Origin of the sequence: Kitasatospora sp. MY 5-36 (assembly GCF_001182915.1) — a bacterium.
In the GTDB taxonomy this organism is placed as follows: Bacteria; Actinomycetota; Actinomycetes; order Streptomycetales; family Streptomycetaceae; genus Kitasatospora.
Map to the genome: position 1 here is coordinate 1 of NZ_LFVW01000018.1, position 43,967 is coordinate 43,967.

The 43,967-nt window shown below is 73.9% G+C and carries 37 protein-coding genes; 14 read left to right on the top strand and 23 right to left on the bottom strand.

Annotated elements, in window-relative coordinates; all coding sequences use genetic code 11:
- Positions 1 to 354: helix-turn-helix domain-containing protein (locus tag AE652_RS01600; protein WP_049649237.1), on the bottom strand; the 354-nt coding region annotated here is incomplete at its 3' end.
- Positions 355 to 755: 401 nt separating this feature from the next.
- On the opposite strand from AE652_RS01600, the gene AE652_RS01605 reads away from it, so the two are divergent.
- The 5 genes from AE652_RS01605 to AE652_RS46070 all read left to right on the top strand — a co-directional run bounded on the left by AE652_RS01605 (position 756) and on the right by AE652_RS46070 (position 4,835).
- Positions 756 to 1,181 carry a DoxX family protein gene (locus AE652_RS01605; RefSeq protein ID WP_049649238.1) on the top strand — a complete coding sequence of 142 codons (426 nt, stop codon included), beginning with the start codon at positions 756 to 758 and terminating at the stop codon, positions 1,179 to 1,181.
- Between the two features lie 1,270 nt (positions 1,182 to 2,451).
- Complete coding sequence (locus AE652_RS01610) at positions 2,452 to 2,871, top strand: hypothetical protein (protein ID WP_049649239.1); 420 nt, start codon at positions 2,452 to 2,454, stop codon at positions 2,869 to 2,871.
- Positions 2,872 to 2,999: 128 nt separating this feature from the next.
- Complete coding sequence (locus tag AE652_RS01615) at positions 3,000 to 3,638, top strand: ATP-dependent Clp protease proteolytic subunit (protein ID WP_049649240.1); 639 nt, start codon at positions 3,000 to 3,002, stop codon at positions 3,636 to 3,638.
- Between the two features lies 1 nt (position 3,639).
- Positions 3,640 to 4,242 (top strand): ClpP family protease, encoded by a 603-nt coding sequence (locus AE652_RS01620; protein ID WP_049649241.1) that lies wholly within the window; start codon positions 3,640 to 3,642, stop codon positions 4,240 to 4,242.
- Positions 4,243 to 4,625: 383 nt separating this feature from the next.
- Positions 4,626 to 4,835 (top strand): hypothetical protein, encoded by a 210-nt coding sequence (locus AE652_RS46070; protein ID WP_159028308.1) that lies wholly within the window; start codon positions 4,626 to 4,628, stop codon positions 4,833 to 4,835.
- Between the two features lie 153 nt (positions 4,836 to 4,988).
- Here AE652_RS46070 and AE652_RS01625 read toward each other — a convergent pair whose 3' ends face one another.
- From AE652_RS01625 to AE652_RS01660, 7 genes are all read right to left on the bottom strand, one after another.
- Positions 4,989 to 5,921, bottom strand: a complete 933-nt coding sequence (locus tag AE652_RS01625; protein WP_049649242.1) for a phosphotransferase family protein — start codon at positions 5,919 to 5,921, stop codon at positions 4,989 to 4,991.
- A complete protein-coding gene (locus tag AE652_RS46075; RefSeq protein WP_049649243.1) occupies positions 5,918 to 6,655 on the bottom strand; it encodes an HAD family hydrolase in 738 nt (245 codons plus the stop codon). The genes AE652_RS01625 and AE652_RS46075 overlap by 4 nt, the downstream gene beginning before the upstream one ends.
- Positions 6,652 to 7,770: a hypothetical protein gene (locus AE652_RS46080; RefSeq protein WP_159028309.1), complete on the bottom strand. Its 1,119-nt coding sequence runs from the start codon at positions 7,768 to 7,770 to the stop codon at positions 6,652 to 6,654. Before AE652_RS46080 ends, AE652_RS46075 begins: the two co-directional genes overlap by 4 nt.
- A gap of 21 nt (positions 7,771 to 7,791) precedes the next feature.
- Entirely contained in the window at positions 7,792 to 9,129 is a 1,338-nt protein-coding gene (locus AE652_RS01640; RefSeq protein WP_234348177.1) for an MFS transporter, read from the bottom strand.
- A complete protein-coding gene (locus AE652_RS01645; RefSeq protein WP_049649246.1) occupies positions 9,033 to 11,711 on the bottom strand; it encodes a lantibiotic dehydratase in 2,679 nt (892 codons plus the stop codon). Before AE652_RS01645 ends, AE652_RS01640 begins: the two co-directional genes overlap by 97 nt.
- 167 nt (positions 11,712 to 11,878) lie before the next feature.
- Entirely contained in the window at positions 11,879 to 14,419 is a 2,541-nt protein-coding gene (locus tag AE652_RS01650; RefSeq protein ID WP_082345158.1) for a lantibiotic dehydratase, read from the bottom strand.
- A gap of 1,478 nt (positions 14,420 to 15,897) precedes the next feature.
- Positions 15,898 to 16,968 carry a hypothetical protein gene (locus tag AE652_RS01660; protein ID WP_049649249.1) on the bottom strand — a complete coding sequence of 357 codons (1,071 nt, stop codon included), beginning with the start codon at positions 16,966 to 16,968 and terminating at the stop codon, positions 15,898 to 15,900.
- A gap of 293 nt (positions 16,969 to 17,261) precedes the next feature.
- Here AE652_RS01660 and AE652_RS44740 point away from each other — a divergent pair, with 293 nt between their 5' ends.
- Positions 17,262 to 17,555: a hypothetical protein gene (locus AE652_RS44740; protein ID WP_049649250.1), complete on the top strand. Its 294-nt coding sequence runs from the start codon at positions 17,262 to 17,264 to the stop codon at positions 17,553 to 17,555.
- Between the two features lie 49 nt (positions 17,556 to 17,604).
- On the opposite strand, the gene AE652_RS01670 is transcribed toward AE652_RS44740, so the two are convergent.
- Both AE652_RS01670 and AE652_RS48940 read right to left on the bottom strand, forming a co-directional pair.
- Complete coding sequence (locus AE652_RS01670) at positions 17,605 to 18,198, bottom strand: RICIN domain-containing protein (RefSeq protein WP_049649251.1); 594 nt, start codon at positions 18,196 to 18,198, stop codon at positions 17,605 to 17,607.
- A gap of 32 nt (positions 18,199 to 18,230) precedes the next feature.
- A complete protein-coding gene (locus AE652_RS48940; protein ID WP_049649252.1) occupies positions 18,231 to 18,884 on the bottom strand; it encodes a hypothetical protein in 654 nt (217 codons plus the stop codon).
- Positions 18,885 to 19,210: 326 nt separating this feature from the next.
- On the opposite strand from AE652_RS48940, the gene AE652_RS01680 reads away from it, so the two are divergent.
- The gene (locus AE652_RS01680) at positions 19,211 to 22,153 is read left to right on the top strand and encodes a BTAD domain-containing putative transcriptional regulator (protein WP_049649253.1); all 2,943 of its coding nucleotides are present in this window, start codon (positions 19,211 to 19,213) and stop codon (positions 22,151 to 22,153) included.
- Positions 22,154 to 22,227: 74 nt separating this feature from the next.
- Here AE652_RS01680 and AE652_RS01685 read toward each other — a convergent pair whose 3' ends face one another.
- From AE652_RS01685 to AE652_RS01700, 4 genes are all read right to left on the bottom strand, one after another.
- Positions 22,228 to 22,677, bottom strand: coding sequence for a hypothetical protein (locus AE652_RS01685; protein ID WP_159028310.1), 450 nt, complete (start codon positions 22,675 to 22,677; stop codon positions 22,228 to 22,230).
- Positions 22,678 to 22,907: 230 nt separating this feature from the next.
- Positions 22,908 to 23,417: a hypothetical protein gene (locus AE652_RS01690; RefSeq protein ID WP_049649255.1), complete on the bottom strand. Its 510-nt coding sequence runs from the start codon at positions 23,415 to 23,417 to the stop codon at positions 22,908 to 22,910.
- 404 nt (positions 23,418 to 23,821) lie between these two features.
- A complete protein-coding gene (locus AE652_RS01695; protein ID WP_049649268.1) occupies positions 23,822 to 24,685 on the bottom strand; it encodes a serine hydrolase in 864 nt (287 codons plus the stop codon).
- Positions 24,686 to 24,786: 101 nt separating this feature from the next.
- On the bottom strand, positions 24,787 to 25,737 hold the full coding sequence (locus tag AE652_RS01700; RefSeq protein WP_049649256.1) for a LysR family transcriptional regulator: 951 nt from the start codon (positions 25,735 to 25,737) through the stop codon (positions 24,787 to 24,789).
- 165 nt (positions 25,738 to 25,902) lie between these two features.
- Here AE652_RS01700 and bla point away from each other — a divergent pair, with 165 nt between their 5' ends.
- From bla to AE652_RS01715, 3 genes are all read left to right on the top strand, one after another.
- Positions 25,903 to 26,862 carry a class A beta-lactamase gene (bla, locus tag AE652_RS01705; protein ID WP_063780020.1) on the top strand — a complete coding sequence of 320 codons (960 nt, stop codon included), beginning with the start codon at positions 25,903 to 25,905 and terminating at the stop codon, positions 26,860 to 26,862.
- Between the two features lie 82 nt (positions 26,863 to 26,944).
- A complete protein-coding gene (locus AE652_RS01710) occupies positions 26,945 to 27,994 on the top strand; it encodes an MBL fold metallo-hydrolase (RefSeq protein WP_049649257.1) in 1,050 nt (349 codons plus the stop codon).
- A gap of 202 nt (positions 27,995 to 28,196) precedes the next feature.
- Positions 28,197 to 28,691: an HAD domain-containing protein gene (locus tag AE652_RS01715; protein ID WP_049649258.1), complete on the top strand. Its 495-nt coding sequence runs from the start codon at positions 28,197 to 28,199 to the stop codon at positions 28,689 to 28,691.
- Positions 28,692 to 28,911: 220 nt separating this feature from the next.
- Here the strand turns inward: AE652_RS01715 and AE652_RS01720 are convergent, their stop codons facing one another.
- The 3 genes from AE652_RS01720 to AE652_RS01730 form a co-directional block, all read right to left on the bottom strand.
- Positions 28,912 to 29,400, bottom strand: a complete 489-nt coding sequence (locus AE652_RS01720; protein WP_049649259.1) for a protease inhibitor I42 family protein — start codon at positions 29,398 to 29,400, stop codon at positions 28,912 to 28,914.
- Entirely contained in the window at positions 29,397 to 29,645 is a 249-nt protein-coding gene (locus tag AE652_RS01725; RefSeq protein ID WP_053111931.1) for a hypothetical protein, read from the bottom strand. The genes AE652_RS01720 and AE652_RS01725 overlap by 4 nt, the downstream gene beginning before the upstream one ends.
- Before the next feature lie 206 nt (positions 29,646 to 29,851).
- Positions 29,852 to 31,006: a DUF6183 family protein gene (locus AE652_RS01730; protein ID WP_049649260.1), complete on the bottom strand. Its 1,155-nt coding sequence runs from the start codon at positions 31,004 to 31,006 to the stop codon at positions 29,852 to 29,854.
- A gap of 330 nt (positions 31,007 to 31,336) precedes the next feature.
- Here AE652_RS01730 and AE652_RS01735 point away from each other — a divergent pair, with 330 nt between their 5' ends.
- From AE652_RS01735 to AE652_RS01750, 4 genes are read left to right on the top strand one after another with little or no spacing between them, the layout of a single operon-like run.
- Positions 31,337 to 32,320 (top strand): ABC transporter permease, encoded by a 984-nt coding sequence (locus tag AE652_RS01735; RefSeq protein ID WP_049649271.1) that lies wholly within the window; start codon positions 31,337 to 31,339, stop codon positions 32,318 to 32,320.
- A gap of 1 nt (position 32,321) precedes the next feature.
- The gene (locus AE652_RS01740) at positions 32,322 to 33,290 is read left to right on the top strand and encodes an ABC transporter permease (protein WP_199823023.1); all 969 of its coding nucleotides are present in this window, start codon (positions 32,322 to 32,324) and stop codon (positions 33,288 to 33,290) included.
- Positions 33,287 to 35,440, top strand: coding sequence for an ABC transporter ATP-binding protein (locus AE652_RS01745; protein WP_049649261.1), 2,154 nt, complete (start codon positions 33,287 to 33,289; stop codon positions 35,438 to 35,440). Before AE652_RS01740 ends, AE652_RS01745 begins: the two co-directional genes overlap by 4 nt.
- 50 nt (positions 35,441 to 35,490) lie before the next feature.
- Positions 35,491 to 37,188, top strand: a complete 1,698-nt coding sequence (locus AE652_RS01750) for an ABC transporter family substrate-binding protein (protein ID WP_199823024.1) — start codon at positions 35,491 to 35,493, stop codon at positions 37,186 to 37,188.
- A 114-nt stretch (positions 37,189 to 37,302) separates the two neighbouring features.
- Here AE652_RS01750 and AE652_RS01755 read toward each other — a convergent pair whose 3' ends face one another.
- The 6 genes from AE652_RS01755 to AE652_RS46090 form a co-directional block, all read right to left on the bottom strand.
- Complete coding sequence (locus tag AE652_RS01755; protein ID WP_049649262.1) at positions 37,303 to 39,633, bottom strand: DEAD/DEAH box helicase; 2,331 nt, start codon at positions 39,631 to 39,633, stop codon at positions 37,303 to 37,305.
- A 44-nt stretch (positions 39,634 to 39,677) separates the two neighbouring features.
- Entirely contained in the window at positions 39,678 to 39,974 is a 297-nt protein-coding gene (locus AE652_RS46085; RefSeq protein ID WP_049649263.1) for a hypothetical protein, read from the bottom strand.
- On the bottom strand, positions 39,971 to 40,678 hold the full coding sequence (locus tag AE652_RS01765) for a hypothetical protein (protein ID WP_049649264.1): 708 nt from the start codon (positions 40,676 to 40,678) through the stop codon (positions 39,971 to 39,973). The genes AE652_RS46085 and AE652_RS01765 overlap by 4 nt, the downstream gene beginning before the upstream one ends.
- The gene (locus tag AE652_RS01770) at positions 40,675 to 42,834 is read right to left on the bottom strand and encodes a hypothetical protein (RefSeq protein ID WP_049649265.1); all 2,160 of its coding nucleotides are present in this window, start codon (positions 42,832 to 42,834) and stop codon (positions 40,675 to 40,677) included. Before AE652_RS01770 ends, AE652_RS01765 begins: the two co-directional genes overlap by 4 nt.
- A complete protein-coding gene (locus AE652_RS01775) occupies positions 42,834 to 43,310 on the bottom strand; it encodes a hypothetical protein (protein WP_049649266.1) in 477 nt (158 codons plus the stop codon). The genes AE652_RS01770 and AE652_RS01775 overlap by 1 nt, the downstream gene beginning before the upstream one ends.
- 205 nt (positions 43,311 to 43,515) lie before the next feature.
- Positions 43,516 to 43,967 (bottom strand): hypothetical protein (locus tag AE652_RS46090; protein WP_159028311.1); only part of this gene is annotated, 452 nt, incomplete at its 5' end.

The following is a 43,967-nucleotide window of genomic DNA, read 5'->3' on the forward strand; positions in this document are numbered from 1 at the left end:
CGCGCGCAGCCCGTCGTCCAGCCCGGCCCGCTCGGCGGCCTCGGCGAGCAGTTCGGCGGCCGTCCGGTAGTCGCGCGCGGGCAGCGAGACCACCCGCTCGGCGCGCGTCCGCGTGTACACCTTCGCCGGCCGCCCCGCCCCCGGCCCCGACCGCCCGGTGAGCCTGCGGCTGCCACTCTCCAGCAGCCCGGCCTCGACCAGCTTCTCCAGGTGGTGCGCCGCCAGTGTCCGCGCCACCCCGACGGCCTCCGCCGCCTCGTTCCGGCCCACCTCGCGGCCCTGGGCCGCCACGTACGCGTAGAGGCGGCGGCGCACGGGGTCGTGCAGGGCGGCGATCGCTTCGATGTGCTCCATGCGGCCATTCTAGGAACAATGGTCATTGGAGATAGAGGGGCGGGCCGCAGGGGTCGGCGGGCCGGCTCGACCTCATCCGGCTGGTCGTTCCGGGGAACGTACGGGCCCTGGACCCGGAGCTCCTGGTCGTGCACACGGCTGGCGCCCCCGCGCGCTGCCGGGTGCCCGCCACCGGGGGGAGGCGCCGTTCTCGACGCAGGAGTCGAAGACGCGGTGGCCAGTGTGGCCGGGCAGGGCGTGGTAGCGGTGGGCACGCGGGCCGGGGTGGCGCGGGTCAGCGGCGAGCCGCCGGTACTGGAGGTGGGGCTGCCGGAAGACTTTTCCTCCCGAGAGCGATGAGTTCAGGCGGTAGCGGCGGTCAAACCCGAGAAAGCAACGACAGCCGACCAGGGAGACCTGAAATGTCCAGCACCGCCACCACGACCACCGCCACCGCCACCGCCACGAAGTCCAGCACGGCCGTGGTCCGGGTGGTCTGGACGCTGCGAATCCTGCTCGCGCTCTTCTTCGCCCTGGCCAGCGCGCTGCCCAAGCTGCTCGCGCTCCCCGCCGCCACGACCGTTTTCGACGCCATCGGGGCAGGCCACTGGTTCATGTACCTGACCGGACTGGTGGAACTGGCCGGAGCGGTCGGCCTGCTGGTCCGCCGGCTGGCCGGGCCGGCCGCGACGGCACTGATCGTCTTCCTGGCGTTCGCGTTCGTCACCCAGCTCACCGCGATGCACGGCGAGAACGCGGGGACCCCGTTCATCTTCATGGTGCCGCTGGCCGTCATCGCCTGGAACCGACGGGCCGAGACGGCCGAGCTGCTCAGCCGCTCGCGCTGACCTGGTGCTTGAAAGGGTCCGCCAGCAGAGGCCTGAGCCGCGGCACGGGCGCCGGAACGGCGCCGCGCGAGCGTGGCGGCGGCAACAGCGAGGGCCGATGAGCAGCACGGTGAGCACCGCATCGTCCCCTGGCCGTCGTGCTCGGGGCGGCCAGCGCCGGTGCCCGGGCCCCAGGTCCAGTGGATCCGCCAGGCGCCGGCGTCGAACGGCACCGCCCCGGGGTCGGCACCGAGGAAACCGCGGCGCAGCCGGCGGCCTGCGCCCGACTGTGGGAGCGATCGGGTCCGGACGGCCGGGGCCGGGCGTGGGAGCGGCGCCGGCGCTCCTTCCCGTGGCTGCTGGCGGTCCTGGTCGGCATGGCGGCCCCCGGGGTGCGCTCGGCGGTGGCGGACCCGCGGCTGGCCGCCGAGGAGAACCCGGCCGTCGCCGAGATGCCGGCCGCTGTCCCGGCCGTCGCCGCCCGGATCGAGGACCTGGTCCAGCGCGGACCGTCCGCACCCATCTGGCATCCGCTCGGCAGCCGCGGGCGGGTGTGCGGGTGGACGGAGCTGTCGGCGGCGAGTGGGAGCCGCCGAGTGGCCTGCCGCCGGCCGTCCCGGCCACCCTCAAGGCCTGCCGCAGGCGCGGAGAACCCTCGGCGGCTGTGCGTCCTGCCTTCTGCAACCATCGTGTGGGTGCACTCGTTAACCCGAGGCGAACGGAGATGATCTCGCTGAAGGGAGACCCGGTATGACATGTGATGCCCCATGGATTGAGAAGCGGCGTTACGAGTACGCCGGCGGCCGCTACGTGGGCTGCGGAAACTGCGGCGGGGACCTGTGCACTGTCTGCAGGTCCAACCACCTACGGCACTTTGAGTTCAACGACGACAACATCTGCCCGGGCTGCAGTCCAGAGCGCTGATAAAGCCACGGAACCGTCCGGTCCGCGGCAGGACTCAGTGTGCCGATCGGCCCAGCCGACTTCGGCCCGGCCTGCCGGTGGCAGGCCGCCGTACCGGACTCCCCCTTCACCCGCTCGATGTCCTGCACACTGCTCACCGCGGACGGCGGCCGGGTCGCGCTCAGCGGCCGGCGGGCGCACCGAACGGACCCTCGCCGCGTACCGCGGCAGCGTCGGGATCGCCCTGGGCCGGCTCCCGGGCCTATTGGGCCGAGGGGCGGCGCACGCCGGGTTGCCGGTGCCGGTGCACCGGCCGGAAACCCCGGTGCCTTCGGGGTAGTGCGTCGGTAGCCTTCGGGCTGAGCGCAGGCCGGGAGCGAAGGGCGCCATGAACGACACCTCCGAGCTGGACCGCCCCGTCGGCGACCACGCCGTCCGCGAACCGGCCGACGCCGTCCAGGTGTTCTCCTACGCGATGGATCACCACTGTTCCTACCGCGGGCTGGACGATCCGGATCCGCGGGAGATCGCGGCCGTGCTGCGCGACAGCCTGGCCAGGCTGGCCGAGGCGCTGGAAGCCGGTGCGGAACTGGTGGCGGGACCGGACGGACTGCCGGGAGGCGGGGACGCCGAGCCCTGGTGGGAAGGCCGGGACCTCCTGCTCAAGGCGCGCGACGCGATGGCCCGCGCGGTGCCCGAGGGCTTCGACGAGGACGGAGCTGAGGACGGATCGGCCGACTGGCCGGGCGATCCGGTCGCCCGGTGGTACCGCCTGCGCAAGGCGAGGTTCCGCACCTACCCGCGCTGACGCGGGCCGGGGCCCGGCTCCCGGCTCTGCCCGTGGCGAATCTGCGGCGGGCAGAAGGACGGCATCGGGGAGCGCTCGCGGGTCGACAGTGGAGTGGACGGCAACTCCGCCCCGACCAGGGAGAGCAGATGGCTCCACTCACCACGCCCCCGCCCCGCGCGGGGGAGGGCGACACCCCGCCCAGCCCTTTCGACGACCACCTCGCGGCGCAGCTGCTCGCCCAACGGATCGTCCTCCTCGGCACCCAGGTCGACGACGTGTCGGCGAACCGGGTGTGCGCACAGCTGTTGCTGCTGTCGGCGGAGGACCCGCGCTCCGACATCGGCCTGTACATCAACAGCCCCGGCGGGTCGGTCAGCGCGGGGCTCGCCGTCTACGACACCATGCGGCTCATCCCGAACGACGTCTCCACGCTGGCGATGGGGTTCGCCGCCAGCATGGGCCAGTTCCTGCTCGCCGTGGGCTCGCCCGGCAAGCGGTTCGCGCTGCCGAACGCGCGGATCATGATGCACCAGCCCTCGGCCGGCATCGGCGGCACCGCCGCGGATATCGAGATCCAGGCGGAGAACCTCCAGTTCACCAAGCGGGCCATCGAGCGGATCACCGCCGAGCACACCGGGCAGAGCGAGGAGACGATCGCGCGCGACGGCGACCGGGACCGCTGGTTCACCGCCGAACAGGCCAGGGAGTACGGGATCGTGGACCGGGTGGTGGAGTCGGTCGCCGACATCCGTCCGGCCTCCTCCCGCCGACGGATGGGGCTGTGACATGGGCTCGTACACGGTTCCCTACGTCGTCCAGCGCACCACGCAGGGCGAGCGGTCCTACGACGTCTTCAGCCGGCTGCTGAACGAGCGGATCGTCTTCCTCGGCACCGAGATCGACGACGGCGTCGCCAACGTGGTCATCGCGCAGCTCCTGCACCTGGAGTCGGAGAACCCGGAGCGCGAGATCTCGATCTACCTCAACTCGCCCGGCGGATCGTTCACTTCACTGATGGCGATCTACGACACCATGACGTTCGTGCAGACTCCGGTCTCCACGTTCTGCGTCGGCCAGGCGGCCTCGACGGCGGCGGTGCTGCTGGCCGGCGGGGACCCGGGACGGCGCTTCGTGCTCCAGCACGCGCGGGTACTGCTCGGTCAGCTGGCCAGCGGCGGCCGGCAGGGGACGGTGTCCGACCTCAGCCTCGCGGCCAAGGAGATGGTCCGGATCCGCTCGCAGGTGGAGGAGGTCCTGGCCCGACACACCCGCCACGAGGTGGCGACGCTGCGCGCGGACATGGACCGGGACAAGGTGCTCACCGCCGAGGAGGCCGTCGCCTACGGGATCGCCGACGAGGTGCTGAGCCGGCGGCAGCTGTTCGGCTGAACCCGCTGTGGGTACTGGCGGGTACGGCGGCGGTCGTGCGCACCGCCGCCGTACTTCAGCGGAGGCCAGGCCACCAGGCGGAGCCCGCCGTACCGGCGGCTGCGGCTCCGACCGGATGCCGTGAACCGGCGGACAGCGCCAACGCCGCTGTTGGCGACGCCCGACGGCGTACGAGCAGCACCACCGCAGTGCATGGTGACGGCAAGACTCGCAGGCCGCCGCAGTGACACCTGCCCGCAGCAGTCGCATCGCCCGACACGCGCGTCTGCCTCGGCTGCGCGCGCGACGATCCGACGGGGGCACCCGGACTTGGACGATCGCGGTCACCGGCACCGCCCACGATCCGTGGCGGGAAGGCCGTCCTCGACCGCAACGCACCGGTCGTGCTGGTCCTCAGCCCGCTGACCGCCATGTACAGCCGTGCCACGAACCAGAAGGGCTTGGCCATCACCATTGGCACCAGCGCCAACGAATCCGGCATCCCCCGGGACCTCACGTCCGCGCGGTACCTCGCCGCCGACGGTGGGGCGACGGCGCGTTCCACGGGCCGCTCACGGCCGAATCGGCCGAACCGGCTGAAACCGGAAGGGTGACCGTGGCATCCGGCCACGGTCACCCCACCACTCTTGATCCGGAGTTACGGTCAGGCCTGTACGGCGATGAGCTGGAACTTCTCGTTCGGGTCGCCGGTGCAGTCCCACAGGATGATCAAGGTGTCCGGTGTCGGACGCCGGCCGTGTGGCGGTTCAGCCTCGGAGGCGCTCCAGCAGGTGGCGGGCGCGGGCGGTCAGATCGGCCGCGCGGGCCGGGTCGGGGGCCACCGAGTGGAAGACCAGCGCCAGCATCACGACGGTGTCGAGCCGGTGCAGGAGGGCGGCCCTGGAGTACAGGTCGGGCAGCTCGGCCGAGTCCGCGTAGCCGGCCAGGATGCCGTCCGCGTCGATGCCGTTGTCCGCCAGCCTGGCGTACTCGGCGACCCTGGCCAGCTCCATCAGGACCGGGCCGACCAGGGCGTTGGACCAGTCGACGACGGCGGTGAGCCGCCCCCCGCTGCCGAGCAGGTTCTGCCGACGGACGTCCAGGTGCAGCAGGCGCGGCTCGCCCTCCTCGGCTTCGAGCACCGCGCGCATCCCGTCGGGATGGGGCAGCTCGGGCAGGTCGGGGGCGAACCCGCGCAGGGTCGCGTGACGGGTCACCAGCCGCGTGGTGAGGAAGGACGGGAAGTCCCCGGGCTCCTGGTAGGCGAGTTCGATCGACGGTGGCTCCACCCGGTGGAGGGCCGCCAGGAACGCACCGACCTCCTTCGGGGAAACCGTCAGCCCGTCGTGCCGCACGTAGCCCGCGAGGGAGACGACGAGGCCGTCCGCCATGGTGATCAGTTCGAGCGCGGGGGCGGTGGGCAGGCCCTGGCGGGCGAGGAGCCCGGCGATCTCGTGCTCCTGGCGGACGAGGTCACCGGCCTCCACCCGCCCGTAGGGCGCGGAGTAGACCCGGTGCCGGGGAACGCGCAGGGCGACCTCGCCGTGGGTGGCGCAGTGGGCGCGGTAGACGGCGAAGTCCACGCCCTCCCCGGCGAGGCCGCGCAGTTCGATCCCGCGTTCCCGGGCCACCCGGACGGCCACCTCGTGGGTGTCCAGCTCGTGGGTGTCCGGCTCGCCGTGTCGGGGGTCTGTCGTCACTGGGCGGTCCTTCCGGCGGGGATCGGGAGATGGGTGGCCAGGGCCGCGAAGCCGTCCAGGGTGGTGACGCGGGGGCCCGTGAAGCCGGGGAAGCGAGCGTAGCGGTCGAGCAGGACTGGATGCAGACCCGCCCTCTGGGCTCCCTCGACGTCGATGACGACCGAGTCGCCGACGAAGACGCACTCCCCCGGTGGACGGCCGAGCCGTTCGCAGGCGAGGACGAAGATCTCCGGTCCGGGCTTCTCCAACCCGACCTCGCTGCTGATGACGACGGTGTCGAAGAGCCCCGTGAGGCCGGTGCCGTCGAGGATGTCGCGCAGCCACCGGTCGAAGTTGGAGACCAGGGCGAGCGGGTGGCCGGCCGCGCGCAGGGCCCGCAGGCACGGTACGGCGTCGGGGTAGGCACGGTACCGGGCCGGGTCGAGGATGTGCCGGGCCGCGCGCTCGGCCGCCTCGGCCGAGGCGTTGCCCCCGGCCCTGCGCAGCGCCTCGCGGCAGAACCGGCTCCACATGGCGAGTCGTCGCTCGGGGTCGGGTTCGTCGTCGGGCCAGTCGCCTTCGGAGCCGATGGCCCACAGCGCCTGGCGGACGGCGGTGGTGTCGGGGGCCCCGTCCCGGCCGAGCCAGGCGGTGGAGAGCAGCTCGGGTATCGCGGGCACGAGCTCGACGAGGGTGTCGGCGGCGTCGAAGAGGACGGCGGGCAGGGCGGGGCCGGGGGTCGGCGCGGAGGTCATCGCAGTTCCTCGTCGGTGATGAGCATGGTGCACAGGCCGCCTCGGGTGGCCTCGGCGGCATGATGGGCGGCCTCGGCGTCGGGCCGGTTCAGGACGAGGGTGTTCTCCGAGCCGGAGAAGTAGTCGCTCATCAGCACGGCGGTGGCCGGACGTCCGCTCAGCCGGGCGGCGCGCAGGGCGAGTTCGACGTCGCCCTTGTACATCTCGACCAGCACGCAGGTGATTCCGGCGGCGAGGTAGCAGGTGAGCTCGCCGAGGAACTGCTCGGCGGGGAGCTTGTGCCGACTGTGCAGGCCCGAGAAGTAGGCGAAGGAGCGCGCGAACGGGTCGGTGCGGAAGCGATCCGCGTTGTGGGAGGCGGCGAGCAGGCCGATCGGCACACCGGGGGTGACCCTGATCTCCCGGTTGGTGACGGGAAGGCCGTCCAGGACGTCGTAGGTGTCCGGATTCCCCTCGATGAGCAGGCCGACCCGGTCGACCCCCTTCTCGTGGAGGCCGCGCAACGCGTCGTCGACGTGGTGGATGTTGGCGTCGAAGTCGCCGAACTCGTACGGCAGGATGTGTGCGGTCAGCCGGTCGTGGTCGGGCAGCAGCGGGAAGGTGTTGGCGTGCGTCCAGTCCGACATGACGATGTCCTCGACGCCTTCGAGCGCCCGGACGGCCTCTGCGGGGTCGGCGACGGTCCAGGGGCCTACCCCGACCGCGTGGACGGTCTGGACGGCACCCCGCGGCTTCGTGCGACATCGTTCCAGCCGACGCTCGATGGCCGACTTCCTGCGGGCGAGGAACGCGTCGGGCATCACGAAGGACACTCCCGTCCGGGCGGCCCCGGACGGCGCCTCCAGCAGGGCGGACTCGGTGGCCGCGGCGGCGAACCCTGCCAGCCCCCACTGGTCCCCGACGAAGGCCACCGGGCGCCCCCAGCCGAGGGCACCGAGCGACGCGGTCAGGTCCTGCTCGAATCCGCGCGGACGCAGTGCGACGAACCCGCCCGACACCGGCGAGACCGGGTGGCGCTCCCCGCCCGCGGTGACGACGGTCCGGTTGCGCACCTCGGCGGCGGCACGGAACACCGCCATGCCGACCAGGGCGGCCTCATTCTCTACAGCAATCACGACTGTCCCTTCATCGCAGGGCTATGACTTCGGTTGGTCGACGGCGGGCACGGCCGGATCGGCCCTGGCGAGCCGGGCCTCGGACAGCAGGGCGGGGACGACCAGCAGCAGGGCCGCCACCGCCAGGAGGCTGCCGGCGAGGAACGCGGCGCGCGTGCCCCAGAGGTCGGCGAGCAGACCGTAGAGGGCGGCGCCGAGCGGCATCGTGCCCCAGGCGAAGAGCCGGTAGACGCCGATGGAGCGCCCCAACATCTGCTCGGGCACCAGGGATTGGCGTACGGAGACGGCCACGACGTTCCAGACCATGATGGCGGCGCCGGAGGCGAGGTTGGCGGCGCCGACGACCCATGGGCTGGTGGTGGCGGCGATGACGGGGCCGCAGGCGGCGACCACCGCGAGGGCGGCGGCGAGCGCGCGGGCGCGTCCCAGCCGACGGGTGACCCGGTCCGCGACCGCGCCGCCCAGCACCCCTCCGAGCGCGGAGGCGGCGACGAACAGGCCGTAGCTGGACGCGGGGACGTGCAAGGTCTCCCGGATCAGCAGGACGAAGATCGCGATCTGCCCGAGGTAGACGGCGTTGACGAGTCCCGCCGCGAGCGTGAGCGCCCGCATCAGGCGGTCGCGGGCGACGAAGGCGATGCCTTCGGCGATCTCCTGGAGCAGCTTGCGGGGGGTGTCGGGACGGCTCGACCGGCTGGCCGGCAGAGCGCTGAGGAAGCCGGCCGACAGCAGGAACGAGACGGTGTTCACCAACAGCGGCACGAACTGGCCGATCCCGAAGAGCCAGCCGCCGAGGACGTGCCCGACCATGTCGCGGCTCAGCGTCTGGGAGGTGAACAACCGCCCGTTCGCGGAGGGCAGGCGCTCGGCCGTCACCAGTGCGGGCAGCACGGCGAACGAGGCGCAGTCGAAGAGGACCTCACCGATGCCGAGCACCGACGCGACGGCCACCAGGGACCACAGGTGCAGTGCGTCGTTCAGCAGCAGGACCACGGCGATGGCGAGCGCGCCGGCCCGCAGGAGGTCGGCGGCGACCATCAGCGCACGCCGGTCGCACCGGTCCGCCAGGGCGCCGATCGGGAGGCTGAGCAACAGCCAGGGCAGGGTGGAGGAGGCGGTGACCAGGCTGACCGCGAAAGGGGAGTCGAGCAGGGCCGCGGCCAACAGCGGCAGGGCCGAGAACCGGACGCCGTCGCCCAGCGCGGATATGGTCGAGGCCGTGAGCAGCCTGCGGTAGGCGGTCTCGGAACCCGCGGTCCGGGTCATGCCGGCTGTCCGTCGGCTGCTCCGCCGTCGTTCGGGGCGAACACGGCGTAGCGCAGCTCGCTCGTGTACGACGCTCCGTTCACCCGCAGCCAGCGCTGCTCGGTGGACGGCAGCAGCTCGGAGATCACGACCGTTCCCTCGACCCCGCGCACCAGCCGGAAGAACTGCCGGACGATCAGAGGGGCGTCCCAGTCCACGTAGACGGGCTTGGGCTGGCCGGGCAGCTTCGCGAACACTCGGCGCGGCCACCCGTACCGGGCGCGCAGCCGGCAGGCGGTGAGGTACTCGGCCGCGTCGTCGGCCTTCACCGGACTGCCGGTGGGCGACCACCCGCGCAGCTCCGAGGCGGGGATCCGCCAGAGTTCGCGCTGCAGGACGGTGCGCCGGTGGCGGATGCGCGGAACGTGCGGGAGCTCGCCGAGGTCGAGGCCGTTGCCGCCGTGCAGACGCGGGAACGCGAAGGGCGCCAGCGGGTCGTCCATGAGGGTGTAGCCGCCGGCGGGGGGTGCGAGCAGCCGGATCCTTTCCGGTCGCCCTTGGGTGCGTAGCTCCAGCCGGGGGCCGTTCAGGAGCAGGTGGAGGTCCGAGGGGTGCAGGACATCGGCGCGGTCCTTCGGCGAGCGGCCCAGGATCTCCAGGTCCGGTCCCGGGAAGGATTGCTGGCAGGCGGTCTTGTCCTGATGGCCGCGCAGCACGTCCACGAGGATCTCGTCCTCGGCCAGGAGGGTCCGGTACCGCGCTTCGATCTCCTCGGTCAGTCGGGGCGCGCGCTCGACGGCTTGGACCGAGAGGCTGCTGTGGGTCAGCAGGTCCCGGCCCGCGTGCAGTTCTCCGACGACGACCTGGAACTCTCCTGCGGCCAGGGCCTGCGGCCCGCTCGCGGCGAGCAGCACGTCCGGGTTACAGAAGGCGGCGGGCCCCTGGGGGAGACCGGCCCTGAGTTCATCGATCCGCTCGTCGGGCACGACGATCTCGCGGGCCGCCGGGTCGGCCGTGCCGAGCAGCTGCCGGGCCACGGTGGCCCGCAGCCGGTCCACCTCCGTCGTCACGTCGGAGCAGCGCAGGGCGAGTTGCTCGCGGTCCTCGACGAACGCACGGTAGAAGTCGGCCAGCGGAACGGGGCGGTCCGGGCCGAAACGGTCGCGGAACCAGCGGGTGAGGATGTCGGTCTCCAGGCGCAGCCGCAGGCGGGGGGCCGCGAGCGCGATCTCGTAGACGAACGCCAGCTCCTCGCTGAGGACCTCGGCGAGTTCCGAGCCGATCCGCAGGTCGTCGAGCTCGCCGTGGGCCTCCTCCCACACCACGCTGCGGTCGGCGTAGTGGTGGCCTCCGAAGCGGTTCGCCGGGCCGGCCGTGAGCTCCTCGAAGCGGGCTTTCAGAGCGGCGAGCGCGGTCGGCCGTTCGGGGTACGGGGCCTGGGCGAAGGCGGCGACGGCGGCTTCCAGCTCAGCCGTCCACGCCATCGCGGGGTGGTCTCCGGCGTCGGCGGCGACGAGCTGCGCGCGCAGTGCGGCGAGCGGCCGGGGATCCCCGACGGGTACCTCCGGCCAGGCGGTGGCCAGGCCGCGGTCGGCGAGGTCGGCGAGCGCCTCGTCGAACCCGGGGCCGTCGTCGCCGTCGCCGTCGGCGGAGGCCCCGAACCTGCCGTACCACTCGGCGGACAGTTCCTCCAGCGTCCGGACGCCGTCGAGTCGGCGCAGCAGCCAGTCCTGGGCCGGACCGACGGCGACGCGTCCGATCCGGTCGAAGCGCCAGTCGACACCCGGGGCCGACTCCACGCCGCACGAGTAGAGGTCGACGCCTGTGTGAGCGCCGTCGCCCTGGTCGAGGAAGGCGAACGGCAGCCGGCGGGGCCGGACGAGCGTGCGCAGGGCGGGGTCCTCGCCGAGCTTCCTGGCCAGCCGGGCCGCCGCCCAGTGGCTGACGTAGGCGCGGCGCAGGACGGCGGATCCGTCGGTCCAGTCGAGTGTCCCCCCGCCTGCGACCCGGGCGACGTTCAGAGGTCCGAAGTGCGAGTGGGTCTCGTTCTTCGTGGTGACTCGCTGGAGGTACATCGTGAGCAGGTCGGTCATCTTCTGTGCGTGGGCGCGCCGACGACCGGTCACCGTCGGGTCGAAGGCGTCCAGCCAGGCCAGGAACTGGGGTGCGGCGGCGTCGTTCGACAGCAGCAGGACGTCCCGGAGCCGTTCGTCGGCGAAGACCTCGGCGACGGCCAGTCGCCCCTCCCACATCCGCTGCGCGTGACTCTCGGCGAACTCCCGGCAGGCCCGCCGCAGTTCCGTGACCTGGTTCTGGAAACCGGCCAACGGACCGCTCCGTGGGCCCAGTTCGCGCGTGGCCGCGGCCAGGTCCGGCTCGGTCAGCGGCCGCAGCATGCCGATCGCGTTGCCGATCGCGTCGCCGACGGCCCTGCTGAGGGCCTCGTCGGCGGCCACCGGGGGCCGCTTCAGCTCCTCCTTCGCCGCGGCCGCGGCCTCCAGCAGTGCGGCGTACCGGTCGAACAGGGCGCGTGCCTCGGCGTCGGCGCCCTCGTCGACCAGACCGGAGAGCAGTTCGAGCGGGAAGCCGGCCTGGCGGACGAGCGCGGTGGGCGCCAGTGACCACCGGGGTCGGCCCGACGCGAGGGGGGAACGGGAGTACCGGGCCGGCGGGCTCGGGCTGTCCGTGGTCGCCATCAAGAGAACCTCTCGGCTCGTGGGAGGGTGGGAGCCCGTACGGGCTGGGCACCGCGGCCTGCCGAGGGCCCTGCCGACAGGCGGGCGAGGGCAGGCGCGGGCGCGCGTGGAGGGGGTGGAGGGGCGGGCCGGCGGGCGCGTCAGCCCGCGCTCGGGGAACGGCCGGGCTACGCGGGCGCGTCCGTCCGGGAGAAGACCGTGCAGCGCAGCTCGCTGGTGTGGCGGCGGCCGTCCACCTCCAGCCAGAGCCCGTCGGGCCCGGGCAGCATCTCGCTGAATTCCAGCGCCCCCTCGGCGCCCTTGACGAGCCGGACGAGCTGGCGCACCAGCAGGGGCGCCTCCCAGTCCAGGAAGACCGGCTTGGGCTCGCCGGGGATCTTCACGAAGCAGTACCGGGGCAGCCCGAGCCGCTCGCGCAGCCGTACGGCCCCCAGGTGCGCCGCCGTGTCCGCGGCCACCGCGTGGCCGCCGGGCGACCACGGGCGCAGGTCGGAGACGGGCACCCGCCAGCTCTCACGCCTCAGGACCACCCGGCCGCAGCGAATGCGGGGAACGTGCGCCAGGTCGTCGGTGCGGATGCCGATTCCACCGAAGTGGCGGGGGAAGGCGAACACCGAAAGCGGATCGTGGCGGATGCCCGGACCACCGGCGAAGGGGGACTTGAGCCGCAGCCGGCCGGACACCCCCCGGGCTCGCAGCTCGAGGTGCTCGGGCGCCACCGTCACCGACAGTTGTGCGGGCTGGACGACCTGGTCGCGCGGTTTGCCGGACCGCCCGTGCACCTCGACGTCCGGGCAGGGGTAGGTCAGTTGGGCACCGGTCTTGTCGAGGTGGGCACGCGCCAGGTCGACGATGATCTCGTCGGGATCCAGCAGTTCCTCGTACCGCTGCTGGGCCTCGGCCACGATGCCGTCGGCGCGGGCGGCCAGCAACGGGGCGAGACTGGAGTGGGTGAGCGGGTCACGCAGGGCGTGGCAGTCCCCGACCACAGCCGTGAAGTCCCCATCGGCCAGGGCCCGGACGTCCCGGGCGGCGAGCATCACGTCGGGGCTGCACAGGGCCGGCACATCGCCCGAGTGCCGGGCGATCAGCTCCTCGAGGCGCGTTCGGTCGACCTGCACCTCGCGCCGGTCCGCGCCCTCGCCCGTGTCCGGGAGCAGGACCTTCCTGAGCTCGCGCTCCACGGCGGCGATCTCGTCGTCCACCTCGGCGCAGGCGGCTTCCAGCTCCGGACGGTCGGCGAAGAACGCCTGGTAGAAGTGGTGCAACGGGACGTCCACACCGATACCGAAGCGGTCCTGTGCCCACCGCGTCAGGATCGCGCGCTCCCGCCGCATCCGCAGACGCGGGGCGAGCAGGACGAGCCCGTACACGGGCGTCAGCTCGCCGGTGACGAAGTCGGTGAGGCCCGGGCCGACGACCAGGTCACGCTGGGGTCCGTGCGCCTCCTCGTAGAAGAGGGACCGGTCCGCGTAGTGGGTGCCGCCGGGGCGCTCGGCGGCCCCACCGGTCAGCGCCTCGAAGTCGGACTTGAGCGAGGCGAGGAGCGCGGCCCGATCAGCCGCCGCGGCGAGCGGGAACTCCGCGAGGAAGCGGTCGAAGCGTTCCAGGGCCGCGTGGAGGTCACCGGCGTCGCCGTCCGCCTCTGCCACCAGCTCACTGAGCGTGTCGAGCGGCCTGACGGCGCCGATCGGGATCTCCGCCGCCGTCACCAGCCAACCGTCCGCCTCGGCCCGGCTCAGCGCCTCGTCCAGTTCGGCGCCCGGGCGTCCGGTGCCCGCCGCCCATTCCCGGTGGAGTTCGTCGACGGTGCGCCGGGCGTCGCAGTGGCACCACAGCCAGTCGGCCGCCTCGTCCACGGCGGAGCTGCCCACCACCACGAATCGCCAGTCGCCGGGCATGCCGGTCCGGGTGCGGAAGGCGAACAGGTCGATCCGGTCGCCGTCCCGGAAGGCCAGCGGTCGCAGGCGGGGCCGGACCCGGCCGCGCAGCCGCGGGTCGGCGCTGAAGGTCTCCGCGAGGCGCTCCGCCGCCCAGTGGCTGAAGAAGGCGACGCGCTCGATCGGGCCATCCGTCCAGGTGAGACCGTCCGCCGTGTCCCGATCGCCCGCTTCGAGCGTGAGGGAGCCCACACTCACCGGCCCGAAGTGGGAGGTGGTCTCGTTCTTCGAAGCGACCCGCTGCAGGTACATCGTGAGCAGGTCGGTCATCCGGCGGCCGGTCCGGTCGGACAGCGCGCCGTCCCGGTCCAGCCAGGACGCGAAACGCGGGTAGTGGGCCTCGTTGGAGAGCAGAAGCACCTGCCGAAGCGCGGTGTCCTCGCGGAACAGCCGGGCGACGTACCGCCGGGACCCCTCCAGCGCTGCCGCGTACCGCTGCTCTAGTGCGGAAAAACTGTTCTTCAGGCCCCGCAGCGCATCCTGATATCCCGTCAGTGGCTCGGCGAACTCGGCCGGCAGCCCGGCGGCGTCCTCTTCGGCGAGGTCGCGTAACAGCCCGAGCCGGGACAACGCTCGCTGCCGGCCGTCGACGTCACCCTGGCGGATCATCTTCGCCAGTTGGTCGGCCAGTTCGGCCGCGTGGTCCGTCGCGGCTCGCGCCGCCGACAGCTCGGCGCTGAGGTCGTGCGCCAACGGATCCAGTGTGTCCAGTGCGAAGCCGGCCTGCCGGAGAAGCCCATGGCTCATCGCGGTCCAGGTTTCAGCCATGACTCATCCCCCATTGCGCACGGCGTGCCAACCGGACCTCTGGTCGCCGCCGGTCAGGACGTGGCACCCGTGCTTCGGGCACACTGCCACCTGTCCCGGCAGAAGAACCTCGAGCCGATAGCTCCGTGTAGTCCCCCGGATTCGTACTCGGCGGATCGTACCCGGCTTGACGGTGTCCTTCCAAGATTATTTCGCGCATGATCGCCGCCGGGGCTCGAGGCCCCGGGCGGGCGCCCTGGAGCGCGCCGATGGCCGCGAACATCTCGTCCGCTTCGTGGACGGGTTGCGTGGCGGCGTCGGTGAGCTCCAGCAGCGAACGCGGCAGTCGCCGACGCGGGTTCGCCCTGCTCGCCGTTCCGCTGACGCTGTTCCGGGCCGCGCCCGACCGTGCGACGGTGCTCGCCCGGCCGCGGACCGTGAGTCTGCGGCCCCCGGCCGAGGACAGCCGTCGGCTGCCCCGCCTGCCGCCAGGCCCGAACGCCGCCGGCGCCGCCGGCGCCGCCTCGAGGAGTCCCTGCCCGCCCTACGGGACGATGCCCGCGCCGGACCCGCCGGTCGCTGCCGGGGGTGCGGTGACATCAACTGCCGCGCATCGTTCGGCCCTTCCGTGGACGGGGCGGACAGCTCGGCGAGGAGCGCGGGATCGGGCCCGTCGTGGCGGGCCGGGCCCTCGTCGATCCCGTCGTGGAAGTCGCACACCAACCGCCCGGCGTGCTCCAGCGTGCGCGCCGACTCGGGTGCGGTGACGTCGAGTTCTCCGGGACGGGCGAGCAGGGGCGGGAACGTGGGCGGGGTCGGGGCCGGCGTGCGGTGTCGGGGGACGGTGCGGTCGTTCGTCCGGGTTCCTGCGGAGGTGCTGCTGCCTGCTCGTGGCCGACGGCTGCTCGCGGGGACGGGGCGGGCGCGGGTGGGTGTTCGGATACCCGGGTCACGGGCGTACGTCGTGGGCGTACGGGGACGACCGGCGGTTCAGCAGGGGGTGGGCGCGTCGAGCGGGGAGGGGACGGAGTGGGACTGCGGTTCGGCCGCCCGGAGGCCGACCTGGTCGCACAGGGCGCCGATACGCGCGGCCGCGGCGGGAGCGACCGGGCCGGTCAGGGCCGCGGCGAGGTCGTCGCAGAGGGCCAGGACGGCGGCCTCGGCCTCGCAGCCCCACAGGGGTCCGAACCGGGCCGGTGGCAGCGCGTGGTGGAAACATGCTTGTACCTCCCTGGAAGTGGTCCGGTGCGCGTTCGACCGGACAGCCGGCGAAGGGGGCACGCCTTTGCGACGGCCTTCACGGATGTGGCCCCCGTCCTGCCCTGAGGATCACCAACGACCTTGTCGATCACGGGTCACGGCCTCGACCCGACGCGCGTCCGAAGGGTCGTGTGGTCTTCCCGCCCTCTTGCCGGGCGCTCGCGAGCTCCTGGGCCCGCGGGCGCCCGGCAAGACGGCGACGGTGCCGGCGGGACAGCAGGACCACCGGTAGGCGAGGACTACGGGATCGCGGCCGGCGACGACGGCGACGTCGACCCGGGCCCGGCCGAGGACGCGGGCCGGAAGGCGTAGGCCGCCGAGGTGCCCAGCCCGCGGGGCTTCGCGAGGGCTCCGAAGGCCGTTCGGCCGAAGCGGCCGGTCAGCTCGTGCCACCGGTAGGAACCGGCCAGTGCCTCCTGCAGGGCTCCGACGAATTCCACCGCGTCGGGGGGTACGGTCCCGGGGGCCCCGGCGAGGGTGTGCACCCTGGCGGTCAGCAGGGCGTTGACGATGTCTTCGGCGCCACGCCGGTCGGTTCCGAGGACCTTGCGGGTCACCTCCACACCGTTGTTGCCGACCGTGCCCTCGGCGGCCTCCCGGTCGTAGGACACGATGTCGTTGTGCAGGCTGACGCCGTCCACGAACGCGTCCAGGGCGGTGCGGAACTCGCGGCGGCCGTGGACGTGCCGCGGGAGCTCGCCGACCGCGTGTTCCATCAGCACGGCGGTGAACTGCAGGCCGCCGAAGTCGCGGCGGGCCCCGAGGTACTCGATCAGGTCGGTCACGGCGTGGTCGACGTGGTCGAGTTCCCACAGCACTCCGTCCAGGAAGCGCCGCACGCTGCCGACGAACCGGTCGCGCCAGGGCAGGGTCATGGTCGCGGCCGTGCCGGACCACAGGTCGGCGAAGGCCCGCTCCACCGGATTGTCCGGGACGAGCGGCCGTGGGAGGCCGTCCAGCGGCAGGAACCGCATCAGCCGTTCCACCCGGGCCTCGGCCGACGCCCGGTCGTGGTCGCGCCGGACGAGCGGCAGGAACAGATCGTCGACGAACCACAAGGCGACGTGCCAGTCCGTGACGAGCTCCAACTCGTGGGCGCCGGCGTCCGGGTGGGTCAGGGCGACGAACAGCGGGAAGTCCGCCCGGCCGAACGCGTCCTCGCTCCATCGCTCCGGCCACTCCAGGTACTCCTCGTCGAACATGCCCATCCGCCCGGCCCACTCCCTGGCGTGTGCGCGGGCCTGATCGACGTGCGGGTTGAGCCGGGACCGGAACGGCATGTGGAACCGCGGCCGTGCAAGGAACCCCATGGTCGGCAGTCTCCCGCCCCGGCACCCGCTCCGGGCCCCGATCATGCCGGAGCCACCCCTACGGGTCGGGTTGCGCGCCGCGCCGTGACCGCCGTGGACGTCCGGCTGTCGAGGTCGTTCCGGTGCCTTCCCCGAAACGGACGGCTCGTCCGGAATGACGTCCGGGCCGACTGTAGGCGCTTCGCCCGTACCGGCGGCACTCGTCCGGCATTCGGCCCAGCGGGCCCGCCCTCCAGGGGCGACGCCTGCCCGTCCCGGCCACGGCACCGGCTCGAAATGGATATGCGCAGGGTATGAGAATCACCTGCCGCGCCGCCCTCGGCGTCCCGTTGATGGCCGCTGCCGCCCTGGTCCTGCCCGTCGGCCCGGCCGCCGCGGCCACCGGAAACCTCTACCTCAACAACGCGGAGGTCTACACGGACCCCTCCGGCTGCTACCCCCTGGAGGACTCCAGCATCGTCGACAACAACACCGACACGGCCGTGACCCTCTACTCGGGGCCGGACTGCGACGGAGAGGAGCTCGGCCGCATCAGCGCCGGTGACGACGAGAGCGCCACCGGCGCCCGGAGCCTCTACGTCCCCTGACTCCCCCGCGGCCGCCCGCCGGCCGGTGGCCGGGCCGGCGGGCGGGGGGTCACGGGTTCAGCTGCTGCAGGGTGAAGGCCGTCGCCCGGTAGGAGTACTGGGCCACGATGGAGTTGGCGTTGGCGGCCTCCGCGACCGCGAGCCAGTTGCCGGAGTGCTGCAGCTTGAGGACGAAGGCGCCGGAGGCCGGGTCCACGGTCTTCCAGAACTTCTGGTTGGGGCCGATGTCGCCCGAGCAGTCGAACACGCTGATCCAGGAGGCGTCCACGCTCCCGCTGTTGTAGCTGCCGATGCAGTCGCCGTTCTGCCGGTTGCGCAGCACGTAGCTGCTGGTGTCCTCGGGGGCGCCCGGCCACCGGCACAGGCCCCACTGCTGGTTGCGCTGGCCGTTCCAGGGGTACTGGATGAGCGCTCCGTCGAAGAAGGTGCCGCCCTGGCTCATGTCGAGGACCTGCCCGGCCGGGGTGTTGATCCGGTAGTACCCCGAGCAGCTCCAGCCGTTCCAGTCGGACCAGCCGAACTTCGGCGGGGTGTCGGCGGACGCGGGAGCGGCGAGCAGCGTGCCGCCGGCCAGCGCGGCCAGGATGCCGGCGCCGAGCGTGCGCAGGGCGCCCGCGGTCCGGCGCCGCAGCGGGTTCGTCATGGGTTCCTCCGTCGTGGTGTGGGGTGGGTGGGTCAGCAGGAGAGCCGGATCTGGGCGGTGCGGCGCAGGGTGCCGGCCGGTTCGGTCTGGGCGCAGTTGACGCTGCCGATCTCCGGCAGCTCGTAGGTGGTGAAGCTCCCTCCGCCGCCGTCCGGGAAGGCGTTGATCCACACGCCGGTGGTCGGGCCGGTCTGGGCGCAGACGAACTTGGCGTACTCGCCCTGGACCCGGCGGGTGCCGCGGTAGAGGCCGTAGTAGCCGGGCTGGTTGAGGTTCCAGGTGGTCGAGACGGTGGTGCTGGTGGTGGTCGAGGTGGTCTTCTGGACGGAGAAGCCGACCTTGGCCTCGATCTTGACGAAGAGCACGCTCGCCGAGGCGCTGATCTCGGTGCTGCGGTTGACGACGGTGGTGACGGAGTCCACCCGGCTCAGGGTCTCGGTGCGCTGGCCGGTGGTTCCCGGGGCGACGTAGACGGCGAGGAAGTCGGTGACGACGGGGTCGACCTGGAGGGACGTCACGTCCAGCCAGGTCTGGTCCACGGCGGGGTTGCAGTTCGTCGTCGGCGGGCGGGTGCCGGCGTGGGCGGTGCCGGCCCCGATGCCCCCGATCTCCAGCAGGGTCATGATGATCGTGGCGGCGGCCGCGGCCGTCGCCGTCCGTCGGCGGGGCCGGTGGACGAGGGTCATCTGTTCTCCTCCGTGCTCTGGTGGATGGGCCGCACCCCTGCGGCCGGAACCGTGCCGGTGCGGGTGCCAGTGCTGGTGCGGGTGCGGGTGGTGGGGCGGTCCGTCGTGGGGGATGCCGTCCGGCCCGGTGACGATCCTGCGCAAGGCCGTCATGAATTCCTCACGACCCCATCACGCCGCGGGAGGGCGCCCCGGAGCGCGGCGCCGCGTCCAGGGCGCCATGGACACGCCGCCGCGCCCGGGCGAGGATGGCCCTGCCGCACCCGCCACGGGGGCTCGGGGCGCAGGACGACGCACGGCACCGTTCGATCGCCGGAGGCCATGGGGTGGAGTTCAGGATCCTGGGAGCACTGGAGGTGCGGGCCCGGGACTGCGGCCCGCTCGCCGTCGGCGGCCGGCTCCAACAGGCGCTCCTGGCCGTGCTGGTGGCCCACGTCGGCCGGACGGTGTCCGTGCCCCGGATCGTCGACGCGGTGTGGGACGAGTGCCCGCCCGCCACCGCCGACCGCCAGGTCCGGAACATGGTCGGGCTGCTGCGCCGCGCGCTCTCGCCCGGCCCGCGGCGCCCTTCACCGATCCGTACCGACGGGCCGGGCTACCTCCTCGCCGCGGACGGGGTCCGCGTCGACGCGCGGGAGTTCACCGCCCGGGTCGACGCCGCCGCCCGTGCGGGCGCCGACGGCGCGCCCCTGCTGCGCGAGGCCCTGGACCTGTGGCGCGGCCCCGCCCTGGACGGCCTGCCGGGCCGCGCCCTCGCCACCATCGCCGCGGGCCTGGAGGAGCAGCGGATGGCCGCCCTGGAGCGGCTCTTCGAGCTGGAACTGGCGGCCGGCCGGCACGAGCGGATCGTCCCGGAGCTCATCGGCCTGGTCGGGGCCACTCCCCTGCGCGACGGCCTGGTGCGGCACCTGCTGACGGCCCTGCTCCGCAGCGGGCGCCGGGCGGAGGGCCTGGCCGCGTACCGGCGGTACGCGGCCGACCTCGCGCGGGAGCTGGGCCTCGACCCGTCGCCCGAACTCCGCTGCCTCCAGCAGGAGTTGCTGGGCTCCGGCGCACCGAACCCGGCCCCGCCCCGCGAGCCCGCCGCATCGAGGCGGCCGGCCGCCTCGGTACAGCGGCCCCTGCCGCGTCCCGCCCAACTCCCCTGGGAGTCACCCGCCTTCGTCGGCCGCGAGGCGCAGCTTCGCACCATCGGACGCCACCTGGTCGGCCCCGGGGGACCGGGCGGCCGTGCCCCGGCCCCCGGGGCCATCGCACTCGTCACCGGTGCCCCCGGGGCCGGCAAGTCGGCCCTGGCGCTGCGCTGGGCCCACCGCACCCGGGACCGCTTCCCCGACGGCCAGCTCTTCACCGACCTGCACGGCTGGTCGTCCACCGGCCCGCAGCACCCCCACGCCGTCCTGGGCTCCTTCCTGCGCGCCCTGGGCGTGCCGGCCGAGGACGTCCCCGCCCGGCTCGACGAGACGGCGGCGCTCTACCGGTCCACGCTGGCCGGCCGGCGGGTCCTGATCGTCCTGGACAACGCCCTGGACGCCGCGCAGGTCCGTCCGCTGCTGCCCGGTGCCGGGGGCTGCGCGGTCCTCGTGACCAGCCGTGAGCGGCTCACCGGCCTCGTCGTACGGGAGGGCGCCCAGCGGATCGAGCTGGCGGAGTTCAGCCCGGACGAGGGCCGCGCCCTGGTGCGCCGGGTGCTCGGGGCCGAACGCGTCGAGACCCGGGAGCAGGCCGTCGCCCGGCTGCTCGACGCCTGCGGCCACCTCCCGCTGGCCGTCGCGCTCGCCGCCGCCCGGCTGCGCGACCGCCCGCACCACGACCTCACGGACTTCGCCGCCGAACTCGCCGGCAACCGGCTCGACGTCCTCAGCGCGGACGGCGACGACCGGTCCGCCTGCCTGCGCACGGCCTTCTCCTTCTCCTACCGCGCGCTCGACGGGCCCGCCCGGCGCCTGCTGGGGCTGCTCGCGACGAGCCCCGCCGTCGACCTGTCGGCGCCGGTCGCCGAGGTGCTCGGCGGCCTGGAGCGCGGGAGCGGCGCGCGGATCCTGCGCCGGCTGGCCGACGTCCACCTCCTCACCGAGCACCGCGCCGACAGCTACCGCTTCCACGACCTGCTGCGCCTGTTCGCCGCCGAGCAGGGCGTGCGGCAGGAAAGCCGACGCTCCCGCCGCCTCTGCCTGGAGCGCTGGTACGCCTGGTGCCTCCACCACGCCTGCGCCGCCACCCGGACGCTGGTGCCGGGGCGGCCCCACGTGGCGCTGCCACCGCCGCCCCGGGACCTGGGCACCGTCACCTTCGCCGACCCCGCCCAGGCGCTGCGGTGGTGCGACGAGCAGCGGGCCAACCTCCTGGCCACCGCCGCCCACGCCTTCGAGCACGAGGACGACGACGTCGCCTGGAAGCTCCCCTCACTGCTGTGGCCCTACCTGCACCGGACCGGGCCGCACGCGGAACGCCTGGCCGTGAGCCGGACCGCGGTGGCCGCCGCCCGCCGGCTCGACGATCCGCTCGCCCTGGGCCTCAGCCTGAACGACCAGGGGCACGCCTGGGGCTCCGCGGGCGACCTGCCGCAGGCCCGCCGGCACTACGAGCAGGCCCTGGAGCTCGTCCGCGCGGCCGGCGACCGGGCCGTCGAGGCACTGGTGCTGACCAGCCTGGGGGTCTCGCACTTCAACTGCGCGGACTACGCCGGGGCGGCCGACCACTTCGAACGCGCCCTGCGCCTGCTGGCTGCGGACGGTCCGGGCGCCGCCCGGTGGACGGTCCTGCTGTGCGAGACCAACCTCGCCAGCAGCCTCCTGATGCTCGGCCGGGCCGAGGAGGCGCAGGCCCTGGCCGAGCGGCTGCTCGCACCGGAGATCCGCCTGCTGGGCGGCGTCCCGGAGTGCAGCCTCCTGAACGTCGTCGGCATGGCCCGCTATGCCGCCGGCCGCCCCGAGGAGGCGCTGGTCCACCTGGAGCGCTCGCTGGCCGTCGGCCGGACCATCACCGGATACGTCGACCAGCGCGCCAACTCCCTGACCGCCCTGGCCGCCGCCCAGCAGGCGCTCGGCCGCGGCGCCGACGCCCTGCGCTCCTGGGAGGAGGCCCTCGCCATCTACCGCGAGCTGCCCGCCCACTACCGCGACGCGGCGGTCGGCCTGCTGACCTCCCTCGGCTTCACCCCGCCGACACCGCCGTCTCCGGGGCACGAGCACGCCGCTCGCCGCCCGGCCCCGGTCCCGGCAGCCGGCCCGGGCGGCGACGGCACCACCGACCCCGCGCGGCCGTGACCGGCGTCGGGACCTGTCGGGAGGCCTTGCCGGGAGATGTCGGTGCCGTGTGCCGCCGGTGGAGGCGACCGGCGTCAGGACGCGGCCGCGCGCGCCGCCTCGAGTTCGGCCACCAGCCGTTTGACCCGCTTGTTGGTCCGGCCCGAGCTGTGGCCCGCCAGCATGTACAGCGGGTCCGTCCCGCCGGAGGCCAGCACCAGCTCCGGGACGTCGGACGAGTAGACCCTGCCCTCCAGGACGGCCACCCGTACCTCCCGGATGTCCGCCCACGCGTAGGAGCGCGCTCCGAGCAGCCCGGAGTACTTCACCCCGGCCGGCCCGTAGGAGACGCCGAACACCGGCGCGCGGAACGTCAGCACCGCACCCGGGACACCGAGGATCAGGACCGGGATCAGGGGTCCCAGCCCGCGCGCGGCCCCCGTCGTCACCAGGCCCGTCGCCATCACCACGGCGATCAGCAGGCACGCGCCGCCCAGCAGGAAGTAGGTGAGCGACCAGGCCGTACGCCTCGTCCGCTTCCGCATGCCCACGCCCCTTTCCGCTGTCCGCGGCGCGCGGCGCCGTCCGGGGTTCGGGGCTGCCGCCACCGCCCGTACACAAGCATACGAACGTGTGGCCGCGCCGCCGGGGGCAGGGCATCAGCGCGCTTCCTGACCCCTCGTCGTCCTGCTCCGGCCCTCCCCCGGCACCGGCGGGCGCCCGGGCGCGGCGGACTCGACCGGCCCGGCGGCCCGGCGCTGCCGGAGCGGCGGCGTCAGGCCCGCCCGCCGGGGACGGGGGCGAGGCGGCCGAGCATCGCGATCACGGTGATCCGCGTCCTGCTGTCGTTCGTCGCCGCGCAGTGGGCGTCGACGCCCCGCTCGTCCGGTGCCTCGTTCGGCTCGGCCAGGCCCAGCCGGATCAGGTCGACGGTGTACTCGTGGCACCGGGAGTAGTCCGCGGCGGCGCTCACCGCTTCGGCATGGTCGATGCGGCCGGGATCCGCGGCCCGCAGCAGCGCCGGGGTGGGCGGCGGGCCCAGCGTCTCCCCGATCCACCCCGAGACGGCCTCCCGGGGGCAGCCGCGCTCCAGCTTCGAGGTGGTCGCGGCGGAGAGCGCCAGATGGATGAGGAGCGTCCCGAACCAGGCGGTGACCTCGGCCGGGGGCGTGTCCGTGCCCGCCGGCGGCATCACGGCCTGGTACAGCGCGGCCGGGTCGTCGGCGTGCGCGGCGGCGACGACCGCCTTCATCGCGCTGTCGAGGGCGGCCCTGTCGATGGTCATGTCAGCGGTTCTCCCCATGGTCGGCGGCCGTCAACGTAGCGCTCCGGCGCGGTGCGTGGCCGGTGAAGGGGCGGATTTTCCCCGGTACGCGTGAGGAGGGGGTCGACCGGATTGACGGCTGTCGGCTGTCGGCGGTCGGCGGTCACGCGATCCCCGTGGGCCGCGGTTTCGTGGCGGCGTGGTTCCCGACCCTGGTGGTCACGAGTCCCCCCGGGGGGACGGTGACCGGCACCAGGCGCACGCGGTGGCGGCACCCGTGGCTGTGGGCCGTCGCCTTCGTCCTGCCCGTCGTGCCGTTGGCGGCGCGGCCCTCGGGCCCGGGTCGGGACGCCCTTCGGCGTACGGGCCGTCAGGCGACCGCCGACGAGTGCGCGATGGCGGAGGCCGGGACGCGGTGGGCCCGGTCAGTGCGCCCGGCCGGCTGCCGCCTGGGCCCGGAGGGCGTCGACGGCGAGGCGGGCGGCGGTGCCGATGGCGGCGTCGGCGGCGGGCAGGGTGATGGTGGTGGCGGCGGCGCGGGTGAAGACGGCGAGGGCGTAGCGGCCGCCGTCGGGGTATTCGACGACGCCGACCTCGTGGCGCAGCGTGGGGAGGGTGCCGGTCTTGCCGTGGACGCGGACGTCGTCGTAGGGGAAGCCGGAGGCCAGGCGGTGGGGCCAGACCTGGAGGCCGAGGAGGCGTCGCAGGGCGGTGCCGTGGTCGCCGGGGCAGGCGTCGCCGTGCCAGAGGGCGGCGAGCAGGGTGGTCATGTCGCGGGGGGTGCTGTGGTTGGTGAAGGCGGGGTCGAGGACTCTGAGGCGGGCGACGACGGCGGGGTCGACCGGGGAGTCGGGGCCGGTGTCCTCGGCGAGGGCGGCGATGAGGTCGCGGAGTTTGTGGACGGCGACGGTGCGGGTGAGGCCGAGGTCGGCCATGGTGCGGTTGACGGTGTCGAGGCCGATCCGGTCCCACAGGGTGTCGGCGGCGGTGTTGTCGCTGACGGCGGCGGTGAGGTAGGCGAGGTCGCGCAGGGAGAGGCGGGCGTCGTCGAGCATGGCGCCGAGGCCGGTGGACCCGGGGGTGCGGCCGGCGGCGGGGACGTCGACCTGCCGGGTGAGGTCGATCCGTCCGGCGGCGGCCTCGCGGTAGAGCGTCACGAGCAGGCAGAGCTTGTGGACGCTGGCGGTGGAGACGGCGGTGTCGGCGCCGAGGCCGATCTCGGCGCCGGTGTCGAGGTCGCGCGCGTGGAGTCGGCCGGTGACGCCGGCGTCGGCGAAGGCCGCGGCGATGCGGGTGCGTGCGGCGCGGCCGTGCGGGGTCCGGTCGGTGGCCGGGCGGTCGGCGTGCGGGTGCTCGGCGGCCGGGCGGTCGGCTGTGGTGCGGTCGCTGGTCACAGCGGGAACTCCATTGCGGGCCGGGGGTAGAGCGGGGGGCGGTGGGGCGGCTGGGGCAGCAGGCCGCCGGGGCCGGTCAGCGCCTCATGGGCGGCCTGGGCGAACAGCTGGACGGCGGGCCCGCCCCGCCCGGTCGGCCAGGCCGTGGAGGTCCGCCAGGCCAGCGGGGTGCCGGTGAGCGGACGCCAGACTGTACCCGGTGGGGGTGTGGTGCGCGGCACCAGGGCGACGGCGCTGCCGGTGAGCACGAGCGCGCCCGCGACGTCCGGTCCCGGCGGGTCGACGACGGCCTCGGGGGTGCAGCCGTGCCTGGTCAGCGTGGTGAGGACCTCGTCGTACAGGGCCGGGGCGGTGGCGCGCGGGAAGAGGACCAGGCGCAGGCCGGTCAGGTCGGCCACCGCGAGTTCCGGGCGGTCGGCGTGCGGGCCGCCGGCGGCGAGCAGGGCGCCGAGCGGCTGGTGCAGGACGGGGCCGAAGGCCAGTCCGTCGGCCGGGCAGGGGTGGCGGACGACGGCGACGTCGACGGTGTGCTGGGCGAGTTCGCGCACCACGGCCGCGACGGGCAGTTCCCGCAGTTCGAGCCGGGTGCCCGGGGAGGCGGTCTCGAAGCCGGTGAGCAGCGCGGCGAGGGTGGCCGGCCCGAGTTCGGGCGGGACGGCCGCGCGCAGGGTGCCGGCCCGTCCGCTGCGCAGGTCGGCGGCGGTGGCGAGGAGGCGGGCGGCGCTGTCCAGGGTCTCCTCGGCCTCGGCGAGCAGCAGCCGGCCCGCCGGGGTGAGGTCGACGCCGCGCGGGCCGCGGTCGAACAGGGTCACGCCGAGTTCGCGTTCGAGGCGCTGGATCCGCTGGGAGAGCGAGGGCTGGGCGATCCGCAGGCGCTCGGCGGCGCGGCCGAAGTGCCGTTCCTCGGCGACGGCGCGGAAGTGGCGGAGGTGCCCCAGCAGGTCCATGGCCAGCAATCATAGGTGTTTTCTTATCGCTCACTTCACGATTGCGGTCTTGGACTGGGAGGTCCGCGGCCTGTTTAGCTGAGCGTGATCGCGCGGATCGCGGCGGTGTGGACCACCGCCGCGGGGCGCGACCGTGATGACACGAACCACCTGGGGAGACCACTGATGACGCCCGACCTCCGCCGTACCGGCACCCGTACCCGTACCCGCATCGCGCTGCCCGCGGTGGCCCTGCTCGTGGCCGCGCTGGTCGGCGGGTGCGGCCGGGCGGACGGCGCCTCGACGGCGGCGGCCACCGGCGCCACTACAACGACGACGGCGGCGGGGGCGGCCTCCGCCGCCGCGGCGGACGCGGCCTTCGCGGAACTCGAGCAGCGGTTCGGCGCCCGGCTCGGCGTGTACGCGGTGGACACCGGCAGCGGCCGGGAGGTCGTCCACCGGACCGACGAGCGGTTCGCGTTCGCGTCCACGATCAAGTCGCTCGCCGCCGGGGCCCTGCTGCGCAAGGCCTCCGACGCGGACCTGGACAAGGTCGTCCCCTACCGCCAGGAGGACGTGCTGGCGTGGGCACCGATCACCTCGCAGCACGTGGCGACCGGCATGAAGCTGCGCGACCTGGCCGCCGCCGCCATCCAGTACAGCGACAACACCGCGGCCAACCTCGTCTTCGCCGAACTCGGCGGCCCGGCGGCCGTCCAGCAGTCCCTGCGCGACCTGGGCGACTCGACCACCAGCGTCGACCGCACCGAACCCACCCTCAACGAGGCGACCCCGGGCGACACCCGCGACACCAGCACGCCGCGCGTCCTCGCCGCCGACCTGCACCGCTACGTGCTCGGCGACGTCCTCCCGGAAGGCCGGCGCGGGCTGCTGACGGACTGGCTGGTCGGCAACACGACCGGCGGCCCGTACATCCGCGCGGGGGTGCCCGCCGACTGGCGGATCGGCGACAAGACCGGCAACGCGGGCTACGGCACCCGCAACGACGTCGCCGTGGCGTGGCCGTCGGGCGGGCGCGCCCCGATCGTGATCGTCGTCCTGACCGACCGCGGCAAGGCCGACGCCACCTCCGACGACGCCCTGATCGCCCAGGCGACGAAGACGGTCGTCAGCGCCCTCGGCTGACGTCCGTATCCGCATCCGTCCCGAAGGAGCATCCCCTCCCGAAGGAGCGCCCCTTCCCGACCGACCAGGAGCCCCGACCGCGATGATCCGACCCACCCGCCGGGCCGACACGGACGCCGACTTCACCCGGCGCCGTCTCGCCCAGCTCGCCGTCCTCGGCCTCGCCGCCGGGGCCTCGCCGACCGCCCTTCCGGGCACGGCCTCGGCCGCCGTCCCCTCCTCGGCGACGGCACCGCCCGCCGGCCGTCCGCACTACGACCGCGCCCGCCGCCTCGCCGCCGACGACCCCGTGCTGCGGGCCCTGGTGACGGCGCTGACGCCCGGCTCCGTCCTTCCCCCGCTGCCCGCGCCCGCGCCCGTCAAGCTGTTCGACAACCTGGTGCTGCTGAGCGCGGGCTGGGTCTCGGCGATGGCGGTGCTGACGGACGACGGCATCGTGCTGATCGACGCGCTCACCTCACCCGCCGATGCCGAGGGCGTCGTCGTCCCCGGGCTGCGGGCGGTCGGCGCCGACCCGGCGGCGATCCGGCACGTCGTCGTGACCCACGGCCACGCGGACCACTTCGGCGGCGCCCAGACCCTCGCCGACCGCTACGGCGCCCGCGTGCACATGTCCCCGGCCGACTGGGACCTCCTCGCCCGCACCCGTCCCGCCGACGCCCCCGTCCGCGACCTCGACATCGCGGACGGCGCGCAGCTCACCCTGGGCGGCACGACGATCGAGCTGCACCACGCCCCGGGCCACACCCCCGGCACCGTGTCCCCGGTCATCCCGGTCCGGGCGGGCGGCCGGTACCACAGCGCGATGCTGTGGGGCGGCCTCAACCCGCCCTCGACGGTGGCGGAACTGCGCACCCTCCTCGCCTCCGTCCACTCCTTCCGGGCCGTCATGCGCCGGACGAACGTGGAGGTCGAGCTCTCCAACCACCCGAACGACCACGGCCTCGAACGAGCCGAACAGCTGCGGCACCAACCGCCCGGCGCCGCGAACCCCTTCCTCCTCGGCGGCCCCCGCACGCAGCGGTACATGGCGGTCATGGACGCGATGGTGCGCGGCCGCATCGCCGACGCGGAGGCCGCGGAGGAGGCGGGGCGGAGGCGGGAACCGGGGCACGTGGAGCCCGGACCGTAGCGGCTCCGCACGCCTGCCGCGGGATTCGGGCATGAAGCCGGAGCTTGTCGTCTGCGTGGTGTCCGAGGCAGACGCCGCTCCTCCAGGTCGGGTGGACAAGGCCGCACCACCCCGCACATGCACAGGTGGTGGATCGTTTCCCGCGTTCGCGGCGGTCGCTTCCCGTTGTGGCGGGGGTCCTACGGCGGCAGGATGAGTCGTCGTGACTGCCGACCTGCCGTTGTTGCTTCTGGACGTCGACGGGGTGCTGAACCCGTTCGCCGCGGCGGTGTGCCCGGCGGATTACCAGGAGTACGGGTTCTTCCCCGGTGAGGAGCCGGTGCGTCTGAACCGGGTCCACGGGCGATGGCTGAACGGACTTGCCGAGCACTTCGAGATCGTTTGGGCGACGGGTTGGGAAGAGGAGGCGAACGAGTTCCTCGCGCCGTTCCTGGGGCTGGAACGGTTGCCGGTCGTCTTCTTCCCGCCCAAGCCGTTCGAACCGTGTGAGAAGGTGCCGGCGGTGGCGGCCTTCGTCGGAGAACGGGCAGCGGCCTGGGTGGACGATGCGCTGACGCCGCAGGCGCGGGCCTGGGCCGACGGCCGCGCGGCCGCGACCTTGCTGGTCGACACCGATCCGTGCGTGGGCCTGACCTGGAGTGCGGTCGAGCAGTTGTCGCGGTGGTCGATGGACCTGAGGCGGCCGAAGGCTGAGTGACCGTCGGTGCCCGAGACCGCGAAGCGCTCCGATGCCGCTCCGCCGACCGGGACATCGCCCTGATCAAGCGGGCCACCGCCCCGGCCACCTCCGAGGCCCTGCGGCAGTACACCGGCATCGAGGGCCTGCCGGACCAGCGCGTCACCGTCTACCTGCTGGTCGACCCCACCGCCGCCGACCAGGCCGAGGCCCGGGTCACCGGCCTCCTCGGAACGGGGGTTCAGCGGGGGGCGTCGGAGCTGACGTCGACGGTGAACTGGCGCTTGATCTGGTCCGGCCCTCCGAGCCAGTCCCCACCGAGCTCGTCGCGGTAGGCGATGTGCACGGTCATGGTGGTACGGCCGGGGTTCTGGGCACGGAAGGTGAAGTAGTAGCGGCCGCCCGAGCCGGTGTTTCCGATGTCGCCGAAGTCGAACAGGTCCCTGACGTCGAAGTTGTGGACGTACTCGTCACCGGCGGCCTTCGCGACGGCCGGGTCGGGGGCTGGAGCGGCCATGCTCCAGACGTCGCCTGCCAACCGGTAGGCGGGCACCTCCACGGAGAACAGCTCGCCGGGCTTGACGGTGATCTGTCCCGAGGTCTGGGTGAATACGGTGCCGTGATCGAGTCTGCCGGTGGTCTTCCGGTGGACGGTCACCGCGCGCATGGTGGCCGGGACGGCCAGCGCCGCGACGACCACCAGCAGGACGAGGCGCCACCTGCGCTTCACGGGGTCGCTTCCCGGTGGGTGACACGCAGCGCCAGGACGGCGTCGACCCGGCGGGTGACCATGGCGGCTGCTTCCAGCCAGCCGCGGGCCGCGGCGGCGGCCGGTCCGGGCAGCGGTTCGGGCAGGGCGGCCGCGAAGCGGGTGCCGCCGGCGCGGACGGTCTCGCCGAGGAAGGCCAGGGCCCGTGGCAGCGTGCCGAGCCGGTCGACGGTGATCGCGGCGGCCACCGCGCCGTCGCTGCCCATATTCCCCCCATGTTGTTCGACACGCTCCGCAGAGCGTCGAACAGCATAACGTCAGCCGGCGGCACGCCGGTGGACGTCGGGTCGCAGGGCCTGGTCGAGGGCGGTGCCGCCGCTGCCGGCGCCGGCGTTCGTCCGGTGAATCCCCGAACTCGGCCGGGGGGAGGCCGGGTTGCGGTCGCGGGGCTGGCGGCCGGGGTGGCGTGTGGTCAGTCGGTGTCGGTGGCGGCCAGGACTGCGAGGTGTCGGCCGTCGGGGTGTAGGGCGGCGAGGGCGAGGTCCCAGGCGACGTTGTGGAACCAGGGGGCGGACGCGGTGCCGAGGCGGAGCCAGGTCGTCTGCCGCACGCGGTCGGCGGTCCGGGTGATCGGCGCGTCGGCGGGGGTGCCGGTCAGGGCGGCCAGGGAGCGCCAGGCGGCGAGTCTGCCGTAGGCGCCGTAGTTGCCGTGGCCGTAGGCCGGTGCGCGCAGGGCGGCGGTGAGCAGGGTCCGCAGGGCGAGGTCGGGGTCGGAGGGGTGGAGCCGGGCCGGGGTCTGGCCGGGCGGCCAGGGGGTGAGCGGCAGGAGCGCGAGGAGTGCCGGGAGGTCTTCGGGGGTGACCGGGTCGGGTAGCCAGAACTCCTGGGCGGCGAGCTTGCCGTTGGACTGGGCGAGCCAGTGGGCGACGGCCGCGCCCATGGCCTCCGTCGTGGCGGGCAGGCTGGTCTCGGTCGGTTCGGCCGCGGCCGCCCGCTGCCGCGTCGCCGGCGTGGTCTCCAGCGCGTCGCCCGGCTCCGGCCACACGGCCGGGACCGTCCAGGTCCAGTCGTCGGCGGCCTCCGCGGGGCGCCGCAGCCCGTGCTCCTCGGGCAGCAGGGCCAGCGGCAGTACGGCGAGCGGGTGGCCCTCGGCCAGGAGGGTGTCGGCGAAGGCGCGCAGCGCGGGGTGGCCGTTGACCGCGTCCGAGACGAGCACCGTCTCGTGGAGCAGGCAGGCCGCGAACTCGCGCGCGTCCGCGGTCTCGGGTGCCCGGTCGAAGACCTCGTCGGCGATGTCCTCGATGCGGTGCCCGTGGGCGACGACCGCGGCCAGGTAGCGCGGGGAGACGCCGGGGTGCGGCGAGTCCAGCACGCGCACCAGGGCGCGCAGGCTCTGCGGCCCCGGGCGGGCGGCCAGGGCGTTCAGTGTCCAGTACAGGGCCGCGGCACAGTGCCCCTGGCGGTCCCGGCCGACGGCGGTGCGGGCGGCGAGTTCCGCCGCGAGGCCGCCGGCCCAGTCGAACTCGCCGGTGGCGACCCGCGATTCGACCTCGGCGCGCAGCACGGAGACGTCCGCGTCGTCGGCCTCGCACAGGGCGTCCACCGTGCGGGTGATGTCCTTGTCCATGGCGTGATTGTTTCCCGGCGGCGGGTGGTCCGCCGCCGGCGGCGCGCCCGCCGACGCTCGGCGTCGGCGCGGACCGGTGGCCGCCACGGCCCCTGCGACCTGCGGATTCGGCGAATTGTGACGCGAACGCGTCCATGTGCTGCGGGCGCGTTTCGTGTTCGTGTCCACTTGCCCTGGTCCCTGGTGCCGGGTGTCGCTCGCACACAGACTGGCCTCTGCACGGTCGTGCAACCACCCCTTGGATCGAGGAAGTTCCACCCGCATGCCCAACTCCCCCAGACCCGGCGCTCCCCGGCCGTACCCGTCGCATCCGGTGGGGAGGTGGCGTCCGTGCTCCGGTACGTGACCCGCAGGGCGGCGGGCTGGTTCCTGGTGATCGCGGTGGCCACCAACGCCACCTACTTCCTGGCCAGTTGGTTCCTCGACCCGCGTTCGAACTTCAAGGAGCTGCGCCCGGTCCGCACCGAGGAGCAGATCTCCCGGGCCCTGGCCCCCTACAACCTGGACCCGCACGAGCCGCTGCTGCACCGCTGGTGGGACTGGCTGACCGGGGTGGTCCTGCGCTTCGACTGGGGCCGTTCCCCGGTCGGGGTGCGGGTGAACGGGGAGATCGGCTACCGCTCCCTGGTCAGCGCCGAGCTGGTGACCGGTGCGACGGTCCTGTCCGTCGTCGTCGGTGTGGCGCTCGCGGTGCACACCGCCTCGCGCCAGTACGGCTGGCGGGACCGGGCCGCCCAGGCCCTGTCCATGGCGCTGTTCAACGTCCCGGTGTCGATCGCCGCCCTCGCGCTGGTGCTGCTGGCCATCCGGCTGAACGAGCAGGCGGGTTGGCACTTCCTGTACGTCGCGGGCGAGAACTCGCCCGGCGTGGAGGGGTTCTGGGCGACGGTCGGCGACCGGCTGCTGCACCTGGTGCTGCCGACGCTCACCCTGACCCTGACGGGGTACGTGGGCTACCACCTCACCCAGCGCTCGCTGCTGCTGGACGTCATCGGCTCCGATTTCGTGCGCACCGCCCGGGCCACCGGGCTGACCCGCGCCCAGGCGATCCGCCGGCACGCCCTGCGCACCGCGCTGATCCCCACCGCCCAGTCCGTGGCCTTCGGCATCCCGGCGGTGTTCACCGGTGCGGTGCTCACGGAGACGATCTTCGGTTGGAACGGCATGGGCCAGTACTTCATCCAGACCATCAGCAAGAACGACGTGCACGGCACCGTGGCGACCGCCGCGTTCGCCGCCGCCCTGACGGCGGTCGGCGCGATCCTCGCGGACATCGCCACCGTCCTCCTCGACCCGAGGGTGCGGGTGAGCTGAGATGAGTACCCCTGTGACCCCCGTGAGTCCCGATGTGACCCCTGTGGGTCCCGACGCGGCCGCCGAGCATGACAAGCACGACGGGCACGACAAGCACGACGGCCGCTACCTGGGCCGGCGCCGCCTCTACCTGCGCCGCTTCCTGCGCAACCGGACCGCCGTCGCCGGCGTGGTGATCTTCCTGCTGCTCGTGCTGTTCAGCGCGCTCGGCGGCCTGTTCACCCCGTACGGCTACGCGGACACCGACTTCTCCGCCCTCACCCAGGCCCCGAGCGCCGAGCACTGGTTCGGCACCAACCAGGGCGGCAACGACGTCTACGCCGCCGCCGTGCACGGCCTCCAGCGCTCGCTGGTGATCGCGGTGACCGTCTCCCTGCTGACCGTCGCCCTCGCCGCGGTCGTGGGCGCGGGCGCCGCCTACGTCGGGGGCCGGGTGGAGAAGGCGACCCTCGCCCTCATCCACTTCCTGCTGGTCGTGCCGTCCTTCCTCGTCCTCGCCCTGGTCTCGCACCGGCTGGCGGGCGACTGGCGGGTCCTCATCCTCGTCCTGACGGTGTTCGGCTGGATGTCCACCGCCCGCGTGGTCTGGTCGGTGTCGACGTCCCTGCGCGAGCGCGACTACGTGCGCGCCGCGGAGTACATGGGCGTGCGCCCCCTGCGCATCGTGCTGCGCCACATCATCCCCAACCTGGGCTCCCTGCTCATCGTCAACCTCACCCTGGGCGTGGTCTCCACCGTGCTCAGCGAGACCGCCCTGTCCTTCCTCGGCTTCGGCGTCCAGACCCCCGACGTGTCGCTGGGCACGATGCTCGCCGACGGCGCGGGCACCATCACCAGCGCCCCCTGGCTCTTCGCCTTCCCCGCCGGGCTGACCGTCCTGCTCACCGTCTCGATGACCTTCGTCGGCGACGGCCTGCGCGACGCCCTCGACCCCACGTCCACCACCGGCGCGGCAGGAGCCCGACGATGACCCTCGCACCCGCCCCCCGCACCGGGCCCGCGACCGACCCCGCCGGGTCCACCGACCCCGCCGGCCCCGCCGGGCCCGCACCCGTCCTGTCCGTACGCGGCCTGAGCGTCTCCTTCCCCTCCGAGGCCGGACGGGTGGAGGCCGTGCGCGGCGTCGACTTCGACCTGCTGCCCGGGCGCACCCTGGGCATCGTCGGCGAGTCCGGCTCCGGCAAGTCCGCCACCGCCCTCGCCGTCATGGGCCTGCTGCCGCCCACCGCGTGCCTCGGCGGCCGGATCCTGCTGGGCGGCCGCGACCTGGCGGCGATGGACGACAAGGAGCTCTCCCGGGTCCGCGGCAAGGACATCGGCATGGTCTTCCAGGACCCGATGTCCGCGCTCACGCCCATCTTCACCGTCGGCCGGCTGCTCTCCGAGGCCCTGCGCGTGCACCGGGAGCTGTCCCGGAAGGACGCCTGGGAGCAGGCGGTGGAACTGCTCGACCTGGTCGGCATCCCCGACCCGCGCGAACGCGCCAAGTCGTTCCCTCACGAGTTCTCCGGCGGCATGCGCCAACGCGTCGTCATCGCCCTGGCCATCGCCAACAGGCCCTCGGTGCTCGTCGCCGACGAGCCCACCACGGCGCTGGACGTCACCGTCCAGGCGCAGATCCTCGACGTGCTGCGCCTGGCCCAGCGCGAGACCGGCGCCGGCCTCGTCCTGATCACCCACGACCTGGGCGTGGTGGCCGGCCACGCCGACGACGTCGCCGTCATGTACGCCGGGCGGATCGTCGAGCACGCGGGCGTCGACGAGCTCTTCCGCCGTCCCACGATGCCCTACACCGCCCGCCTGCTGGCCAGCGTCCCGACCGTGGACAGCGGCGTCCCGCGGCCCCTGGTCCCGGTCGGCGGGGAGCCGCCGTCCCTGGTGGCCCTGCCCGGCGGCTGCCCCTTCGCGCCCCGCTGCGCGGTGGCCGTGGACGTGTGCCGGACCACCGAACCAGGCCTGGCCGCACCGGACTTGACCTCAGCGGACCTGAGCGCACCGGCGCCGGCCGGGCGGCCCGGCCGCGCCGCCTGCCACCGCGCCCGGGAGATCGCCGACGGCAGCCTCGACCCGGTCGGGGCGGCCCCGCCCGTGCCGACGGCCGGCCCCGCCGAGCGGACCGCCGGCGAGGTGGTCCTGCGCGTCGAGGACCTGGTCAAGACGTTCCCCGTCACCAAGGGCGCCCTGCTCAAGCGCCGGGTGGGCACCCTGCACGCGGTCAGCCGCGTCGGCTTCGAACTGCGCGCGGGCGAAACCCTGGCCCTGGTCGGGGAGTCCGGCAGCGGCAAGACCACCACGCTGCGCGAGGTGCTGCGGCTGCGCGCCCCCGAGGGCGGCCGCATCGAGGTGGCCGGCACCGACGTCGCCACGCTGCGCTCGGCCGCCGAGGTGCGCGAGCTGCGGCGCCACGTGCAGATCGTCCTCCAGGACCCGACGGACGCCCTGGACCCCCGGCTGACCGTCTTCGACCTGCTGGCCGAACCGCTCCAGGCCGCCGGCGCCGACCGCACCGCCGTCCGCTCCCGGGTCACCGAACTCCTGGACCTGGTGGGCCTGGACCGCGCCATGGGCGACCGCTTCCCCGCCGCCCTGTCCGGCGGCCAGCGCCAGCGCGTCGGCATCGCCCGCGCCCTGGCCCGCGAGCCGAGGCTGCTGGTCCTGGACGAGCCGCTGTCCGCCCTGGACGTCTCCGTGCAGGCCGAGATCATCAACCTGCTCGCCCGACTGAAGCGCGAACTGGGCCTGGCCTACCTCGTGGTGGCGCACGACCTGGCCGTGGTGCGCTACTTCTCCGACCGCGTCGCGGTGATGTACCTCGGACACGTCGTCGAATCCGGCGCCACCGAGGAGATCTTCGCCCGGCCCCGGCACCCGTACACCCGGGCCCTGCTGTCGGCCGTCCCGGTCCCCGACCCGGAGCGCGAGCGCCACCGCGAGCGCATCGTCCTCGCGGGCGAGCAGCCCAGCGCCGCCCGGCTGCCGCAGGGCTGCGTGTTCGTCGACCGCTGCCCGCTCTACCGGGAGGCCGACGAGGCCGTACGCACGCGCTGCCGCACCGAACGGCCGGCGACCGTCGGCGCCCCGGACGGCTCCGACCACCGCTACGCCTGCCACGCGGTCTGACACCGCCCCCCGCTCTTCCCCGTCTCACCGAATCCCACCAAGGACACCCCATGCGTCGGAAGCTCGCCCTGCCCCTCGCGCTCGCCGCGGCCGTCTCGGTCGCCGCCACCGCCTGCTCCTCCTCGTCCCCCTCCGGCGGCTCCACCGGCGCCTCCCCCGGGCAGGACGCCAAGAACGCCGCCAAGGTCGCGTCCTCCGTCACCGACTACAACCCCCAGCCGTACGAGAACATCAAGGACGGCGGCACCTACACCTCCGCGGGGACCTTCGACGAGCAGGGCAACCCGTTCAACGTCAACGGCACCCTGAACGCGCTGCGGGTCTGGTCCTGGTACAACGCCGACGCCATCACCTACTCGCCCACCGGCGAGGTCCAGTACAACCCGGACTACTACAGCGACGTGAAGGTCTCCGTCGAGGGCGGCGACCAGAAGGTCGTCATCACCCTCAACCCCAAGGCCGTGTTCAACGACGGCACCCCGATCGACTGGCGGGCCATCGAGGCCACCTGGAAGGCCAACAACGGCTCCGACAAGGAGTACGCGGCCTCCTCCACCGACGGCTACGACCGCATCACCTCCGTCACCCGGGGCGCGGACGACAAGCAGGCGGTCATCGCCTTCAAGGGCGTCAACGCCTCCTGGTCCGCGCTGTTCACCACCTTCCTGCACCCCCAGGCCGCCACCGTCGACAACTTCAACAAGGCGTACGTCAAGACCGCCCACCCCGAGTGGGGCACCGGGCCGTACACCGTGGGCACCTGGGACGACCACTCCGGCAACATCACCTTCGTGCGCAACCCCACCTGGTGGGGCCGGCCGGGCAAGCTCGACAAGCGCGTCTACGTCAACCTGGAGAGCGCCGCCTCGATCAACGCCTTCAAGAACGGCGAACTCGACTACGCCCCCGTCGGGACCGCGGAGAACCTCAAGCAGGTGAAGACGGTCAAGGACGCCGAGATCCGCAGCGGCGGCAGCCCCTTCGAGTACTCGCTGTACCTCAACACCAAGTCCCCGCTGCTCGGCGACGTCCAGGTCCGCAAGGCCGTGCAGGAGAGCATCGACCGCGCCCAGATAGCGAAGATCCGGTTCCAGGGCCTCGACTACACCGAGCCGCTGCCCGGCTCGTCGGTGCTCTACAGCTTCCAGCAGGGCTACCGCGACAACGTCGCCTCCGTGCTGAAGTACGACCCGGAGCAGGCGCGCAGGACCCTGGACGCGGCCGGCTGGCTGCCCGGGGCCGACGGCATCCGCGCCAAGGACGGAAAGCAGCTCGCGATCGGCTACACCCTGCTCGGCGACGGCCCCATCGAGAAGGCCACCGCCAGTGCGTTCACCGCGATGCTCAAGACCGTCGGCGTGAAGGTGGACGTCAACAAGGTCTCCGAGAACGACTTCTCCAAGGTCCTCAGCGACCGCCGCTTCGACCTGTTCATCTCCGGCAACCGCTCGACGGACCCCTTCGGCGCCCGGTACCTGTGCGACTTCTACTGCTCCGACCGCGACTCCAACATCACCGGAGCCGGCACCCCCGAACTGGACAAGGAGATCCGCGCCACCGGAGAGATCGCCGACCTCGGCCAGCAGATCGCGGCCGTCAACGAGGTCGAGCAGAAGGCCCTCCAGCAGTACTCCCTGCTGCCGCTCTACAGCGGCCCCTCCACCTACGGCATCCGCAAGGGCCTCGCCAACGTCGGCGCCGCCATCTTCTACAGCCCGCTGCCCGAGACCGTCGGCTGGCAGAAGTAGCAGCACCGCCGGCGCCCGGGACGGTCGGCTCTCCGGACCGTCGGGGGACGCACGGCGCACGTCGGACGTGCGCTCGCCGAAGGGCGGCTCCGCGGGCCGCCCTTCGGTGGAGCATCACCCGGTCCGGCCGCCGGTGGGGGTCTCGGCGTGCCGGTGGAGGGCGTCCAGGAGCTTGATCTGACGATTCGTCAGTTTGCCGTCGGTGCGGGCCTTGTCCTGTTTGCGCAGCCAGGTGCCGGGGCGGAAGGCCGGGTCGGCCTCGCCGCCGGTGCGGTTCACCGGGCCGTCGAGGGCTCCGCCGGCGGCGAGGTAGGCGAGCAGGCGGCGGTAGGAGCGGTTCCAGTCCGGCTCCAGGCGCCACAGCTCGTCCAGCGCGTCGAGCTTGGTCACCTGGTCGCCGGTGAGGTTGTCGGCCTTGCGCTGGCGGCGCATCCACGCGCCGACCGCGTAGTCGTCCAGCTTCGCGGTGGCGGGGATGGCGAGGTGGCCGTGCCGGCGGTGGAACGCGGCGGCATACGCGGCGCCGCGTTCCCAGGCGTTGGCGTTCTTCGACCAGATCATGCCGAGCGCGTCCAGCTCACTGACCCGGGCGGCATCGAGCAGGCCCTGGCCGTGGAGATGGCGCTGGCGGGTAAGCCAGGAGATCAGCTCGGCGTGCTTCGTCCTGTCGACGGGGTCGAGGTGGCCGTGCTGGAGATGGAAGAGCGCCGCGACGGCGTGCATCCGCTGCCACTCGACCGCGCGCGGGTTGAACGCGCGCAGCTTGACGGTCTGGAGGATGCGCGCGGCGTGCCGGCGGGCGTCGACCTTCAGCCACTCGACCGGCGACTCGACCGGGGCCGCCGGCTGCTGATCGCCCTCGGCCGGCTTGGCCGCGGTGGTGTGCGCGGCGCCCTGCGAGCGGTGGGCGCGCAGCTCGGTGATCCGGCCGACCACCCGGGCGTCGTGCGCCGCGAGGGCGCGCAGGACCCGCCAGATCGTACGGAAGCTGGACGCCTCGATTTCGGTGTCGGCCTCCGCCTTCACGGCCTCGTCGGCGTCGTGGACCTCGGACGGGTGCGCGGTGGCGGTGTCGTCGCCGACCTGAGGCGTCGGCAGGTAGACCGGGATGACGATCCACGAGACCTTGCCCTGCCGGTAGGACTGGCGCAGGGCGCGGCCCACGGCCTGGACGATGTCGATGACCGAGCTCTTGGGGTCGGCGAAGCAGACGGCGTCCACCGCGGCGACGTCGATGCCCTCGGTCAGCAGCCGGCTGTTGCAGAGGATGCCGCACTCCTCGCCGTCCTCGCCGGTGTGGGCCTTGAAGTCGGCGAACGCGGCCCGGCGGTCGCGGAGGCGGTCCGTGCCGGCCACCGCCTTCGCCCAGATCCGCTCCGGGCGCTCCGCGTCCTCCAGCAGCCGGGAGGCGTCCGGCAGGGTGTCCGCGAACTCCCGTGCCGCGCTGACCCGGGAGTGGAACGTGATGACCCGGCGCAGGTCGAGGTCGGCGACGGCGCGCAGCACGGCGATCTGCAGGGCCAGGCGCAGCAGTTCCTCGTTGGAGCGCTGGGTGCGCAGGTCGGCGACGGCGGGGAGGCGGAGCAGTTCGCGCAGGTCCTCGTCGGTGACGACGGGGACCAGGACGCGGTAGTCGGCGAGGTAGCCGTGCTCGATGCCCTGGCCGAGGGTCCAGGTGAAGACGGTCCGGCCGTAGATGCTCTCGTCGTCCATGGAGCAGAGCGCGGGCAGTTTCTCCGCGCCCTCGCCGTCGGCGTCGGCGAGGTCGGCCAGGCCGTCCTTCGCGCGCCGGTCGTCGGCGATGCGCGGGGTCGCGGTGAAGTAGAGCCGGCGAGTGGCGGGGACCTGGGCGTCGTCGTGGACGGCCGCCCACGCCTTGCTCTCGGCGCCGGCGGTCCGGTGCGCCTCGTCGATGACGACCAGGTCCCAGGCGGGCAGGCCGAACTCGCGGTGGGCCTGGACGATCCGCTCCAGCGAGGCGTAGGTCGCGTACACGGTGACCGGCTGGTCGTCGGGGGCGCCGGCGACGAGGTCGGCGATCCGCGGGGCCTGGGTGGTCACCCGGGCGTGGACGCGGCCGCCGGCCTCCGCGCTCTCCAGCGCCTCCTCCCGCGAGCAGGCCGCCACCGCCAGGCCACGGCGTCCGCCTCGCAGGGACCAGGCTTCGGCGGTCTGCTCCAGCAGCTCGATCGTCGGCACCAGCACCAGGACCCGGCCCCTCGCCGCCAGGCGCCGGGCGCAGCCGGCGGCGATCAGGGTCTTCCCGGAGCCGGTCGCCGCGACGACCGTCGCGCGACCGCCGTCCTTCACCTCGCGCACCGCTGCGGCCACCGCGTCCTTCTGGAACCCGTGCAGCGGCAGCGGGTTCGCGGCCGTGTCGACCGGCTGCACCGGGAGCGGCGGCCCGGTCGGCGCGTCCTGCTCGGCGGTGGCGGTGCTCTCCACGACGCGGGTGTCTCCATTCGTGTGCCGGGTGCTGAGGGGAGGGGTCAGTGCTCGTCGGGGTAGGCGTAGCGGTGGAGGGCGTCGATCAGGCCTTCGACCAGGTCGCCGAACGGCGTGGTCCGCCAGTCGCCGTCGAAGCCGCCCTCGGCCAGGAGGATGTCGGCGAGTCGGTCGGTCAGCTCCTGGGCGTCCTCCTCGCTCGGCGGGGTGGCCGGGTCGAGGGCCACGCCGCGGGCCTCGGCGGCGCGGCGCAGCACGGTGAGCTTCTCGTCGGAGCCGGCGAACCATGCGGGGCGGTCGGGGTCCGGTGCGGTGTGCCGGTCCGGATGTCCTGCGCTCACCGGTTCTCCCCGGGGATCCAGCCGCGGACTTCGAGGTACTGGATGTCGGCGTCGGCGATGGCGCGGCCGGTCTCCACCAGCCACGTCTTCATGGCCTCGGTGACGTCGCCGTGGTGGTCGGCGACGCGCCGGGACCACTCGGCGGCGTCGAAGCCCCCGGTGCCGGCGGAGCCGTAGGTGCGCTCCTCGGTGCCGTCCGCGCGGGGGACGAACCCGCGCCGGATGCCGCCGGAGTCCTGCTCCGAGCCCGCGCTGTAGACGTACTGGTCGGCCTTCATCCGGACGGTGAAGGCGAGACGGCCGCCGGCCCGGCCGGTCTCGTGCACCACGGGCGCGAGGTGGCCGGCGCCGGACCTGATGGCCTGTCTCCCGGCCCGGCCGGCCATCGACCCGCCGGCCTCGCCGACCGTGTCCTTGCCCCGGACCCGGGCCTTCTGCCCGGTCCTGGTGCGGCGGCGGCTGGTGTTCGCCTCCGCGATCCCGGACAGCGTCTCCTCGTCGCGCTCGCCGCCGCGGACCGCCCGGACCAGCTGGCGCAGCGCGCCGACCATGCTCGCGCCCTTGCCCTTGGTGAAAAACTGGGAGACGAGCGAGGCGTCGCGGCCGAGCATCGTGGCGACCTGGCGTTTGGTGTAGCCGTGGTCGATGAGCTGCTGGGTCAGCCGCGCGGCCTCGTTCGGCTGGTTCGGGTCGGCCGGGCTCACCGGGTCTCCTCTGCGGCGAGTTCGGCGCGGCCCAGGCCGCGCAGCTTCAGGTACTGCTCCTGGCTGGTGGGGTGCTCGACGGGGCCGGTGAGGTGGCCCTTGAGGAGGTAGTCGCCGGGCTCGCCGCGGTAGGGCCAGGGCTGGCGCTCGGTCAGGGCGATGCCGTCGGTGCCGAAGTAGACGACGGTGCCGGGCTTCGCGTGCAGGGCGCCGGCGTGGCCGATGACCTCCTTGCCCTGGCGGTACCTCATGTCCAGCAGCGCCGCCCGCGCCCCGGACCACACGTAGGCGGCCCACTCGGGGTGGGCGTACGGGTCGCGGGAGAAGCCGGCCTGCCGCTGCCAGGTCACCACCTGGTCGTCCCGGCCGAGGATCTCGACCCCGGCGGGCAGGGTCTCGCCGACCGGGGTGGTGCCGGAGACCAGGCGCGGGCGCTGGGCGAAGCCCCCGAGGCCGAACAGCAGCACCGCGCGGACGGCGCGGGAGGCGAGGTAGGCGGCGGTGCGCTGGCGGTCGTCGCCGTGCATGCGGGAGAGGTTGGTCAGGTCCGCCCACGCCGACTTGAGGCGCTTGCCCCACTCGTCGAGCGGCTTGCCGTCCTCCCAGAGCAGGCCGCCGAGGACCTCGATCCGCCACGGCGCGAGGTGGTTGGCCAGGGCGAGGTGGACCTCGGCGCCGCCCGCCCAGGTGGTGAAGGTCTCGCCGGGCGCCGAGGGGTAGGTCCAGGCGCGGTCGCCGGTGACCGGGGCGGGCAGCAGGCCGACGTGGTTCCAGCCCTGCGGGACGGTGACCTTGACGTTCCAGTGCGAGCAGGACATCAGGGCCTTGGTCTGCTCGGCCTCCGTCATCGCGGCGAACCCGGCGGCGGTGATCCGGCGCGGGGTGCCGACCGGGGACTTCCACAGGTGCTTGGCGTAGGCGAAGGTGCGGTCGTACTCCACCAGCGCGGGCAGCTGCTGCGGCACGCGCGGGGGCAGGACCAGCTCGGTGCGCCCCTGGCCGCCGGTCGCGTGCAGCAGGCCGCGCAGCTCCTCGGACAGGACCGGGTAGCCGCCGGCCCACTTGCCGGTGGTCGGGACGGTGCGCGACCACAGGTCCCGGCCGGTCTGCGACGGCGAGCCCATGAGGACCGCGTCGTCCCAGTGGCGGCGCAGCGCCTGCCACAGCAGGGTGAACGCCTGACGGCAGGTGACGACGTCGGCGCCGTCCGGGTCGAACCACTCCCCCATGGAGCGGATCTCGGTGGTGCCGCTGTCCGGGGCCGCGGTGGGGGCGTAGCGGCCGACGGGCTGGCGCTGGTGGACGAAGTGGCCGGCGAGCTTGTCGCGGCCGGAGCCGACGGCGGTGGTCCACCGCTCGGACGGGGTGTTCAGCCAGGCGGCGACGGCGTCCTTGAGGGTGGAGTAGCGCTCAGCGCCGTCGTGCCAGGGGGCGCCGGCGGTGATGTAGACGCGCTCGGTGCCGGGCGCGGTCGCCAGGACGGCGTCCAGGATCTCCCCGGGGGTGCGGGCACCGAGGTCGAGGCGCACGGTCTGGTCGCGGACCGCGAGCATCCCGGCGGCCGCGTCCAGGAACACCGTGGAGCGGGCCTGCTGCGTGAAGTTCGGGCGCTTGGAGAGCAGGCCGGTCGTCACGGCCTCGAACCGGGCGCCTGCCGGGCCTTCGGGGAGGGTGGGCAGCTCGCGCGGACCGGCCTCGGCCACCGGACGTACCGGGGCAGCGACCGAGGCCGCCGGAACGACCGGCGCGGCGACAGGCGAGGGGGTGGGCTGCTCGAGTACGGCGACGGGGCGGGTCAGCGCCGGGGCGACGGCGGCGGGTGGCTCGGCAACCGGCGCCGGATCTGCCGCTTCCTCCGCTTCCGCCACTTCCGCGACGGGCACCGGGGCGGGCGCGGCGGCGCGGACGGCGGCCGGGGTCGGGTCCAGCAGCGGGGCGATCCGCACGACGTCGCCGACCGACAGGCCCGCGGCCTTCGCGATGGCGTCGGCCTTCGCGCCCTCGTACCCCGCCAGCCCGGCCACCCGTCGCGAACGCTGGGCGGCGAGCCTGTCCAACTCCTTCCGCGCGGCCGCGACCTGCTTCTCGGCGGCCGTGATCCCCGCGCGCAGCTCGCGCAGACCGGCGAGCTCGGCGGTGTACGTCTTGCGGTCCATCAGGCGCCGCCTTCCGCGGTGACGGTCGCGGTGGCGAGCGCCGCCGTCTCCCGGTCGATGCGGGCCAGGGCGGCCTTGAAGACGGGGACCAGGTCCTCGTTCATGACGTAGCCCGTCGTGCGCTGGTAGGAGGGGCTCTCGGGGTCGTACTGGGCCTCGACGGGCTGCGGCATCCCGACGGGCCAACGCTTCTTGGCGGCACCCCGGTTGACGGCCTTGGTGATCGCACCGGACCGACCGCGCAGGGACTCCGACCCGTCGGGGCCGCGCAGGTGGCCGGAGGCGACCCAGCCCTCGCCTTCGGCGGCGAGGCGGATGATCTGCACGGCGGTGGCCGGCAGGTCCCGCAGGAGTTGCGCGGCCCTGGTGACGGTCCACTGCGCGTCCTGGAGCACCGGCGCCGCCCCGTGCCTGCCCAGCAGCGCGAAGAGCTCACGCGCCAGGTCCTCGGACACGTCCTCCAGGACGAGTCTCATGTGAACCCCCTCATAGTCCCATGGTGTCGGCTAACTCCACATAGGGTAGCGCCGGGGCGCTTCCCGGCAGCGGGCGACCGGGCAGGTGGCCGCCGGCGAGCCGGGCCGACTCGGCGAGATCGTGGAAGCGCGGGAAGCGGGGGCCGGGACGGTCTCGCCGCTGACCGTCTCGCCGTTGAGCCGGCAGATGTCGAAGACGTCGGTCTCAGGGGCGCCTGGAATCCTGGCACTTGAGCACGGCGGGCGGGGTGGCGCCGTCGTCGAGGCAGATCCTGACGGTGGAGGCACCGCCGGCAACATCCGCGGGGATTGCGGCGTTGTAGTTCTCGCTTGCGCCACAGACGACGCCGGTGTGAATGCTGCCCAGTTCGCTGCCGGAGGCGGAGTAGCTCGTCGCCGTGGTGTCCCGACAGCCGGCCGAGTCCTCGGACTTGTCTTGCCCGCTCAGGCCGACCGAGCGGTTGTACCAGGTCAGGGTGCCCTTCGTGGAGGTGTTTCCGTAGATGATGTCGAAGTCGGTGGTCGGGAAGGCGGCAGGAGGCGCGGCGGCGGGCGACGACCGGCGGGCCTCGTCCGCCCCGCCGGTCGTCGCCGTCGGGGCGAGCAGGCGGTGGACCAGCAGCCCGCCCGCGACCACCCCGGCCAGGGCCGCCGTCG

Excerpts from the sequence above, each read along its gene's own strand:
- bla (WP_063780020.1), top strand. The coding sequence starts at position 25,903 with ATGACGCCCGACCTCCGCCGTACCGGCACCCGTACCCGTACCCGCATC.
- AE652_RS01745 (WP_049649261.1), top strand. The coding sequence starts at position 33,287 with ATGACCCTCGCACCCGCCCCCCGCACCGGGCCCGCGACCGACCCCGCC.
- AE652_RS01775 (WP_049649266.1), bottom strand. The coding sequence starts at position 43,310 with ATGAGACTCGTCCTGGAGGACGTGTCCGAGGACCTGGCGCGTGAGCTC.
- AE652_RS01670 (WP_049649251.1), bottom strand. The coding sequence starts at position 18,198 with ATGACGAACCCGCTGCGGCGCCGGACCGCGGGCGCCCTGCGCACGCTC.
- AE652_RS01700 (WP_049649256.1), bottom strand. The coding sequence starts at position 25,737 with ATGGACCTGCTGGGGCACCTCCGCCACTTCCGCGCCGTCGCCGAGGAA.
- AE652_RS01610 (WP_049649239.1), top strand. The coding sequence starts at position 2,452 with ATGAACGACACCTCCGAGCTGGACCGCCCCGTCGGCGACCACGCCGTC.
- AE652_RS01750 (WP_199823024.1), top strand. The coding sequence starts at position 35,491 with ATGCGTCGGAAGCTCGCCCTGCCCCTCGCGCTCGCCGCGGCCGTCTCG.
- AE652_RS01650 (WP_082345158.1), bottom strand. The coding sequence starts at position 14,419 with ATGGCTGAAACCTGGACCGCGATGAGCCATGGGCTTCTCCGGCAGGCC.
- AE652_RS48940 (WP_049649252.1), bottom strand. The coding sequence starts at position 18,884 with ATGACCCTCGTCCACCGGCCCCGCCGACGGACGGCGACGGCCGCGGCC.
- AE652_RS01770 (WP_049649265.1), bottom strand. The coding sequence starts at position 42,834 with ATGGACCGCAAGACGTACACCGCCGAGCTCGCCGGTCTGCGCGAGCTG.
- AE652_RS01730 (WP_049649260.1), bottom strand. The coding sequence starts at position 31,006 with ATGGACAAGGACATCACCCGCACGGTGGACGCCCTGTGCGAGGCCGAC.
- AE652_RS46075 (WP_049649243.1), bottom strand. The coding sequence starts at position 6,655 with ATGACCTCCGCGCCGACCCCCGGCCCCGCCCTGCCCGCCGTCCTCTTC.
- AE652_RS01740 (WP_199823023.1), top strand. The coding sequence starts at position 32,322 with ATGAGTACCCCTGTGACCCCCGTGAGTCCCGATGTGACCCCTGTGGGT.
- AE652_RS01725 (WP_053111931.1), bottom strand. The coding sequence starts at position 29,645 with ATGGGCAGCGACGGCGCGGTGGCCGCCGCGATCACCGTCGACCGGCTC.
- AE652_RS01605 (WP_049649238.1), top strand. The coding sequence starts at position 756 with ATGTCCAGCACCGCCACCACGACCACCGCCACCGCCACCGCCACGAAG.
- AE652_RS01615 (WP_049649240.1), top strand. The coding sequence starts at position 3,000 with ATGGCTCCACTCACCACGCCCCCGCCCCGCGCGGGGGAGGGCGACACC.
- AE652_RS01645 (WP_049649246.1), bottom strand. The coding sequence starts at position 11,711 with ATGGCGACCACGGACAGCCCGAGCCCGCCGGCCCGGTACTCCCGTTCC.
- AE652_RS01710 (WP_049649257.1), top strand. The coding sequence starts at position 26,945 with ATGATCCGACCCACCCGCCGGGCCGACACGGACGCCGACTTCACCCGG.
- AE652_RS01660 (WP_049649249.1), bottom strand. The coding sequence starts at position 16,968 with ATGGGGTTCCTTGCACGGCCGCGGTTCCACATGCCGTTCCGGTCCCGG.
- AE652_RS01620 (WP_049649241.1), top strand. The coding sequence starts at position 3,640 with ATGGGCTCGTACACGGTTCCCTACGTCGTCCAGCGCACCACGCAGGGC.
- AE652_RS01685 (WP_159028310.1), bottom strand. The coding sequence starts at position 22,677 with ATGCGGAAGCGGACGAGGCGTACGGCCTGGTCGCTCACCTACTTCCTG.
- AE652_RS01690 (WP_049649255.1), bottom strand. The coding sequence starts at position 23,417 with ATGACCATCGACAGGGCCGCCCTCGACAGCGCGATGAAGGCGGTCGTC.
- AE652_RS44740 (WP_049649250.1), top strand. The coding sequence starts at position 17,262 with ATGAGAATCACCTGCCGCGCCGCCCTCGGCGTCCCGTTGATGGCCGCT.